This window comes from Microcoleus sp. B3-A4 (assembly GCF_036705385.1).
Lineage (GTDB): Bacteria > Cyanobacteriota > Cyanobacteriia > Cyanobacteriales > Microcoleaceae > Microcoleus.
Genome location: NZ_JAUBUI010000004.1, coordinates 132,971 through 190,641 on the forward strand (window position 1 = coordinate 132,971; position 57,671 = coordinate 190,641).

Annotated in this window: 44 protein-coding genes; 25 read left to right on the forward strand and 19 right to left on the reverse strand. The window is 45.5% G+C overall.

The genetic code is table 11. The annotated features are described in order from the left end of the window. The 4 genes from QUB33_RS03725 to QUB33_RS03740 form a co-directional block, all read right to left on the reverse strand. Positions 1-1,919 (reverse strand): AAA-like domain-containing protein (locus QUB33_RS03725; RefSeq protein WP_333347528.1); only part of this gene is annotated, 1,919 nt, incomplete at its 3' end. Then, positions 1,919-3,643, reverse strand: coding sequence for an AAA-like domain-containing protein (locus QUB33_RS03730; RefSeq protein WP_333347412.1), 1,725 nt, complete (start codon positions 3,641-3,643; stop codon positions 1,919-1,921). The genes QUB33_RS03730 and QUB33_RS03725, both read right to left, overlap by 1 nt. A 292-nt stretch (positions 3,644-3,935) precedes the next feature. Beyond that, positions 3,936-4,667, reverse strand: a complete 732-nt coding sequence (locus tag QUB33_RS03735; protein ID WP_333347416.1) for a WecB/TagA/CpsF family glycosyltransferase — start codon at positions 4,665-4,667, stop codon at positions 3,936-3,938. 329 nt (positions 4,668-4,996) lie between these two features. Further along, positions 4,997-5,134 (reverse strand): hypothetical protein, encoded by a 138-nt coding sequence (locus QUB33_RS03740; protein ID WP_015178876.1) that lies wholly within the window; start codon positions 5,132-5,134, stop codon positions 4,997-4,999. Between the two features lie 111 nt (positions 5,135-5,245). Between QUB33_RS03740 and QUB33_RS03745 the strand changes: the two genes are divergently transcribed. The 3 genes from QUB33_RS03745 (at position 5,246) to QUB33_RS03755 (ending at position 9,463) form a co-directional block, all read left to right on the forward strand. Beyond that, positions 5,246-8,455, forward strand: a complete 3,210-nt coding sequence (locus QUB33_RS03745) for a glycoside hydrolase family 15 protein (protein WP_333347420.1) — start codon at positions 5,246-5,248, stop codon at positions 8,453-8,455. 155 nt (positions 8,456-8,610) lie between these two features. Further along, on the forward strand, positions 8,611-8,895 hold the full coding sequence (locus QUB33_RS03750) for a hypothetical protein (protein WP_333347423.1): 285 nt from the start codon (positions 8,611-8,613) through the stop codon (positions 8,893-8,895). 85 nt (positions 8,896-8,980) lie between these two features. Next, on the forward strand, positions 8,981-9,463 hold the full coding sequence (locus QUB33_RS03755; protein ID WP_333347426.1) for an Hsp20/alpha crystallin family protein: 483 nt from the start codon (positions 8,981-8,983) through the stop codon (positions 9,461-9,463). A 183-nt stretch (positions 9,464-9,646) separates the two neighbouring features. On the opposite strand, the gene QUB33_RS29630 is transcribed toward QUB33_RS03755, so the two are convergent. Then, a complete protein-coding gene (locus QUB33_RS29630) occupies positions 9,647-9,820 on the reverse strand; it encodes an SDR family NAD(P)-dependent oxidoreductase (RefSeq protein ID WP_445299502.1) in 174 nt (57 codons plus the stop codon). 645 nt (positions 9,821-10,465) lie between these two features. Beyond that, a complete protein-coding gene (locus tag QUB33_RS03760) occupies positions 10,466-10,639 on the reverse strand; it encodes a hypothetical protein (RefSeq protein ID WP_333347429.1) in 174 nt (57 codons plus the stop codon). Between the two features lie 609 nt (positions 10,640-11,248). Between QUB33_RS03760 and QUB33_RS03765 the strand changes: the two genes are divergently transcribed. The 4 genes from QUB33_RS03765 (at position 11,249) to QUB33_RS03780 (ending at position 20,662) form a co-directional block, all read left to right on the forward strand. Then, positions 11,249-17,293 (forward strand): AAA family ATPase, encoded by a 6,045-nt coding sequence (locus QUB33_RS03765; RefSeq protein ID WP_333347432.1) that lies wholly within the window; start codon positions 11,249-11,251, stop codon positions 17,291-17,293. Between the two features lie 9 nt (positions 17,294-17,302). Then, positions 17,303-18,802: a response regulator gene (locus QUB33_RS03770; RefSeq protein ID WP_333347435.1), complete on the forward strand. Its 1,500-nt coding sequence runs from the start codon at positions 17,303-17,305 to the stop codon at positions 18,800-18,802. A 170-nt stretch (positions 18,803-18,972) separates the two neighbouring features. Continuing rightward, entirely contained in the window at positions 18,973-19,641 is a 669-nt protein-coding gene (locus QUB33_RS03775; protein ID WP_333347531.1) for a TdeIII family type II restriction endonuclease, read from the forward strand. 70 nt (positions 19,642-19,711) lie between these two features. Next, a complete protein-coding gene (locus tag QUB33_RS03780) occupies positions 19,712-20,662 on the forward strand; it encodes a PmeII family type II restriction endonuclease (RefSeq protein ID WP_333347438.1) in 951 nt (316 codons plus the stop codon). Between the two features lie 45 nt (positions 20,663-20,707). Here the strand turns inward: QUB33_RS03780 and hisB are convergent, their stop codons facing one another. Next, complete coding sequence (gene hisB / locus QUB33_RS03785; protein ID WP_333347534.1) at positions 20,708-21,346, reverse strand: imidazoleglycerol-phosphate dehydratase HisB; 639 nt, start codon at positions 21,344-21,346, stop codon at positions 20,708-20,710. Positions 21,347-21,553: 207 nt separating this feature from the next. Continuing rightward, on the reverse strand, positions 21,554-22,330 hold the full coding sequence (fabI, locus tag QUB33_RS03790) for an enoyl-ACP reductase FabI (protein ID WP_006634022.1): 777 nt from the start codon (positions 22,328-22,330) through the stop codon (positions 21,554-21,556). A gap of 329 nt (positions 22,331-22,659) precedes the next feature. Here fabI and ntcA point away from each other — a divergent pair, with 329 nt between their 5' ends. The 3 genes from ntcA to QUB33_RS03805 all read left to right on the forward strand — a co-directional run bounded on the left by ntcA (position 22,660) and on the right by QUB33_RS03805 (position 25,510). Further along, on the forward strand, positions 22,660-23,325 hold the full coding sequence (gene ntcA, locus QUB33_RS03795) for a global nitrogen regulator NtcA (protein ID WP_006634020.1): 666 nt from the start codon (positions 22,660-22,662) through the stop codon (positions 23,323-23,325). A 77-nt stretch (positions 23,326-23,402) separates the two neighbouring features. After that, entirely contained in the window at positions 23,403-25,085 is a 1,683-nt protein-coding gene (locus tag QUB33_RS03800) for a DUF3084 domain-containing protein (protein ID WP_333347442.1), read from the forward strand. 29 nt (positions 25,086-25,114) lie between these two features. Then, entirely contained in the window at positions 25,115-25,510 is a 396-nt protein-coding gene (locus QUB33_RS03805) for a pre-16S rRNA-processing nuclease YqgF (RefSeq protein WP_333347445.1), read from the forward strand. A gap of 133 nt (positions 25,511-25,643) precedes the next feature. Here QUB33_RS03805 and QUB33_RS03810 read toward each other — a convergent pair whose 3' ends face one another. Both QUB33_RS03810 and QUB33_RS03815 read right to left on the reverse strand, forming a co-directional pair. Then, the gene (locus QUB33_RS03810; protein WP_333347448.1) at positions 25,644-26,114 is read right to left on the reverse strand and encodes a hypothetical protein; all 471 of its coding nucleotides are present in this window, start codon (positions 26,112-26,114) and stop codon (positions 25,644-25,646) included. A 457-nt stretch (positions 26,115-26,571) separates the two neighbouring features. Beyond that, positions 26,572-28,152 carry a photosystem II high light acclimation radical SAM protein gene (locus QUB33_RS03815; protein ID WP_333347450.1) on the reverse strand — a complete coding sequence of 527 codons (1,581 nt, stop codon included), beginning with the start codon at positions 28,150-28,152 and terminating at the stop codon, positions 26,572-26,574. Between the two features lie 374 nt (positions 28,153-28,526). Between QUB33_RS03815 and QUB33_RS03820 the strand changes: the two genes are divergently transcribed. The 9 genes from QUB33_RS03820 (at position 28,527) to QUB33_RS03860 (ending at position 37,562) form a co-directional block, all read left to right on the forward strand. After that, positions 28,527-28,916: a DUF1830 domain-containing protein gene (locus QUB33_RS03820; RefSeq protein ID WP_333347453.1), complete on the forward strand. Its 390-nt coding sequence runs from the start codon at positions 28,527-28,529 to the stop codon at positions 28,914-28,916. A 237-nt stretch (positions 28,917-29,153) separates the two neighbouring features. Then, the gene (locus QUB33_RS03825) at positions 29,154-29,744 is read left to right on the forward strand and encodes a hypothetical protein (RefSeq protein WP_333347456.1); all 591 of its coding nucleotides are present in this window, start codon (positions 29,154-29,156) and stop codon (positions 29,742-29,744) included. A gap of 747 nt (positions 29,745-30,491) precedes the next feature. Further along, complete coding sequence (locus QUB33_RS03830; protein WP_333347459.1) at positions 30,492-31,673, forward strand: BMP family ABC transporter substrate-binding protein; 1,182 nt, start codon at positions 30,492-30,494, stop codon at positions 31,671-31,673. 192 nt (positions 31,674-31,865) lie between these two features. Beyond that, complete coding sequence (locus QUB33_RS03835) at positions 31,866-32,975, forward strand: ABC transporter permease (RefSeq protein WP_333347462.1); 1,110 nt, start codon at positions 31,866-31,868, stop codon at positions 32,973-32,975. A gap of 45 nt (positions 32,976-33,020) precedes the next feature. Beyond that, the gene (locus QUB33_RS03840) at positions 33,021-33,947 is read left to right on the forward strand and encodes an ABC transporter permease (RefSeq protein ID WP_333347465.1); all 927 of its coding nucleotides are present in this window, start codon (positions 33,021-33,023) and stop codon (positions 33,945-33,947) included. A 29-nt stretch (positions 33,948-33,976) separates the two neighbouring features. Further along, complete coding sequence (biuH, locus tag QUB33_RS03845; protein WP_333347468.1) at positions 33,977-34,666, forward strand: biuret amidohydrolase; 690 nt, start codon at positions 33,977-33,979, stop codon at positions 34,664-34,666. A gap of 255 nt (positions 34,667-34,921) precedes the next feature. Next, positions 34,922-36,511 carry an ABC transporter ATP-binding protein gene (locus tag QUB33_RS03850; RefSeq protein WP_333347472.1) on the forward strand — a complete coding sequence of 530 codons (1,590 nt, stop codon included), beginning with the start codon at positions 34,922-34,924 and terminating at the stop codon, positions 36,509-36,511. A 17-nt stretch (positions 36,512-36,528) separates the two neighbouring features. Then, a complete protein-coding gene (locus tag QUB33_RS03855) occupies positions 36,529-36,891 on the forward strand; it encodes a cupin domain-containing protein (RefSeq protein ID WP_333347475.1) in 363 nt (120 codons plus the stop codon). Further along, positions 36,882-37,562 (forward strand): cysteine hydrolase, encoded by a 681-nt coding sequence (locus QUB33_RS03860; protein ID WP_333347480.1) that lies wholly within the window; start codon positions 36,882-36,884, stop codon positions 37,560-37,562. Before QUB33_RS03855 ends, QUB33_RS03860 begins: the two co-directional genes overlap by 10 nt. 123 nt (positions 37,563-37,685) lie before the next feature. Here the strand turns inward: QUB33_RS03860 and QUB33_RS03865 are convergent, their stop codons facing one another. The 4 genes from QUB33_RS03865 to purL form a co-directional block, all read right to left on the reverse strand. Next, the gene (locus QUB33_RS03865; protein WP_333141385.1) at positions 37,686-38,771 is read right to left on the reverse strand and encodes a DUF3474 domain-containing protein; all 1,086 of its coding nucleotides are present in this window, start codon (positions 38,769-38,771) and stop codon (positions 37,686-37,688) included. Positions 38,772-39,495: 724 nt separating this feature from the next. Beyond that, a complete protein-coding gene (gene purF / locus QUB33_RS03870; RefSeq protein WP_333347484.1) occupies positions 39,496-40,962 on the reverse strand; it encodes an amidophosphoribosyltransferase in 1,467 nt (488 codons plus the stop codon). Between the two features lie 818 nt (positions 40,963-41,780). Next, entirely contained in the window at positions 41,781-43,817 is a 2,037-nt protein-coding gene (locus QUB33_RS03875) for an SUMF1/EgtB/PvdO family nonheme iron enzyme (protein ID WP_333347487.1), read from the reverse strand. Positions 43,818-44,016: 199 nt separating this feature from the next. Continuing rightward, positions 44,017-46,578, reverse strand: coding sequence for a phosphoribosylformylglycinamidine synthase subunit PurL (purL, locus tag QUB33_RS03880; RefSeq protein WP_333347491.1), 2,562 nt, complete (start codon positions 46,576-46,578; stop codon positions 44,017-44,019). A 135-nt stretch (positions 46,579-46,713) separates the two neighbouring features. Between purL and QUB33_RS03885 the strand changes: the two genes are divergently transcribed. Continuing rightward, on the forward strand, positions 46,714-47,319 hold the full coding sequence (locus QUB33_RS03885) for a pentapeptide repeat-containing protein (protein ID WP_333136823.1): 606 nt from the start codon (positions 46,714-46,716) through the stop codon (positions 47,317-47,319). 11 nt (positions 47,320-47,330) lie between these two features. On the opposite strand, the gene QUB33_RS03890 is transcribed toward QUB33_RS03885, so the two are convergent. Next, the gene (locus tag QUB33_RS03890; RefSeq protein WP_333347494.1) at positions 47,331-47,957 is read right to left on the reverse strand and encodes a Uma2 family endonuclease; all 627 of its coding nucleotides are present in this window, start codon (positions 47,955-47,957) and stop codon (positions 47,331-47,333) included. Positions 47,958-48,093: 136 nt separating this feature from the next. Here QUB33_RS03890 and QUB33_RS03895 point away from each other — a divergent pair, with 136 nt between their 5' ends. Further along, positions 48,094-49,824 carry a DUF3352 domain-containing protein gene (locus QUB33_RS03895; protein WP_333347497.1) on the forward strand — a complete coding sequence of 577 codons (1,731 nt, stop codon included), beginning with the start codon at positions 48,094-48,096 and terminating at the stop codon, positions 49,822-49,824. 138 nt (positions 49,825-49,962) lie between these two features. Here the strand turns inward: QUB33_RS03895 and mrdA are convergent, their stop codons facing one another. Next, positions 49,963-51,789: a penicillin-binding protein 2 gene (gene mrdA / locus QUB33_RS03900; RefSeq protein WP_333347500.1), complete on the reverse strand. Its 1,827-nt coding sequence runs from the start codon at positions 51,787-51,789 to the stop codon at positions 49,963-49,965. A gap of 547 nt (positions 51,790-52,336) precedes the next feature. Here mrdA and QUB33_RS03905 point away from each other — a divergent pair. Beyond that, on the forward strand, positions 52,337-52,819 hold the full coding sequence (locus QUB33_RS03905) for a hypothetical protein (RefSeq protein WP_333347503.1): 483 nt from the start codon (positions 52,337-52,339) through the stop codon (positions 52,817-52,819). Positions 52,820-52,966: 147 nt separating this feature from the next. Beyond that, positions 52,967-53,764, forward strand: a complete 798-nt coding sequence (cysE, locus tag QUB33_RS03910) for a serine O-acetyltransferase (RefSeq protein WP_333347506.1) — start codon at positions 52,967-52,969, stop codon at positions 53,762-53,764. A gap of 62 nt (positions 53,765-53,826) precedes the next feature. On the opposite strand, the gene QUB33_RS03915 is transcribed toward cysE, so the two are convergent. Then, positions 53,827-54,408: an Npun_F5749 family FMN-dependent PPOX-type flavoprotein gene (locus tag QUB33_RS03915; protein WP_333347508.1), complete on the reverse strand. Its 582-nt coding sequence runs from the start codon at positions 54,406-54,408 to the stop codon at positions 53,827-53,829. Positions 54,409-54,498: 90 nt separating this feature from the next. Here QUB33_RS03915 and QUB33_RS03920 point away from each other — a divergent pair, with 90 nt between their 5' ends. Together QUB33_RS03920 and QUB33_RS03925 are read left to right on the forward strand one after the other, a co-directional pair. Then, complete coding sequence (locus tag QUB33_RS03920) at positions 54,499-55,617, forward strand: tocopherol cyclase family protein (RefSeq protein ID WP_333347511.1); 1,119 nt, start codon at positions 54,499-54,501, stop codon at positions 55,615-55,617. Positions 55,618-55,757: 140 nt separating this feature from the next. Beyond that, the gene (locus QUB33_RS03925) at positions 55,758-56,165 is read left to right on the forward strand and encodes a plastocyanin/azurin family copper-binding protein (protein ID WP_333347514.1); all 408 of its coding nucleotides are present in this window, start codon (positions 55,758-55,760) and stop codon (positions 56,163-56,165) included. A gap of 7 nt (positions 56,166-56,172) precedes the next feature. Here QUB33_RS03925 and QUB33_RS03930 read toward each other — a convergent pair whose 3' ends face one another. Then, positions 56,173-57,078: a hypothetical protein gene (locus QUB33_RS03930; RefSeq protein WP_333347516.1), complete on the reverse strand. Its 906-nt coding sequence runs from the start codon at positions 57,076-57,078 to the stop codon at positions 56,173-56,175. Between the two features lie 201 nt (positions 57,079-57,279). Continuing rightward, a complete protein-coding gene (locus QUB33_RS03935) occupies positions 57,280-57,594 on the reverse strand; it encodes a hypothetical protein (protein ID WP_333347519.1) in 315 nt (104 codons plus the stop codon). Between the last annotated feature and the right edge of the window lie 77 nt (positions 57,595-57,671).

The window sequence follows — 57,671 nt, forward strand, 5'->3', positions numbered from 1 at the left end:
ACGCTATAGACCAAACTGCTATGCCCGGAAAGGGTTTTGAGTTCTTTTTGGGTTTGCAGGTTCCACAGTTTGATAGTCTTGTCATGGCTAGCTGAAGCCAAAGTTTTGCCATCCGGACTAAAGGCGACGCTTATGACCATACGGCTATGCCCTTCCAAACTATTGTGTTCTTTTACTTCGGAAAATGCTTGTTGCAGCACCCCTATTACTTGTCCTTTAATATCTTTTGTCGTTTCGGCTGAAGCATCAAGTTTTTTGAATGTTTGCCCTGCCTGCAAGGCTTCCAATAGGGATTTAAAGGTCTGTCCGGAACTCAATGATTGAGTGGAAAAAGCCGTTTCCTGGATGGCATTGGCTAAAGTTTGGGCTTGAGTGACTTGCTGGTTAGCTTGAGTGACTTGCTGGTTAGCTTGAGTGACTTGCTGGTTAGCTTGAGTGACTTGCTTCCAGGTAAAAAAAGATGCTCCAAACGCCACTAACAAAGCCACCCCAGCTACAACGGAAGTCACAGTCCTAATTTTTAGTGCTTTTTTCTGGGCTTGAGTGAGGGTCTGATTTGCTTCTGTCAAAAGTTTATTGGCTTGTCTTTGGGCTTCTAAATCTCGTTCAACTTCTCGTTGTTGTAATTCCCGACTGGCATTTAAAAACTGATAATCTAAATCGCTTAAGCTTTTACCTGCCGCCCAAGCTTGAGCATCTTGCAAAGCCTGACCCCGCAACAGTCGCGATTCATCTTGGCAATCTGAATCTTCCCAAGCGTTAAAAGTTTCACTGTAGGGGCGGAGATTTGCTAATTGTTTTTCTACCCAATCAGCAGTAAAAACAGATTGATAAATTCGGTTATAAACTTTAAGTTTACCAGATTGCTTAACTACCAAACCTGTTAAGCGGAGTTCCATTTGTTCAGGAGTATTATCAGCGGCTATCTGATTTTGTTGTAAAATTTGCTGATAGATACCCAGCAACCGACTGGCACGTTGTTTGCTGCGTAAAATCCGGTCTCTAATCGTCTTTAAATGCTCTGGCTCATCCTGTCCTTCCCAATTCTCAATCACCTTTTTTTGTCCTAAAGTCGCAACCCAATCTGGGGAATATTCGAGCTTTAATTTTTGATTTTCGGTTAATTCTGAATTCAAATAGTTTTTGAGCAATTTACAAACTTTTTGCGTTAAAAATGGCTGTCCCCCAGTCCAAGATAATATCGCTTCTAACAACGCTTGAGAATTTTCTGCTTGAGTTCCTAGTCCTACTGCCAAAGGTTGTGCTTCTGCTAATTGAAAACCCGTTAACTCAATGGCACGACCAATATTAAACGGAGTGCGAAGCTGATTGCTTATCAAATCGGAAGGCGTTGCTACCCCAATCAAAGCAAAGGTTAAACGGCTATATTCAGGCTTGTCTGCCCGCTGGTTAAAACAATCACGAATTACTGCAAAAAAATCATCAATATTAAATGGTAAAGCCAATACGCTGTCAATTTCATCAACAAAAATCACGATAGATTTATCAAGAAATTCCAGCAATACCTCTGCGATAAACTTGCTGAAACGTTGGACAGGAGACACCAGTTCGTGACTCGTCCACCATTCATAAGAATCGAAATTATTGTAGAGTTCAAAACTATTCACCAGCGAGTCAATGATTCCAAAATACCACTCTTTAGGAGTAATATTTGCAGTACCAATTGCTGTAATATCAACGGCAGCACAGGCAAATCCCTCCTGCTGCAATCTAGCCATTGTTTGCACCCGCAAGCTAGATTTACCCATCTGCCGCGAGTTGAGAACGTAACAAAATTCTCCGGCTTTTAATCCGTCATAAAAATCTCGGTCAGCTTGTCTCCTAACATAGGTTGGTGCATCTACAGGTAGGCTACCACCTACTTGATATTCGTAATGTAAATCAGGTTTGTCATTCATTAATGAACTCCCAAGCGATCTTTAAAATAAAGGCGGTAGAGATTGCACAGAGGAATTACATCATTACCCCGCAGTTTCACCAAACCCAGACTGCGAAGTTTAAACGCTAGATTTGCTTCTAATCGTACCGGATGGGAACTAGCAATTACTTGTTTCATTGCTGCTTCCAAATTAGGATCGGCGGTGAGGTTAAATAAATGGCGACGTAAATGATCGCCATAAATTCCTTCTTCTGTAGGTGCCATCTGTAAAAATTGTTTGAGGTTCAAAGAACCGCGAGCAATTTCATAGAGGGCTTTTCTTAACAGGTAAGGATGCCCGTCTACCATTCCTATTAGTTGTTCTATTTCACTTGCCGAGCAATTCACTTGATGTTTTTGTACCAATTCATTAATTTGTTGATGGTTGAATTCCGGCAATTCAATTGGTAAACCGACATTAAACGGCGATTGGTTGATATTGAGGGGAATATAAACTTCTTTGGAATGGGAGATGACTAAACGCAGTTTTTTCCAAGCTGGTTCGTTTTTCCCTTTTTCATGCCACGCCCGCAGTAAACCAAAGAATTCCTGGGCAACTTCGGGATGTTGAAACACTTGATCTACTTCATCTAATCCCAAAGTTAAGGGGGAAGTAATGGTGGCCAACAGATAGCGCTGAAAATAGTTGCCGCATTTTTGCTTGCTCCCCATGCCTTGTTTCCAGTAGTCTGCTACTCGATATTCAAAGTTTAATTCATTGGTGATGTCGCCACAGAACCACTGCAACAGCTCATCAATATTGGTAAGAAAACTTGCATCAGCAGATTGAAAGTTTAAATACGCAGTTTGATGTCCTTGTTCTCTTGCCTGGTGAAGAATGCGCTGTAATAAAGAGGTTTTTCCCATTTGACGGGGTGCTTTTACTCGGATCAAAGCTCCTGGTTTGAGTATGGTTTGGTAGCAGTCGGATTCGATGGGAGGACGATCGATATATAGCTGACAATCTAAGCTAACGGAACCTTCTGGGTTATCTAAATTGGAAATTGAAATGGCCGGTGAGGTGATGGATCGGGTATTTTCAACCGCAACAGGTGGATATTCAACATTCTCGCTCACTGCTGCATCTAAAGCCTCTCTCCCTTCCACTGTTGTCTCTACAGGAGAATCAGGCTTTGTCCTCAATACCGGCGTCAGTTCTTCAGAAATGCCGGCCATACTAATACTGGTACAACCCCATTCATAGGCGAATTCGACAGTTCTACCGGCACCCAATGCGTCATAAAATCCTACTGCGAATTCTCTGGCAGCATTATCACCGACGGCTTGGTTCATGCCAATCACATAAGGAATATGGGCAGCGATGGCTTTGGCTTGCACTTCTGAATAACAAGCGTTTAGTACCACACACTCTACTTGATCCTGAAACAGTTTAAAGAGGCCGGCTAATGCTTTTGCATTCACCAGCTTAATTTGTCCTGTGTCATCTTCAAGGGCTAACCCGCCTTCTCCTGCCCCATGTCCAGAAAAATGGACAATTTCTGGATTAAAATCTAAGACTGCTCGTTGCATTTCTCTGGGTGTCACCGCCCACTGTTGCTCCAGTTGAAATTTGTCACGCTTTTTAGAACGTTGCAACCCATCGGCAATTTCTTGAACCTCTTTACCTAAGCGCAGGGGCGTGGAGTTTTTGGGGTTAGCTGCCAAAAACAAGATGGTTTTTTTCTTTCTTGGGGAACTACTCATAAATGGGACTTTGACTAAAGGTGATTCGCTATTACTCCCTTTGGGCCCCAAGAATATCTAGTGAAGAGGACAAGGCTTTGCTGCGGGCTTTTATAGATATGGGATCGCGATCGCCCATACAAGATATTATTGTTTTTTCATGCCGATCTACTTACTAGATTAAGTTTACCAGCTCTACGGGAATATACTGTATCATGTCACGTAAATTAACCACAATTATTGTAGCGGCGGGTTCACGCGCGATCGGCAATATCAGCCATAACTCCCGTAAACCCGATTCTAGCGGGAACTTTTAAGCTCGAAAATCCCCCAAAGCTTTCAATGCAAATTGTGGCAAAGCTAACATCCTGCGCCACCGCCAAGGTTCTTGATAAAGCCGATACAACCATTCTAAATGATTGTCGCAAAACCACGCCGGCGCCCGGGTTTTTGTCCCCGCCCAAATATCAAAACTGCCACCAACTCCCACCCAAATCGAATTAGGACAAAGGTGTCTGTGTTCGGCAATCCAAAATTCTTGGCGTGGCACTCCCAAGCCTACAAAAATTAGTTTGGGCTGCATTTGTTTGAGGCTTTCACGGAAGCCTTTCTCTTCATCGGCAGAAAGATAACCGTGTTGAGAAGCAATGGACAATCCGTTAACTTTTTGCTGCCAAGTTTTGGCCGCCGCAGCCGCCACTCCTGGGGAACCTCCAAAGAAAAATAGTGGTTCCGAATCAGGCAATTTTCCGGCTTGTTGCAGCAGCGATTCTGCTAATTCAATCCCCGGATAGCGCTGTGCCGGTTTGCCACGCAGCCGCAAGTACAGCACCACTCCCGAACCGTCGGGAATCACCAGTTCCGCTTTGCGGATTACATCTGCTAAAGCTTGATTTTGCTCGGCTTGCATTGCCATTTCAGCATTCAGCGTCACGACGTGACTTCCTAACCCTTGATGCAGGCGCTCCATCAGCCAACCTGCATAATCATCTAATATGTGAACTGGTAGTCCCAGCACTGAAAATTGTGGGCGCGATCGATCCATATTTTTTTCTTTGAGGTTCCTACACACCTAGTTATTTAAATTAGCTTAGATTGGCGATCGATGCTAGACCAGTCTTGGACGCAAAAAACCCGGTTTGTGCCACACAGAGTCTGTTAAGTCATCCTTCCGTGGCCCAGAAACGGGGTTTTGGGTACGCGGCGTGCTAGTCTCTTGAGTTTTCGTGTAAAGTGCGATCGAGCATCAAGCCGGTAAGGGCCAAAAAACATAGTATCTGGTAGGCGCGGGTTTAGCTAAAAATCTATGATATAAGCCAGTTTATGAGTGTTCTCACCCGCGCTTCTATCTAATATTTATTTGTAACCGCCTGCTTAGTGTTCGATTTTTTTGACAGAGCCGTCGGCGTACCATTCCATTGGTACGAGCTCAATTTTACCATTAATTTTGACTGTAGAGTAGACAACTTTCACGAAAGGAACGCTGTTGTTATTGTGGTTGTGGGTAGACATGGCAATTACCTTTTTGTGTTTGCACAACTTGAAAAATGAGCTAATATCGGATATATTTAAAAGTCTATTCACCGCAAACCTGCTCGCATCAGGAAAAAGAAGGAAAACGAAATGGCGATCGCAACAACCCAGCGGCAAAGCAGGTTAGATTATTACTACCAGCAAATCAAAACCATCATCCTCAAGCGCCAGAACCCAATTACTGGTTTGTTGCCGGCGAGTACCGCCGTTAACGCTCACGGCGACTACACCGATGCCTGGGTGCGCGACAATGTGTACAGTATTCTCGCAGTTTGGGGTTTGGGTTTAGCTTATCGCAAAATTGATGGCGATCAGGGGAGAACATTTGAACTCGAACACAGCACAGTCAAACTGATGCGCGGCTTGCTGTTTGCGATGATGCAGCAATCGAGCAAAGTAGAACATTTTAAAAATACTCAGTCGCCGCTAGATGCCCTGCACGCTAAATACAATACTCAAACTGGAAGTATTGTTGTCGGTGATGACCAGTGGGGACATTTACAGTTAGACGCTACATCTATATTCTTATTAATTCTTGCTCAAATGACGGCTTCCGGGCTGCACGTAATTTTTACAATTGATGAAGTCAATTTCGTGCAAAATTTAGTTTACTACATCGGTAGAGCCTACCGCACGCCGGATTACGGAATTTGGGAAAGAGGTCATAAAATCAATCGCGGCAATGCAGAATTGAACGCCAGTTCAGTTGGCATGGCAAAAGCCGCCCTGGAAGCAATAAATGGGTTAGATTTGTTCGGAATTAAAGGTTCTCAAGCGTCAGTTATTCACGTTTTGCCAGACGAAATTGCCAGAAGTCGCATAACTCTGGAATCGCTTTTGCCTCGCGAATCTAGTTCAAAAGAAGTAGATGCCGCTTTATTAAGCGTGATTAGTTTTCCGGCTTTTGCTGTGGAAGATCGAGAATTAATAGAACGGACTCGAAATAAGATTATTGACAAATTGCAAGGAAAATACGGCTGCAAGCGGTTTCTGCGCGACGGACACCAAACAGTTTTGGAAGATGCCGATCGCCTGCACTACGAACCCACAGAATTAAGGCAGTTCGAGCACATTGAATGCGAGTGGCCGCTATTTTTCACTTATTTATTCTTGGACGGCATATTTCAGGGAAATCAAGCCCAAGTGCAGGAGTACCAGCAGCGTTTGGAATCTCTAGCAGTCGATCGCTCTGGTTTGCCGCTGCTACCCGAATTGTACTACGTCCCCGCCGAAAATATAGAAGCAGAAAAGCTAAATCCCCGCAGCCAGCAGCGCTTACCCAATGAAAATATTCCCCTCGTATGGGCGCAAAGTTTGTATTTTCTCGGTCAATTGCTGAACGAAGGATTAATCGCAGTTGGCGACATCGACCCGCTGGGAAGGCACCTCTCAGTGGGCCAACAGAGAGAACCTTTAGTGCAAATTGCACTGTTAGCTGAAGACGAAGATTTGCAAGCAGAATTAGCCGCTAACGGCATTGCCGCCCAAACCCCAAAACAGGTAGAACCAATTCAAGTCCGCCAGACTAAAGAATTATCAGCTATTTACACGCAAATTGGACGCAACGACCAATTAGGCTTAACCGGCCGCCCCGTGCGCCGTTTGCGGAGTTTAACAACTTCTCGGGTGTTTAAAATTCGCGAAGAGGCGATCGTATTTCTCCCCTCATTTTTGAACAGACAAGAGTTTTACTTAACTTTAGATTACCATTTTTTAGTAGCTCAAATCAAGAGCGAAATAGCTCACATTCACCGCCACTGGTATCAGTTGGGACGCCCTACGGTAACGCTGATGCTCACTCACACGATGCTGGAAACCGGCCGGGAAGCGTTGTTAGAATTAATGAAGGAATTCCGGGATGGACACTGTAACAACACGCCAGTTAAACTCGGAAATCTTAAGCAGTTAATGCTGACTGCCGGCACCGAAAGAATTGATCTCATGCACGATTTTGAATTTACCGAATCTCCGGTGACAGGTGCAGTAGAAACGCGCAGCTATCTAACTTACAATTCTGAAAAAACTTGGCCTTTAGGTCACACGCAAGAATTTAAATTAGAGTGTGAAACTAATACTCAATTCTTGCTAACTAGCCTGCGGAATTCAGAAAATTTGTACGAACAAATAGAGTTGCTGCACACCTTAGTTAGACTCAAAGGATTAAATTTTGATACAGGATTTGGAGGTGCCGAAGAAACAGTTACAGTTGTGGATTTGCTCAACGAAGTTTATACAAAAGCTGGAGAAAGTTCGCAATCAAAAATCCAATGGGCAGTCATCCGCCATGCCGCAGGTTTGCTGGACAAAGTTGATATTAGCTTGTCCGATGCGGTGACAGATATTTTGGTGCGGCAAAAACAAATTGCTGTGGGGAAAGCCTACAGCGAAGATTCGATAATTTCGCGACCAGGTTCTTACACGGAAGTGATGGACAAAATTCGCCAATTCTGCGGAGAAGATATTCGCGATCGAGTTCTCACCCAAGAAATTCTAATTTACCTCAGCGTCCTAATTAAAGCAGAACCCCACTTATTTAAAGGTCTGCTGACACTGAGAGTTAGCTACTTTATTCTGCTGTTAACCAGCGAATTAGCCCGCGAATTGGCAGTGACCCAAAATGAAGCTTACGAACATTTAATGCAGCTAAGTCCCTTTGAAATCAAAAATCGCCTGCGCCAAGTGTTGACAGAATACGAGGAAATGAATCAAATCCTCAAACAGCAAGAATCCCTGCGCGTCAAACAGCAGGAAAAAGATATTGAATGGGTAGTAGCGCCAGTTTCCGAAGAAACGCAAATGCTTGCGGGAGGATGGCGGCGGAAGCGGCAAATGGAAGGTGCAGTCAATCGCGTACCGAAGGATTTTTATCCGAGTGTTTGGGGACTGCTGCGGCACTGCAAAGGCTTGATAATTGGCGACAAATTAGAGCGGCGCAATCGGTTAGATAGCCATATTATATTATCGGAAATGACGCCGGGAGAAAAGAATTTCGCGCTACAAATCGAGCATTTGCTGAATAAGATTGTGGCGCCGGAATACCGACAAGTCAATATTGAGGCGCTGATGGAGTTGGCGGCGATCGCCCAGCGCAACCCCGAATTGCAAGTAGAAGAATACATCGTTTTAGATGTATTAGTCGGTCACGCAGTCCGGCTGAATTGGCAAGGAAAATACCCGGAAAGAGCCGGTAAATACGACGAAGATAAAGCGGCGGCTTGGCAAGCTTTTTACAATACTTCGCCTTACGTTTGCGCGAGTCACGTACTCGATGCTTTCCGGTTCTTGACGAAATTTGGATAGATTGAGTGCGACTGGTTAATACAAGCTACCACCTCGACGATAGTTCGGCGGTTGAAAGCGCAACTACACAAACTAAGTCCGCCTCTGCGGACTAAGAAATAAGGGAGATATTTAAGCTCGATCGGGATTATGCGAGATCCCTCAGAGAGCGAGCCATGGCTATTACAAAGCAGCTTACGCCCGCTCTGCACCTCCTTACCGTGCTACACATCACCCGCACCGCATTTTTTGTACGGTTGGCAACACCAGCGCTCCTTCCTGCGAGGCTGGCGCTGTGCAGAGTTCTGAGACTGGCTCATCATGGCGTTGTCACAGTATTGTCGGTTTCTAGGAATAGTTTTGTACGGTTTTCTTTACTGCCAGTTAATTCTGTCTTTCACGTTCATTCTGGTAAATACGACCAACTCAGTGGGGTTTTCCTGGCTGTTGCTCTTACTTAGAAAGCGGCATCATGATAACTGTAAGCAACGAGCTTCAACCCAAACTTTCGTTATAAAGTCTTACCAATCTTTGAGGTGACAGATTATGTTGATGCGCTATTGGCAACCATTCACAGAAATTGAAACGATCCGCCAGCAACTCGATAAAGTTTTTGACCAACGGGCAACAACGAAAGATAACTCACAAGCCACTTGGGTGCCCGCTGTGGAATTTGCTGATGCTGGGGACAACTTCGTATTAAAAGCGCAACTGCCTGGAATTGAACCCAAAGACATTGACGTTCAAGTCACTCGCGAAGCAATTTCTATCTCTGGCGAACGCCGCTACGAAAACACAGACGAAAAACCCGGCTACGTCCGCTCTGAATTCCGCTATGGCAAATTCCACCGCGTGCTTCCCTTGCCCGCACACATTCAAAACGACTCTGTGCAAGCTGAATACAAAGATGGCATTCTAACGCTAACCCTGCCCAAAGTGACTGAAGCTCGCAATAAAGTCGTCAAGATTAACTTGGGTCAAATTGCTGGAACTCCAGGGAATCCGGCCCGAGAACAGGCTAACCAATAACGATCGGCGTTTGGTGTAACGAATGGTGAACTCAGTACGCAGAAGGCTGCGCTTAATTGAGTGAGACAAATTTTACCAAATTGAGCCTGATTGGATTTACCTAACAACAACGGAATTGGAAAAACTCATACCGGGAGCTACAATTGCTCTCGGTATTTTTTATTTGGGAAAGCCTTAGAAAAGCTACCTATAGGTGTAGCGAATCTGGTTGACTACTTCGAGTGCAGATGTTGGATAATCGCAATAGTTGACACAAATATCTGCACCCGATTTGGCTAATTCAAGGGCGATGCCAGCACCAATTCCTTTCAAGCTACCTGTGACAAGTGCAATCTTATTGGCAAGCAGAGTTAGTATTGCAAAATACCGCTAATTCCACCTATTCTCCAAGTTTTGCCAACTATGCGATCGCTCTCCTTTCTATTTTAAATTTTGGAGCTATAGCGGTTCTCAATAAAATGAGGTACACACCGCTCGCAACTGATGCCCACGGAGGCCTATGCCCTATGCCCTATGCCCTATGCCCTATGCCCTATGCCCGCCAGAGCACCTCATGTTACTGAGAAAGGCTATACCATTTGCACAGTCGTATTGCCAGTCCAATTAACCTAAACTTTTGGCTGTAATTTTACACTGTAAACTGTGAATGCGTTCAAGGTCAATGAAAGCTACGGTCATTGCTTGAATTTTATCGTCAATTTTAACTATCAATTTTAACGCCCGCTAAAAAACAGCAATCCAACCGAGGGAGGCATATTTTGTTTCATACCCAAGGGCGTGAGCACATGGGACATTGGTAAGAGGGTGAGGGATTAACAGCCTGCGTCCACGTTTCGCTGTGCGGGTACACGCCCTGGTTTTTGGACAGCGTTTGGTGGTTGTGTGACCGCTAAAGAAATTAACCTGAACAGTGATGCCGTTAATTTAGAATTTGACACAAAGCATGACAGTTGGCGGTAAGCTCACTCTCATGCGTTTTCAAGTAACTCGCAGTCGCGATAGCTAGCCCTGTTTTTGCCCAATATCGTTGATAACGGTAAGGCAGGAATGTTTTGACGCGAGTACGATCGCCACCAACAGCCCAATTTTTGGGAAACTAAACCCAAACCAAAACCCCAACACGCCCGCCATGCCCAAACTTCCCGAATGCGTAGGCGTAAGCCGGGGCGGAGCCATCGCTGTCTCCTCGATCGCCCGCAACCCACACTTAATCTGTGCAGTTCATCCCACAGGCTCAGACACCGACACTTGCCCCGACTTTTGAGCAGACCCCAACGCTGAACCCGATGAACTGTGGGAACTCGAAGGGGCAAGCTACAATGGTGGCGAATTGATTCTGCAACCGAGGCAGCGGTGGACACCAGAAAGAAAAACAGTTAGAACTTTTGGATACCCACCCACTGTTTAGTGGCCGGTATCCCCAATGTGAAATGACTTACGCCCAGTATGAAACGCCGCCTGTTCATTGGGATTGTTCGGCTTGCGGATGGATAGATGATTCGGTTTGAGGTGATGGTTGACAACGATAATTATCAGCAACGGCAAAACACTCGATCGACACCCCCCTTGAAAGTGCAGCCAACTAATCCCCCAACAAACACCTAAAACGCGCCTTGAGGCAGCACAGTTAACAACACAATCTCATGAGGCCATGATTGCCAGAAGCGAAACATGAGCTCACTTTGGTTGAGTAAATTACTATGTTACGATCAGCTCCAATAATAATTAAGTTTTAAAACCGGCCTTAACCTCACACTCAATTCCCTTGCGATCGCTAGAACAACAATGACTATCAACTTAGCTGGCTATCAATTCGTTGAAACCCTCCACAGCGGGATAAGAACTTCAGTCGATCGCGCTCGGAAGGATTCAGACTTTTCCAGCGTGATCGTCAAAACGCTAAAGGCTGAGTATCCCACTCTTTCGGACATCACCCGCTTGCGGCACGAATATCAAATTCTGCAGAGCTTGAACGTAGAAGCGATTATCAAAGCCATTAGTTTAGAAAGCTATAAAAACGGTTTAGCACTGATATTAGAAGATTCAGGCTCCCAGGCTCTCAACGATTGGATGAAGGGTAAAAAGCTCACAATCATTCAATTTCTTTCTTTGGGTCTCCAGCTTGTCTCTGCCTTAGCAGAACTCCATAAACATAATATTATTCATAAAGATGTAAAGCCACAAAATATTATCATCAACCCAGCCACTGAAAAAGTTCAAATTATTGATTTCAGCATCGCTTCGCGCCTGGAGCGAGAAAATTCGACGCTCAGCCATCCAGATTTGCTCGAAGGCACACTCGCCTATATGTCGCCAGAACAAACTGGCCGGATGAATCGGTCAATTGACTACCGCACTGATTTTTATTCACTAGGCGTTACCTTCTATGAAATGCTCACAGGCGAGTTGCCCTTTAATTCCACAGACCCGCTGGAATTGGTACACAGCCATATTGCCAAAACTCCCATTCCCCCTCACCAGCTAAATTCTGAAATCCCACCACAAATTTCAGCGATTGCGATGAAGTTATTAGCTAAAAATGCTGAAGACCGCTACCAAAGCACTGAAGGACTAAAATTTGACTTAGAAACTTGCTTGATAAAGCTACAGGCTAGCGGATATATTTCCAATTTTGTTGTTGGAAGTGCGGATAAAGCAGGGCAATTAAATATACCGCAAAAGCTCTACGGTCGCGACCAAGAAATTAAAAATCTTCTAGAAACTTTCGAGCGCGTTGCCAGTGGTACCACCGAATTAATGCTGGTTTCCGGTTATTCCGGGATAGGCAAAACAGTGTTGGTCAATGAAGTTCACAAACCCATTGTGCGGCAACGAGGCTATTTTATTGCGGGGAAATTTGATCAGTTCAAGCGCAATATTCCTTATGCTTCCCTGATTCAAGCATTCCAATCCTTAACTCAGCAACTTCTAACCGAAGGCGAAGTAGAAATCCAAACTTGGAAAGAAAAACTGTTATCCGCTTTAGGCGATAACGGACAAGTCATCATTGATGTTATCCCTGAAGTCGAATTAATTATTGGCAAACAGCCACCCGTAGCAGAACTAGGGGCAACTGAAGCTCAAAACCGTTTCAGTCGCGTCTTTAAACAATTCATTGGCGTATTTACGACTATTGACCATCCCTTAGTTATCTTCCTCGATGACTTGCAGTGGGCGGATTCGGCATCGTTGAAATTAATTGAATTGCTAATAACTGATTCTGATAGCAAGTATTTATTGCTGATTGGGGCATATCGAGATAACGAAGTTTTTCCCACGCATCCAACGATTCAAACGATTGACAAGATTCGCCAAACGGGTGCGATGGTGAATAATATTGTCCTTCAACCATTACACCTGGTTCATGTCGAAGAATTAATTGCGGATACCTTAAATGAATCGGGCGGTTCGGAATCCCTGTCTGTAAAGACGCGAAATTTCGCGTCTCTACTTTTTAATAAAACGCAGGGCAATCCTTTCTTCTTAAGTCAAATCCTCAAAACTCTGTATCAAGAAGATTTGTTGAGTTATGATTTCTATTCTGGCGTCTGGCAATGGAATATCGAGCAAATTCAAGCGATCGGCATCACCGATTACAATGTTGTAGAACTGATTGCTAGAAACATACGCAAATTGCCAGAATATACACAAAAAGTATTAAAATTTGCTGCGTGTATTGGCAACACTTTTAACTTAGAAGTTTTGGCGATTGTCAATCAGGAATCATCCTTAATCACGGCGGCGCAATTGTGGGAAGCACTTCAAGCTGGGTTGATTTTACCTTTGAGCAATGAATACAAAATTCCCCTCGTATTTAGTCAGGAAGAATCGGGCGGTTTTACCTTAACTGATGTGAAGGTTGACTACAAGTTTTTACATGACAGAGTGCAGCAAGCTGCCTATTCTTTGATTCCAGATGAGCAGAAAAAAGAGACCCACTTAAAAATCGGTCAACTGCTGCTGCAAAGTACAACGCCAGAAGACCGAAAAGAAAATATTTTCGCTTTAGTTAACCAACTCAATTATGGTACTGAATTACTTACCACTGAATCCCAAAAATATGAACTAGCCGAATTGAATCTGATTGCAGGTCAGAAAGCGAAAGCTGCTACAGCCCACGATTCTGCCGTCAAATATTTGCAAGTGGGTTTATCTCTGCTAGCGGTAGATAGTTGGGACAATCGGTATGAACTGGCATTAAGGCTGCATGAGGAAGCAGCAGAGTCAGCATATTTGAGTGGTGATTTTGACCGAATGCAGAGATTCGTTGAGATAGTACAAAACTGCGCCAAAACGCTATTAGACATAGTAAAAGTGTACGAAATCCAGATTCAAGCTTATATGGCGCAGAACAAGCTGCTCGAAGCATTGAATACTGGGCTGCAAGTCTTAAAGCAGTTGGAGGTAGAGTTTCCCGACTCGCCAAACCCATCTGATATTGGGCAGGCGCTGGGGGAAACTGCGGCAATTTTGAGCGGAACCCGAATTGAGGACTTAATCGATCTGCCTGAAATGACCGATCCTTATCAATTAGCAGCGATCAGGATTTTGTCAAGTATATTTTCTGCTTGCTATTCTGGGATGCCCGTACTGGTGCCTTTAACAGTGTGCAAACAGGTCAATTTATCCGTTCAATATGGCAATGCTTCTGTGTCTCCCTTTGCATATGCGGTATATAGTCTTCTTCTTTGCGGGGCGGTAGGAGATATTGAGCGGGGCTATGAGTTGGGCCAATTAGCTTTACGTCTAGTGTCAAAGTTAAATGCCAAAGAAATCGAAGTCAAGACTTGCCACTTAGTGTATGCAGCCGTTCAACATTGGAAAGAACACGTCCGGAATACCTTAGAACCTTTCCTGTCAGCTTTCTCTAGCGGGCTGGAAACTGGAGATTTAGAATATGCTGGCTATGCCGTCATGGTGTGGAGTCATTACTCGTTTTTTGTTGGCAAGCAACTAATGCAACTTGAACGAGAGATAGCAACTTACACAGATGCACTTCATAAAATCAGCCAAAAAACTGCGCTTAATAATACAAAAATCTGTTGGCAATCCGTCTTAAACATGATGGGAAGAAGTGAAAATCTATGCCAGTTAAAGGGGGAAGTATACGACGAAGACAAAATGCTGCCGCTATACCAGCAAACCAACAATCAACTGGCAATTCATTACTTATACTTGCACAAAATTGCGCTTTGTTATGTGTTTGATAATTACCAGGAAGCCTTAAAAAACATCCCTCAAGTAGAAAGTTCTTTCGGCTCATCTACAGGGCAGCTAACTGTTGTTATTTTCTATTTCTACGATTCTCTAATACGGCTAGCTGTGTATTCTGAAACTTCGCCGTCCGACCAACAGGACATTCTTAACCGAATACAAGCTAATCAAGAAAAATTGCAAAAATGGGCACATTATGCCCCAATGAATCATTTGCACAAATTCTATTTAGTAGAGGCAGAAAAGCATCGGGTTTTAGGGGAAAAATTAGAGGCGATCGAGATGTACGACAAAGCGATCGCTCTTGCGAAAGAAAACGAGTACATCAACGAAGAAGCTCTAGCTCATGAACTCGCTGCCAAATTCTATTTGTCATGGGGTAAAGAAAAGATTGCCCGCACCTACATGACCGATGCTTATTATGCCTATATGCGCTGGGGAGCTTTAGGTAAAGTTAAACATCTAGAAGAAAAATACCCGCAATTAATAGCGCGATCCTCTGTGGTCACCGAAACCCCTTTCAACCCTACGATGACAATTGCTCCTTTGACCATTACAGGCGGTCAAACAGAGTTGCTAGACTTGGCAACTGTAATGAAAGCATCTAGTGCCATTTCTAGCGAAATTGTTCTACCTAACTTGCTCACCAAGTTAATGAAAATTTTGATAGAAAACGCAGGCGCTGAAACTGGATCGCTTATTCTTTCAAAAGAGGGTCAACTTGTTATAGAAGCGGCGGGGACTAAAGATCAAATCCGAGTGCTAGAATCTTTGCCAGTATCAACTTCTGGGCAAGTTCCTATCTCGGTACTTAATTACGTCACCAGAACTCAGAAAGATGTCGTTTTAAATGATTCCAGCCGCGAGGAAATCTTTAACGCCGACCCCTACATTGCCCAACACAAACCAAAATCAATTTTGTGTGCGCCTATCCTATATCAAGGTAAGTTAAGTGCCATCCTGTACCTAGAAAACAACGTGATTGCTGGCGCTTTCACGCCGAAGCGGGTAGAAGTGTTGCGGATGCTATCGGGACAAGCTGCGATCGCCTTAGAAAATGCCAACCTCTATCACACTTTAGAAGTCAAAGTAGAAGAGCGAACCGAGGAATTAAAAGCCAAAAATACGCACCTAGAAGTAGAAATTCAAGAGCGACAGCGAGCCGAGCAAGCGGCCGAAGCCGCAAACCGCGCCAAGAGCCAATTTCTCGCCAACATGAGCCACGAACTTCGCACACCGCTCAACGGCATTTTAGGTTATACCCAAATCCTCAAACGAGACATAGATTTAACCAGTCAGCAAATGTCTGGTATTAACATCATTCATCAGTGTGGTGAACACCTCCTAACTCTGATCAATGACGTTCTAGACCTCTCCAAAATCGAAGCCGGAAAAATGGAACTCTACCTCACCGAGTTTCACCTGTCAGACTTTCTCCAAGGCATTACTGAAATCTGCCAGATTCGCGCCCAACAGAAGGGAATCTCTTTGATTTACGAACCGCTAACTCCACTTCCCACTTGCGTCCAAGCCGATGAAAAAAGGTTGCGGCAAATTCTCATCAACTTACTCGGCAATGCCATAAAATTTACCGAAAAAGGAGGCGTTACTTTCAAAGTAGACAGACTGGAGACTCAGCCATCTTTGTCATCACCAATCGCCAATCCCCAATCCCTAACAGCGAAATTTATTTTCCAAGTAGAAGATACAGGCATTGGCATCGCGCCGGAGGAACTCTCAAAAATATTTTTGCCTTTCGAGCAAGCCAGCGGTTCAGTTAGCCAAATAGAGGGGACAGGATTAGGGCTGCCAATTAGTCGCCAATTAGTGGAGATGATGGGCGGCGAACTGAAAGTACAAAGCTCTTTAGGTAAAGGCAGTATTTTCTGGTTTGAGTTAGAGTTGCCTATTACCGAAACCTGGGAAGGGTATCAAAAAGAACCTGAAAAAATTATTAGGGGTTTCTCAGGCGATCGGCGGAAAATTTTAGTAGTTGACGATCGCTGGGAAAATCGCTCTGTCTTAGTTAATCTTTTAGCTCCTATCGGGTTTGAATTAATGGAGGCAACGGACGGTCAAGACTGCGTGAATAAAGCGCTGTTATTTCAACCGGACTGTATTATAATTGACTTAGTAATGCCAGTCATGGACGGCTTTGAAGCGGTGAGACGGATCAGAAAAATCCCTCCATTGAAAGATGTAATCGCGATCGGAACTTCTGCTAGCATTTTATCCGGCGATCCCCATAGCATTTTCCAGGCTGGTTGCAACGCTTTTCTCCTCAAACCAATTCGGGCAGAAAAGTTATTAGAATGCTTGGGCAACCATTTAAGTTTAGAATGGGTTTATGAGGAGCGAACAACTTTCAGTTCAGAAGGTATCTTCACCGATGCCTCTTCCAAAATCCAAGACCAACAACTGATTGCTCCCCCTTCGGAAGAAGTTGCAATCCTGTTCGATTTAGCCATGAAAGGTGAACTCCTCAGTATTGAGCAGCGAGCCAGCAAGCTGAAGGCAATAGATATGCGTTATGCACTTTTTGCTAATCAGTTGCTTGAATTAAGCAAAAACTTTGAAGAAGACAAATTAGTAGAATTTGTTCAACAGTTTAGATGAGGACTAAAAATGACTAGCGAATCTTTAGACAGAGGAACCATTTTAATTGTGGATGATACGCCCACTAATCTGGGTTCAGTATTGGATTTTTTGACCGCATCTGGCTTCACTGTTTGGGTAGCTCGCAGTGGGTCTAGCGCTCTCAAAAAAGTGCAATATTGCCAGCCGGATTTAATTTTGTTGGATGTTCTGATGCCAGACATGGACGGCTTTAAAACCTGTCAAAATCTGAAATCGAATGACTTAACTAAAGATATCCCAGTCATTTTTATGACCGCGTTGGACGATACAGAAAGCAAAGTCCAAGGCTTTAATGTGGGGGGAGTTGATTATATCACTAAGCCCCTTCAACACGAAGAAGTTTTAGCTCGCGCTATCACGCACCTGAATATGCGAAATCTAACTAAACAGCTTCAGGCGCAAATTGTCGAGCGCGAGCGAGCGCAAGCCGACCTACAAGTTTTGGCACAAGAGCTAGAGACGCGAGTAGAAGAGCGCACCGCTGAACTTTCCCAAACGAATGAACGCCTCAAGCAGGAGGCTGCTGAACGCAAGCTTGCAGAAGCAGCTTTGCAAGCATCGGAAGCGCGAGAGCGGCACAAAGCCCTAGAGCTCGAAAATTCCCTGCACGAACTCAAGCAGGTGCAAAGCCAGCTCATTCAGAGCGAAAAAATGTCCGGGCTAGGCCAACTCGTAGCTGGCGTAGCCCATGAAATCAATAATCCAATTAATTTTATTTATGGAAATCTTTCCTATGCTCTGGAATATTCAAAAGCTTTGGTCACTATCCTTGACCTCTACGAAAAGCACTATCCTAATCCGGCTCCAGATATACAAGCAGAAATCGCAGCCAGCGAGCTAGATTATCTCAAAGACGACTTGCCTAAATTGTTCAAATCGATGTACTTAGGAGCCGATCGCATCCGCGAAATCGTTTTATCTTTGCGCCTATTCGCACGGCAAGAAGGATATGAAATGAGAGCGGTCAACCTTCACGAAGGCATGGACAGCACGTTGATGATTTTACAGAGCAGACTAAAATTTAACTCAGACCGCCCCTCGATTGAAGTGGTGCGGGACTATTGCCCAAACCTGCCCGAAGTGGACTGTTATGGGGGAGAAATGAATCAGGTATTTATGAATGTACTTGCAAATGCGATCGATGCTATTGACGAGTGGAACACGCAGAGATCGCTAGAAGAAATTAAAGCGAATCCTAGCGTGATTCGGATTAGCACAGAAGTAACAAGCAGCAATTGGGTAGCTGTCCGAATTGTGGACAATGGGCCAGGGATTTCGGAAGAGGTTCGTCGCCACGTATTTAACCCGTTTTTTACGACAAAACCCCCCGGTAAGGGCACAGGGATTGGGTTGTCGATTAGCTGGCAAATTGTAGTGGAAAAACACCGGGGAAGCTTGGGGTGTATTTCTGCACCAGGGGGGGGAACAGAGTTTATTATTGAGATTCCGATTCGGCAGGAGTCTCCTGTCTTGTCGCTGTCAGCTTGATGTTCTGCAAAAAAGTTAATGAATCCATCGGGTTGATTTTTTAAACTACTCCCCAATCTAGCCAGCTTAAAAAAAGTTGTGTGGCCGCTGCTTGTCAAGTTTCCTCACCAACGCTCGTCATCCCAGGGGTGACAAACTAAAAAATCCAGGGGTCGCCGGGACTGTGTGCGATCGTCCCGTCAGACTTGCTACGGATTAACGAGTTTGAAAGAGCTTTCAGCAGCAGCTTGGGTACAACTTATGAAGAATGTGCAAAACTCATTGCTTTGGAACATCACCAAGAAGCAAGCAGAAGCTATGAAATTTCTGGCGAAGTTAGCATAGAGGCTATCAATGAAATTGAGCGTCAGATAGCGCTATTTGAACAGTCAGACGACAAAAATGGAAATAAACCTGCTTTTGAAGAAATGATTGAAGCTGTTCTTGAGGATCAAAAAACTAACCATTTAGTTAGGCGATCGATCCAAGGAGATTTGTACGTGTTATCCCGTGACGGCAGGAAATTTTTCTTTGAAATTAAAGGATCGAAACCCAACAAAGGACAATGCTTGGAGGTAATTCAACGCCTGCTGAGATATCATTTACTGTGCGGACTGTCTCGCCCCGGTGCTCAATCTTATTATGCTATGGCTTACAATCCTTACGGGTCAAATCGTTCAGATTATAAATGGTCAGTGGCAAGGAAGTATACGCCTTTTGAGCAAGCTGTAATCATGGGACATGAGTTTTGGCATATCATAGGAGGAGAGACTGCCTACGAAGAACTTTTGGATATATATCAAGAAGTTGGGCGGGAGAAGGGTAAGCATATGCTTGATGCTCTTGCTTTTGGATTTTAGTAAAGTATGAGTTTCTTCAGCTTTCTCTTTTCAGTTAACTAATATATAAAAGAGTTGAGGACAAATAAAAGTGTCAGAGCAACTTCATGAATTATTAGCATTTATTTTAGAAAAAGAAGTAGGACTGCCTGCCCGCAAGTCTCGCTCTTTCGCCAGTCATTTTGCGGAGTTAGAAGAATTTTTTAACTTAGAAGTCGCAACACTCAGAAACGACATCAGCAGCATATCTGGCAAAACAGCGCTCAGATTTACTCCCGATGAGATTGAACGCATTTTAGCATTTATATCTTCAGGCAAGCTTTCGCTGCAACTTACTATCGCTGAAAATTTTTTAGCCAGTATTTGTCGAGATTTTACTGGGCGACAGCTAGTTATGGTGGAAAATCTGACTTTAGGGAAAATTCATCCCAACCCATTTTTAATTAGGACGTTAAATCTGCACACTCCTGAAGAAGTTGTCAGGCTTAATGTTTATATGACGGCTACTATGTCTATTGTCACTTCAATGGGATTTTTTATTCAAAAACTATTGATATCTTGCTCTGAAAGTGCAGAAAATCCACCGGAAGAGTCAGGATGGGACGCAATTAAAACTACCAGTGATGGCGAGAAATGCTGGATACAGGTAAAAAGTGACCCGAATGATATGGATAAAGACCAGATAGTATATTGGGCTGCCAAAATTGAGGAAAAAATTCAGGAGGGCGATCGCGCTTATATTGGTATAGCTTACGGCAAAAGAACTAATAAAACTGTAACACTTGGTTTGCTGAAGCAAATTTTGCCAAATTCGGAAATGATAACTTTAATCGGTCGAGAACTGTGGGATTTTGTCAGTGAAGATACTCGCTATACTGTGAATCTGTTTGAAGTGTTGCGTGAGTCGGCTCGTCAAGTTTTAGCACAAAGTTCTATTGATGAAGCTATAGAAAGGTGTAGCGATCGAATCATCGCTGAATTTATCGGGAAGTACGGCAAGGGAAGTCAAGGTGTTTTTAACTATATAGCAGATATATTTTGATTGACAGGTTCGTAGTAGCGCCCAAACGCTACTACAAACCACATACTACAAAACTCCTTTAGAACTAGGAATCCGACTGGCGCGCCGCGGATCGATTTCTACCGCCATCCGCAGAGCTCGCGCAAATGCTTTGAACGCCGCTTCCACAATGTGATGAGAATTTCCGCCCTGCAACTGTCGAATGTGCAGTGTCATTTGAGTGTGGTTCACCACGGCCGAAAAAAACTCTTTGACTAATTCAGTATCATAAGTGCCGATCCGCTGGTTGGGAATTTCCAAGCCGTAACTTAAGTGAGGCCGTCCCGAAAAGTCTAGCACTACTTCAATTAAAGCTTCATCCAAAGGTGCGATGAAATGCCCGAAGCGAGAAATGCCCGATCGATCGCCGACAGCTTTTGCTAGCGCTTGGCCTAAGGTAATTCCCACATCCTCGTTCGTGTGGTGGTCGTCAATCTCCAAATCCCCGATCGCCTGCACATCCAAATCGATCAATCCGTGAGAAGCAATCTGGTGCAACATATGGTCTAAAAACGGAATCCCCGTAGACGCCTTGCAAGTTCCCACACCGTCGAGATTGAGGCTGGCCGTGACATCCGTTTCTAGTGTCGTGCGTTTCACCAAGGCCGCCCTAGCTGGTTGAACTGAACTTGCAGGAGGCACAGAAGGACGATCGATTATCTCCATAATTCGCAATGGGTCATTCATTAGTTATTGATAATTAGTAATTGAAGATTACAGCTTGATCAGCGCTAATTCTCAAGTGTTTAGTTAAGAGAATTATGCAAAACTCACAACTCTCAAAAGGGGCGGCTTTTGCATAAAACTTACTTGTTAAAGTTAAAGTTTATTCTCTCAACCCGCCCCTACATAACTCAAAATTCTCGACAACTGTTACATTCCCATGATTTCGTAACCGGCATCGACATACAAAACTTGACCCGTAATCCCGCTAGCGAGATTGCTGCACAGAAAAGCCGCAGCATTTCCCACTTCCTGCTGAGTCACCGTCCGCCGCAGCGGGGCCACTTCCTCAACGTGGTGGATCATGTCCAGAATACCGCCAACTGCTGACGAAGCCAGAGTCCGAATCGGGCCAGAAGAAATCGCATTTACCCGAATATTTAACGGACCCAGTTCAGCAGCCAGATAACGAACATTCATTTCCAAAGCCGCCTTAGCAATTCCCATCACATTATAATTAGGAACTACCCGGACGCCGCCCAAATAAGTCAGCGTCACAATACTGCCGCCCTCGGCCATCAGGGGTTTAGCAGCAGCACAAAGCCGCACCAGCGAGTAAGCGCTAATATCCAAAGCATTGGAGAAACCTTGGCGCGAGGTGTTGGTGAAATCTCCTGAAAGTTCGTCCTTGCCGGCAAAAGCCAGACAGTGGATCAGGACATCTAACTTGCCCCACTTGTCGGCGATGGTTTGAAAAGTAGACTCAATTTCGCTCTCGTCTTGGACATTACAGGGCAAATACAGACTGGGATTGAGCGGTTCCACCAGTTCAGCGACTTTGCGCTCGTGCTTGCCTTTCTCGTCCTTCAAATAAGTTATGCCGAGGTTGGCCCCAGCTTTGTGGAGCTGCTGAGCGATGCCCCAGGCGATCGAGCGATTGTTGGCAATGCCCGTAACAAGAGCATTTTTTCCGGTCAAATCTATCATCTGTATTTCTTCTAGAAGCAACTAGCACCGTTCTCATTGGCTCTGTGCGACAACCCCGCCAGTTTAGACACAACTGATTCAGCTTTAACTGATTGAGACACAATTGAGACACAATTGAGACACAATTATATTAATTTTGCTGTGGAGCTACATGGGGGCGGAATTGAAAAAGTTAAGAGAAGGGCTAGATTTAATCATACAGTGCGTGTTTACCTTAACATTAGATGGAAGTAACCGAATCCTTGGATATTGGAGGTTGGGCAGTATATTTACTCAATAAGGTTAATCGGCAAGTTATAAAGTATTGATTAGTACAGAAGGATCTAGTCGTGACGCATGATAGACCGCTAGCAGCCGTGTTCCGCCAAATCAGCGGCGGGGCGTTTCCACCCATTGTGGAAACCTTTGAACGGGGCAAGACAATTTTTTTCCCTGGAGACCCGGCTGAGCGCGTCTACGTTCTCATTAGAGGTGCTGTGAAGCTCTCCAGGGTGTACGAAGCAGGGGAAGAAATTACAGTCGCCCTCCTGCGCGAAAATAGCGTATTTGGGGTGCTGTCTCTGATTACGGGACACCGATCGGACAGGTTTTACCACGCGGTAGCCTTTACGCCGGTAGAGTTGATCTCGTTGCCGATCGAACAAGTCGAGAAAGCGCTCAAGGAAGACCCGGAACTGTCGATGGTGATGCTGCGGGGACTGTCGTCTCGGATTTTGCAAACCGAGATGATGATCGAAACGCTGGCCCACCGAGATATGGGTTCGAGACTCGTCAGCTTTTTGCTGATTCTGTGCCGGGACTTTGGCGTACCCGGTACAGAGGGGATTACGATTGATTTGAAGCTGTCTCACCAGGCGATCGCCGAAGCGATCGGCTCGACTCGGGTAACGGTGACTCGTTTGCTGGGGGATCTCAGGCAAGAAACAATGATCTCGATCCACAAGAAAAAGATCACAGTCCATAACCCGGTGGCCTTAAGCCAGCAATTCACTTGATGCCGAGAAAGTATAGGATTTTGGATTTTGGATTTTAGATTCAATCCAAAATCCAAAATCCAAAATCTAAAATCGGAATGACTGCTGGATACATCCTGGTATTTGTAATGTTAGTTTTGGGGGGTGTGATCGCCACTGTCAGCGATCGCCTTGGGACGAAAGTCGGCAAGGCAAGGTTGAGCTTGTTCAAACTTCGCCCCCGCGATACTGCTGTGGTTGTGACAGTGATGGCCGGCAGTATCTTGTCAGCACTGACTCTGGGCATTTTGTTTGCTACTAGCAAGCCGCTGCGAACGGGAGTTTTTAGAATAGACGAGATTCAAAAAAGACTTAACAACGCCCGCAGAGAAATCAACCAAGCCACTCAAGAAAAAAATCGAGTTGAAACTGAATTAGCTCAAGCAAGAGCCGCTCAAGCGCAAGCTAGAGCCAATTTAGAGCAAATTAATCAATCCCTGCAAGCCGCTAATGCCGAGCAAGCTCGGACGCAAACAAAATTAAACTCGCTGCGGGCCCAGCTCAACAGCGTGCAAGCAGCCAAGTCTAAAACTGAACAGCAGTTAAGTCAGGTAGAAGCGGCTAAATCTCAGACTGAAGAACAGCTTAGGAGTGTGGAAACGGCTAAATCCCGCACCGAAGAACAATTGAAACTGGTCGAAACGGCCCGATCGACTACAAAAGCTCAGCTCGATCGCACCGAGAACCAATTGAAAACTGTTTCTGCTCAAAAAACGGCTTTAGGATCGGAAATCGCCCAACTGCAAGACGAGCGCCAACAGTTAATCGAGCAGGTAAAAACTCAAATTGCCAAGCGAGACGCAGAAATTGCCAAGCGAGACGCAGAAATTGCCCAGCGGGACAAGGAAATTGTCGATCGCAACGAACTAATTGCCCAGCGAGACAAGGAAATTGCCCAGCGGGTGCAAAATCTCGCCGAGCGCGATCGAACTATTGTCGAGCGCGACAAAGTAATTGCCGAGAGGGAAGCACTCTTAGAAACCTTGGCACAGCAACAAACTCAACTCGAACAGCAACAAACTGTCTTGCAGCAACAAGTGCAAATTTTGGAACGCGACTTTCAGGCAATCCGCGAGGGTACAGTTGCCATCAGGCGCGGTCAAATTTTAGCTGCTGGCGTCGTTCGCATTATCGAACCCGGTATGGCGAGTGGCGCGATCGATCGACTTTTGCAAGAAGCAAATAAAACCACCGTCGGACTCATGCAGCCGGAAAATACCAAGGTTAGAGACCAAGTTATTCAAATTACTAAAGCAGAAATCGATCAACTAATTAGTCAGATTAAAGACGGTCAAGACTACGTGGTGCGGATTGTCGCCGGCGCTAATTACCTGCGGGAAGAAAAGGTAATTAAGGTATTTGCAGAAGCAGAAATCAATCGAGTGGTTTTCCGCGCTGGAGATGTGATTGCAGGGGTTGCTGTCGATCCCGTGACTTTGACCGACGAACAGGTGCGACAGCAGTTGCTGCAATTGATAGAAGCTTGTCAATTTCGCGCTCGCCTGATCGGTGTTGTCGGCGGTAGAGTTCAAGTGGCCGACAATCAGATTGAAACTTTGGCTGGTTTTATCGAGCGATTGCAGCAGTACGAGAAACCGCTGGACGTTCAGGCGATCGCGGCAGATGTCACTTACATCGCCGGCCCGCTGAAAATAGATTTAGTGGCTCTTGAAAACGGAGTCGTTGTTTTCCGCACCGGACAACAAACACAAGGCCCAGGAGACTTGAAAATTAAAAAATAAATTTGGTAATTAAAAATGGGTAACTGGCTATGATTTTAGGTTTCGATCCAGGTAAAGACAAATGTGGCATAGCTGTAATGGGTAGAGATAAGAAGGTCTGCTACCATCAAGTTGTGCTGTCGGAAGCAGCGATATCTACTATTCAATCTTTGTGCGAACAGTTTCCCATTGAGTTATTAGTGATGGGAGATCAAACGACTTCTAAGATTTGGAAACAAAAACTGACGCAGAGTTTGTCGCCGGAGATCGAAATTGTTCGGGTTGACGAGAGGTTCAGCAGTTTGGAAGCCAAGGAACGCTACTGGGAAATGTACCCTCCGACGGGACTTTCTCGCTTGATTCCCCAGGGGATGCGGACTCCGCCGCGGCCGGTAGATGATATAGTGGCGATCGTCCTAATTCAGAGGTATTTAAACAAAAGTTAGTCAATTTTATAAGCGTTACCACTGATTCTATTTGATTATTAAGAAATCAATATGTTTTGGCGGCTATTGAATTTTTAACTTAAATAAAATACACCCTAAATTTAGTTAATTTATCATTAAATAACAGTTAGTGTTACTTAATGACAGCTTCGGTCAAAATTACCTTACCATTCTGGCGGACTTGCAGGCGTTGGGGGTTAATTGAGTAGATAATATTGCCGTTAGTCGCTTCATAACTTCCGTCATCACCTGTAGTTACTTGCATTACATTGATTTGGCTGCCATTTATTTTGCTGAGGCCGCGGTAAAAAATATCGCCTTCCTGGGTTTTGCAAATGTATATAGAAAAGTTGGGCGTTGCGAAAGATTGCACCATTTCGGCCCTCGGACATCCCTCAACTTGAGCAATTTGCAGCGGTCGATCATTGCGGGAACTGTTGGGTTCGATTGCCCGAACTTTGCCAATCGGTTGATTTAGTGCCGTCGCTTCTGCTGAGGCTGTCAAAAAGCCGTGAAGCGAAGCTATCCCGAAGGGAATCGCACTAATGCCTGCCATAACTAGAACTACTCTTTTAATGCCCTTAACTGTATCTTTATAAAACATCCTGTTACTCCTGGTTTTAACTATATAATTACATCTTAAGCGATATTTGCTGGATATTAATAATATTTAATATCAGAGGTAAGAGGTACAGGGAACCCGGTACACCGTCGGTTTAAGTAAGGTGCGAACTGTGCACCCTACACGAGTGAAAATACATAAGTATGTCAATGCGATCGAATGCAAGCAGTCTCTTGCATTGAGGACATTTTTAAGATTTTATGACTTGTCCCCGCTAATCTGAGAAACCGGGTTTCTTCATATATTTCTCCTTACTAAACCTTTGATTTTCGTAGGAACCTGGTTTCTAGCCCCCCAGGTCGCGGACTGACTCAGTTACAGGGTAATGTTTATTTGCGGTTAGCTATTTAGTGAATAATAAAAAGGGAAACAGAAGATACATTTTTCCTCCCATTTCCCATTTTTTAAATAACCGTCGTCCTGACTGCGAACCTGGTAATTAATTAACTGCTGCCAACTGTTTGTCTTTGATTTCCACAGGCGCGGTTAATGCCTCTTCCAAATCCGCACAGCCGAGTTTTTCCTCCAAAATTGCCATCACTTCGCGGCCGAAATCATTGGAATTACGCTGCCAAGCTTCTAAACAAATTTGCCCGAAAAACGAACCCAAAGGCTCGGGATTCCACAGCAACTTGCGGGCTGTCCAAGGCATCAAACTCATGGGATCGTAACCAGGTTGCAGAATCTCCTGTTTAAAGGCGTATTCTTCCAAAATTGTGTGCGGCTGCAACCCGATAAAGAAAATCGCTGGTTCCACTTTATCGGCTCCGAAAATTCGCTCTAATTCTCGGTGATAAGCAATAGTTTGCCGGATAGTTTCAAAGGTTTCGTCAATGACGTTAAACGAGTAATTAACTGAAACCACATCGTTGTAACCTGCTGCTTTTAAATCGCGACAATTTTCCAAAACTACTCGCAAGTTGTAGCCCATTCGCATTTTGCGAACCAGTTCCTGGGAACCGCTGGTGATGCCGATTTCAAAGTAATTCATCCCCGTTTTTACCATCAAATCGCACAATTCTGGTGTGAGATTGTCCGCACGGATATAAGCGGCCCAGTGTATGTCATCCATGCCGGCAGCGATGATTTTTTGCAATAATTCAACTGCATCGTCGATGAATTTGCGTGCTGGGATAAATTGAGCATCGGTAAACCAGAAATTGCGGATACCTCGATCGTACAATTGCCGAATCTCCGCCACCACCTCATCCGCCGGATTGATCCGCACTTGCTTCCCTTCAATCACCGTATAAATGCAGTAACAGCAATTATGAGGACAGCCGCGCTTGGTTTGGACTCCGACGTAGAAGTCCATATCTTGTAGATAATAGGAAAATTCCGGCCAAATGGTTTCGATGTAGTTATAATCGCAGGCAGTTTTCTCGATGTTGGCTGGTTTTTCGTGAATTAGCTTCGCGCGCGGCACGGTTTCTCCCACGACATAACACCTTTCCTCTGCCAAATCTTCGCCCTTAATCAACTTCTCCAGCAAAGCTTCGCCTTCCCCCACCGAAACCACAGTTCCCGCCGGCAAACTGCGGCCCAACTGCTCGTAAAACACGCTCACAGCACCGCCTCCGACCACTGCACGAGCTTCCGGGCGGTATTTCCGGGCCCGCTTCAATCCGCGCTTAATCAGTCCCAAATTGCGCCAGAGTTCGGTGTAGTAAGACGCTGCTAAACGCAGTCCTCCGAGGGCTCCCCGGAACTTGATCAGCGGATTTTTGGCGTAGTAAAACTCGAAGGCATTTTGCAGCGGGTTGCCGCCCCTGCCGCCCACGGGCGCGTAAATTTGAATGTCCCGCCAAGAGAAAACCAGCAGAGTCGGCTTAAACTCGTCTATGCTGGCATCTAAAGCTTTAGCGAAATCCAGGGGGGGTACGGCACCTAAATCAAAAATGCGCTGTTCGACATCGGGAAACAGCTTGTGTACGTGATCCGAAAGATACACAACTCCGATCGGGAAAATAGGATTGCAAGGGAGGCGAACGTACAGGACTCGGTTTTCTCGGTTTTCCATGATTGCCATATCCTAAAGTGGAACTTTTTCAGCTATGTTAATATTCTTTTAATATAACTTTACAATCTGTCTAATTTTCGCAATTTGACATTAAATATTCTTAAATTTTTCTATTGGGCTCAATGCCGAGCTTGTTGGTGTCGATCGGCGACAGCACCATAAAAAAGCTAATTTTTAAGCAAATACAGCGTATATTGACCTAATCTCCAAGCTAGCGGTCAAAAAAACAATATTTCTACCAATAAATTCTAATTTAAGTTTGATCGGTCTCTCATGTATTAGGGAGTTGGTAGTCGGCTTTACAGTAGGCGGGATCGCCTAGTGTTAGCCTGAGAAGATAACTAAAACTTTTAGGCAAGGCTCCCTCAGCAGTTATGGCTCAAATTCTTGACCCCGTACCCTCAGACATTGACAGCAAGATTCTGTGCTGCTACGTCAACGCCACCAGTCAGATTCAGATTGCTCGCATCGCCAACATTCCTAACTGGTACTTTGAACGAGTGGTGTTTCCCGGACAGCGCTTAGTGTTTGAAGCGATGCCGGCGGCAGCATTGGAAATTCACACCGGGATGATGGCCAGTGCAATTTTGTCGGATAAAATTCCTTGCGATCGCTTGCAGATTAACGAAGGCCCCTATTCAAACGTCAATCCTAGCAGATCGCGAGAGGCAGTTCAGGGCGATCGAGCAGTAATGGCCGGCCGCCCCAAATCCCGAGAAATCTCAGAACCTTTGACTGTCCCGGCACTAACCGCCGTCGATTAATCGCAGTTGTGAGTTTTGAGTTATAAATTGTCAGTTAATTGATAACTCCGCGCTCAAGATTCCAACTTCTGCAAAGCGGTAAAAACTCAACACTTAAGAATCAAAGTTTCTGAAATGAATTTTAGATCAAAACTCACAACTGGAAATATTGTCGGGTTTTTCGTATTTCCCTGAGTTTGGTTGGCGGTCTCGAAAGCTGTGCAAAAATATCATTAAACAGCTTCTCGAATTTCACTCATGTCAGCACAACCGATCGCCTCTTCCCCATCTTCCGCCCCAGTATTTGAGCCGGCTGTATTCCGGCTTTCTCCCCTGATTAGAATCACGCTGTTGAGCTTGTACACAGCCCTGACAATTCCGTTGCCGTTTTTGTCGGAAGTAACGAAAGCACCGGTTCCCCCGGCCGCACTCTGGGCGGCAATTTTTGTCGGGGCTGTGGGCTTGTACGGCGTGCTCAGTGAAAGGGTAATTTTGAGCGAGGAAGGGATTGAAGTCACATATCCCAACTGGTTTCCGCGTTTTTTTCGCAAGGGTTGGTCGCTACCTTGGACTGAGGTAAAAGCTCTCAAACCTCGATCGACAGGTCAAGGAGGTTTAGTTTACTATTTTTTGAGTCATTCGGGAGAAGGTTATTTGCTGCCAATGCGAGTGGCTGGGTTTGGTAAATTAGTCGGTTTGGTGGAGGCAAAAACAGGTATTGATACTAGAGATATCCGCCCTTTGTCGCAGCCTTGGATGTATCTTATTTTACTTTTATGTACGCTGCTGCTGCTGTTGGTAGATGCGTGGACTATTGTCACGGCGATCGGGCTTAAAGCCAATCTCTAATATTATCTCCGGTACAACTCACATCTTGCATCATTCTCGCTTAACAGGCAAGATGCCTGTTCCACAAGAAAATTCACTCTTTGTGGAACAGGCATCTTGCCTGTTCATAAAAAGCTTATTGAGAATGGTGCAACATCTCAGGTACAATAACCGTTATAGAGTTGGTAGTGAAGACTTCAGTCCTCATAAAACTTGCTCGGATTATTCACTCTTATTAGAAATCAATGACAGTTTTTCGGATTTTATAAGATCGATTTCTATTGTTTTTGATTCAGCCTCGACTTCTTTTTACGTTGCGTCCAAGACTGAAAAGCTAGTTGCGTGCCAGACCTAAAAAAGTATGTTTTGTTTGTGGTGAACCTTATTGTTTAATTTTGTTTATAGCGAACTTTTTGGGCGACAATTTTGCTAATATTATTAAGTTTTTATAAAAAAACTTACTACTAAAAGTAATTGGTATAAGATAAACATCATTAATTTGTAGGGGATTCGAGTTTCCTAAGACAACATTTCCAGGAAAAACTAATTTTATATTAGAATTAGTTTTGGTTCACCATGTATCTTTTTCATTAAATTCACGATGTGATGTGAATTTAAATAGTTATTAACGCATTGAATCTCATTGTTGAATAGAGCGACTAAAAGCTGGCAAATTTAGCGTGAATATATCTAGCAATTTCCGGTAAGTATAAGCGTTACAGCTTAGCTATGAATTCCCCTTAAAGACTTTTAGTGAGAACATAGAGAATGAGTACCAAAAAGTCATTGTTTATACCTCGGCGTCAAGTAATTCGTGGGATTTTATCTACTACAGCGTTTGCAGTCACATCGCGCCTTTGGACTGGATGTACTCCGGCTAAAGAGGTTCAAGCAAACTCGGCTGGCAAAGATAAGCCAATTGTGATGGGATTTATTTATGTTGGTCCCAAAGATGACTACGGCTACAATCAAGCCCAAGCAGAAGGGAACGCTGGGGTTTCTAAATTAGCCTGGGTAAAAACCGTAGAGGAAGCAAATGTTCCTGAAACTACATCGGTACAAGAAACCATGAGGAACATGATCGAACAGGATGGGGCAACGGTTCTGTTCCCTACGTCCTTCGGGTACTTTGACCCGCATATTCTGAAACTGGCAAAGGATTACCCGGAGGTACAATTCTTCCACTGCGGTGGACTTTATCAGGAAGGTAAGCATCCAAATAACGTTGGCAGCTATTTTGGCTACATTGATGAGGGTGAGTACGTAGCAGGCATTGTTGCTGCCCACGCTTCCAAAACCGGAAAATTAGGATTTATTGCTGCTAAACCCATACCGCAAGTATTACGCAACATCAATAGCTTTACCTTAGGGGCACGTAGCATTAAACCAGAAGTTACAACTCAGGTGATTTTTACAGGAGATTGGTCTTTGCCTGTTAAAGAAGCTGATGCTGCTAATAGTATGGCTGACCAGGGTGTTGATGTAATTACCTGTCACGTAGATAGCCCCAAAGTAGTGATGGAAACGGCTGAGAAACGAGGCATTTTCTGTACTGGCTACCATGCGAGTCAAGCCCAACTTGCGTCCAAAGGATATTTAACAGGTGCTGAGTGGGACTGGACGAATGTCTATTCTAAGTATGCTGAAATGCTTAATGCTGGCAAGACGCTAATGAACGGAGGCATTCCCCATTTAGTACGTGGTGGTTTGAAGGATGGTTTTTTGAAGCTGTCGCCCTACGGTAGCGCCGTAACGGCGGAAGCGAAAAAGGATGCTGATGCTGCTAAGAGTAAGTTTCTTGATGGCAGCATGGTCATTTATAAGGGGGAAATAAAAGATAATACCGGGAAAGTTGTGATTGCTGAAGGTAAGGATTACAAGCAGCAAGATGCAGAACTAGAAAAGATGAATTGGCTGGGTTCAGGCGTCATCGGCAAAGTTACGAGTTAATTAGCTGATGTGCATTCAAAATTGTATAGCGGACAACTTAAACGCTGATTAGCTTAGTAGGGGCGAGCAGGTTTGCCCCTACATACCCCTTCCTTTCGCTAAGAAAGTATTTCACGCCCGTCGGCAACTGCTATACAAGCAAGTTTTTAATTCAACACTCATCATTTTCTTAGTAATTCATCTTTTATTCTGATGATGATTAACCGTCAAAACTGGCGTACAACTTTGGAAGCGGTTTGTATCCCGATCGCCGCCATCGTCTTCTCATTGGTATTGTTTGGAATTTTTTGTGCTGCGGCTGGATCTAATCCCTTTGCTGTCTATGCCTCAATCTACAAAGCAGCGTTTGGCAGTTGGCATTCATTCCAAAACACCCTGATCAGGGCTGCACCGTTGATGTTGAGTTCCTTGTGCACGGCTTTGCCTGCCCGTTTGGGGTTGGTGATTATCGGCAACGAAGGCGCTTTAGTAGTTGGGGGTCTGGGGGCTGTAGCCACTGGACTGGCTTTATCTTCTGCACCGCCGACGTTAGTCCAAATTGCAATGGCGCTGGCAGGAATTGTCTGTGGAGGTCTGTGGATTGGTGCAGTGGGAGCTTTGCGCTATTACCGGGCAGTGAATGAGACAATTAGCAGCTTGTTGTTGAACTATATTGCGATCGCCCTGCTGAATCATTTAGTCGGCGGCGTGATGCGTGACCCCAGCAGTGTCAATAAAATTTCTAGTTACCCGATTCCTGATTTGAATATGTTAGGGAATATTCCAGGAACCCGCGTTCACTACGGTCTAATTTATGGGTTGGTTGCTTGTGCGATCGCCTATTTCCTGATCCAGCGCACTACCTTTGGCTTTGCAGCTAGAACCGCAGGAGGTAACATCCGCGCTGCTCGAATTGCCGGACTTCCTGTCGGCAAATTGACAATGGCAATCTGTTTCTTAGCTGGCTCTTGTGCGGGTTTGGCAGGCATGGTGGAAGTGGCAGCCGTGCATGGTCGAGCTAACGAATCACTTAATGCTAACTATGGCTACAGCGGTATCTTAGTCGCATTCATTGCTCGACACAACCCTCTTGCTGCGACTATTGTGGCAATTCTGCTTGGCGGCATTCTTGCTAGTGGTGGCATCTTGCAACGGGCACATGGACTACCCGATGCAACGGTTTTAGTGTTCCAAGGTTTGGTCTTTTTGGTAGTTCTGTATAGCGAATCGCTCTACGGACGTTTGCCATTTTTCAAAGAACCGTCAACCGATAGCCCTCAGCAGCCACCTTCTAGCGAGCAGCCATCAGTAGCCACTGTCTAACTAAGCAATACGTTAAGCCAAAATCTCAAATCGGAGGAATCAACAATGGCAGCAGAAGTATTAGGTTGGTGGGGAGTACCTTTAGGTATCTTGGCAGGAACTTTGCGGGGTAGCGCTCCGTTTCTGTTCGTCAGTTTGGGCGAATGCCTGACCGAAAAAAGCGGCAAGATTAATTTGGGGTTAGAAGGGACACTGTTAACGGGTGCGATGAGTGCCTATGCTATTTCTTATCAGACTGGATCGCCTTGGTTAGGTGTTTTAGCCGCTGGTCTAGCTGGCATGGTACTAGGTTTTATCCACGCTTGGCTGTGCATACAACCAAAAGTAAATGACATTGCCGTAGGCATCGCCATGATTATTTTTGGTAGCGGCATTGCTTTCTTTTTTGGTAAACCTTTTATTCAACCAAGTGCCCCCCAGTTGCCGAGTTTCCCTCTGGGTGCTTGGAGTCATCTGCCTCCGGTGCAATCAGCGCTACAAATTTGTCCCCTATTTTTGTTAGGTGTAGCGATCGCCCCTCTAATGCAGTGGTTTTTTAAATCAACTCGCTGGGGGTTATTCATTCGTGCAGTTGGGGATAGTCCCGATGCTGCTAAAGCAATGGGAATCTCGATTAATAAAGTTCGTATGCTCTGCATTATTGCGGGGAGTTTTTTAGCTGGAATTGGTGGTGCTTATTTATCCCTTTACTATCCCGGTAGTTGGACAGAACGCATCTCTAGCGGTCAAGGACTCATGGCAGTAGCGCTGGTAATTTTCGCCCGTTGGAATCCTGTTCAGTGCTTATACGCCTCGTTGCTATTTGGGGGGGCGCAGGCGATTGGCCCCGCTTTGCAATCAGTAGGGGTGGATTCCTATTACTACTTATTCAATGCTTCGCCCTACATCCTGACGCTGGCGATCATGATTATTACTTGTTCGCCGAAACGAACTTTGACAGGCGCGCCTGGATCTTTAGGAACTAGCACATAAAACAGGAATTTATCGCAAGGAAGATAAACATGGGACGTTTTGTAGAAGCTGAACCATATCCTTATCCTTACAATGGCGATTTGCGCCCAGAAAATACGGTGCTGCTGATAATTGATATGCAAATTGATTTCTGCGGCATTGGTGGATATGTTGATAAGATGGGCTACGACTTGTCACTGACTCGCGCTCCTATTGAGCCAATCAAGCAAGTTTTAGAAGTCGCACGGGCGAAGCACTTCCATATCATGCACACCCGCGAAGGACACCGCCCCGACTTAGCAGATTTACCAGAAAACAAGCAGTGGCGATCGCGCCAAATTAACGCCGGAATTGGCGATCCTGGACCCTGCGGCAGAATTTTAGTTCGAGGTGAAGCAGGGTGGGAAATCATTCCAGAACTCGCGCCTTTGCCTGGAGAAGCGGTGATCGATAAGCCTGGAAAAGGTTCGTTTTATGCCACGGATTTAGATTTGCTACTGAAACGCAAAGGCATTCAAAATATTGTCTTGGCTGGCATTACAACCGATGTCTGCGTCCATACCACAATGCGAGATGCAAACGATCGCGGTTATGAATGTTTGCTCTTATCTGACTGTACGGGCGCAACAGATTATGGCAACCATCTGGCGGCGATCAAGATGATCCAAATGCAGGGAGGAGTGTTTGGAACTGTTGCTGATTCAGAAGCATTTATTAAAGCTTTAAATGATGATTTCTGAGGGAAAAGTTAAGTTATATTATGTTGGTTGCATCGGTTGTGTAAGAGTGATGTGAAAATTTGTCTGTAGGAATCAGGGGTTAATTTTTAACCGCAGATGAAGACAGATAAACGCCGATGAACGCAGATAAGAAGGCAGATTTTACCAGAGGTGAGGTTAATACTTCAAACCTTGAAATGAACCCGGCGCTCTCACTAAAAATTTAAATTTCATAAGTAGCCGATAAGTTGGAAACTTTACAGGGGAGACAAAAATATGACAGAAGTAACTGATTCTATAGATCGAAAATTAGCTCTGGAAGCTCAAAACTTAAATTTCAAAACTCAAAACTTTGTTCCACCACCAGAACTAGAGGTGGTTAACATGACTAAGCGCTTTGGCACGATGACTGCACTTGATAACTTCTCGATGACGCTAAAACCAGGGACGTTTCATGCTTTGCTGGGCGAGAACGGAGCAGGCAAAAGTACCCTTGTTAAATGTGTTATGGGTTTCTATAATCCTACTTCAGGCAAAGTTTTGATTGATAAGCAGGAAACTACGATCGCAAGTCCTCGCGATGCTCATAAGTACGGCATTGGCATGGTCTACCAGCACTTCACCTCTGTGCCTGCGATGACTGTAGCCGAAAATCTGGTTTTGTCCCGCTTTGATAGCCCCAATTTGATTAATTGGAAAGCCGAGTACGAGCAGTTAAAGGCTTTTATGAAAACTGCTCCTTTCCGAGTTCCTCTAGATACCCCAATCTTTCAATTAGCTGCGGGGGAAAAACAAAAGCTAGAAATTCTTAAACAGATATATCTTCAGAGTCGGATCTTGATTCTGGACGAACCTACTTCGGTGCTTACTCCGCAGGAAGCCGATGAGGTTTTAGGTTTACTGCGCGCAGAAGTTACTGCTGGAAGATTAAGCGTCTTAATTATCAGCCACAAATTCCGGGAAGTGATGGCGTTTTGCGATAGCATCACGGTGCTGCGTAAAGGGAAGTTTGCAGGTCAGGGTTTGGTAAAGGATCTGACTGTCTCGGATATGTCTGAAATGATGATGGGTGAAAGGCGTGAGCCAACACAAGTTGAAAAGACAGCCCCCCCAACGACTATTCCTATTCTTGAAGTTAAAGACCTTCATGCCAATAAAGACAACGGTTTGGAGGTATTGACAGGAGTAAATCTCACAGTTCACAGTGGCGAAATTGTTGGGATTGCAGGTATCTCTGGCAATGGTCAGCGGGAACTGGTGGAGGTGTTGGCTGGTCAGCGTTCTGCTACAGGTGGAGATGTGCTGGTAAATGGCGAAGTTTATACAGCAACACGAGCCGAGATGTTTAAACATCAAGTCTTCGCACTACCAGAAGAACCCCTTCATAATGCTTGTGTGCCACACATGAGTGTGGCAGAAAATTTAGCGCTGCGGACGTTTGACCGCCCTCCGCAAGCTAAAGCAAGTATCTTACTCATCCTGAAAGAAATTAGGCAGGCGGCTAAGAACTTAATTAATACTTTCAAAATAAAAACGCCTTCGCCAGATACCCCTATAGGTAATCTGTCGGGGGGAAATGTACAGCGCACAGTGCTAGCGCGGGAACTCTCCGCCGAACATATTAAGTTACTAATTGCCGCGAATCCTTGCTTTGGTCTTGATTTTTCTGCTGTGGAGTATATTCACGGTCAGATTATTGAGGCTCGCAACCGAGGAGTAGCTGTGTTGCTGGTGAGCGAAGATTTAGATGAACTGCTGAAATTGTCCGATCGGGTTTTGGTAATTAGTGGCGGGAATTTTACTTATGAAAGTGCGATCGCAGATGCAGATTTTGTTCAGATCGGTAAGAGTATGGCAGGACATTAATCAATTTTGGAATACCTATGACTGAACTACTGAACCAAGCTTTGCTCCTTAAGGATTTACCTAATATCGCGACGTGGCAGAATGAGTTGGCTTGGCAACCATTTCGTGATGGGGTTGAAATCTACCGACTTTATGGTGACAACGAAAGTGGATCGGCTGCTGCTCTACTGCGCTATGAGCCGGGAGCAAGTGTCCCAAGGCACACGCATACAGGTTTTGAACATATTTATGTACTAACTGGATCGCAAACTGACCAGAATGGCGAACACCAAGCCGGAACTTTTGTTATTAACCCCCCTAACAGTAACCACAGTGTTGTCAGCCAAGCTGGCTGCATAGTCCTAGTAATTTGGGAAAAACCTATATCACTATGGTCTTAATATCTGCCCAACCTTATGATTATGAACTGCCAGTCTCTGGCTGTGTGGCTTTGGTTATCATCGATATGCAGCGAGATTTTTTGGAGCTTGGGGGATTTGGTGAAGCTTTAGGCAATGATGTTAGCCAACTACAGGCAATCGTGCCAACGGTAAAGCAGTTGTTAGAGGTATTTCGCGATCGCCATCTCCCTATTGTTCACACTATTGAAGGTCATCAACCTGACCTTTCTGATTGTCCTCCATCTAAGCAAAAGCGGGGTCAAAGTAAACTAAAAATTGGCGATCGAGGTCCAATTGGACGAATTTTAATTTTGGGTGAACCTGGCAATTCAATTATCTCAGAATTGACACCTAGGTCTGATGAAATAGTAATTAATAAACCAGGAAAGGGCGCTTTTTATCACACTAATTTGGAATTAATACTTCGTGAAAAAGCGATTACTCACCTAATTTTTACTGGAGTCACGACTGAGGTTTGCGTTCAAACAACTATGCGCGAGGCTAACGATCGGGGGTTTGAATGTTTACTCGTTGAGGATGCTACAGCCAGCTACTTTCCACAATTTAAACAAAGCGCGATCGATATGATTCGCGCCCAAGGCGGTATTATTGGTTGGACTGCGAAGGCTGAAGTAGTAATACAAGCTTTGGAAAAATCGCTGGCTGGGTGACAACCCCTCCAGGGCGGCTTGTCACCCCTCCAGATGTGGAACATCTGATCGAACACGCGCAAAAAAGAAAAACCCGGTTTCTTTAAGAAGTCGGGTTTTTACGTATTCTATTGTTTATTTAAACTACTTAACTTCAGCCGATCGCCGACTGTTAGGTGATTCGTAGTAAACTCCAGAACCTGTATCGGAGACAAAATGACAATCCCAGTAAGAGCGAATAAAGCTCTTCCAAATTGGCTCGGTTGACTTGCGATAATAATCGCCCAACACTGGTTTGATTGCTTCCGTTGCTTCCTTCAAGTGATAGTGCGGCATTGTCGAGAAAATGTGGTGGGCTACGTGGGTGCCGATATCGTGATGGATGGAATTGATGATTCCGTAGTCGCGATCGATCGTAGACAATGCACCTTTCAAGAAAGACCAATCTTTACCGCGATACCAAGGAATGTCGGCTTCTGTGTGGTGCAGGAATGTTACCAAATCCAACCACATCACGAACACTACATAGGGAACCAAGTAGAACTTGAGTAAAAACAGCCAACCAAACTGATAGGTTAGCGCGCCTAAAAAGCCTACCATCAGTACCAAGGATGCGGAACTCGTCAACACATCCCATTTTTCGGAGGGACGGAAAATCGGGCTACCGGGCATGAAGTGAGAACCTGCCCGATCGGGCGATCGGCGAAATAGATAAATTGGGTAGGCAAATAACATCAAATAAAAGCGTCCCAGCTTTTCGTACCAAGGCATTTGATTGTATTTGCTTTCCGATACCGGATACCAGCTTTCATCGTTATCTAAGCTGCCTGTATTTGCGTGGTGGGTTCTGTGACTAATCCGCCAACCGTGGAAGGGCACGAGAATTGGAGCGTGGGAGAGGTGTCCGATCAGGTTGTTGAGCCATTTGCTCTTAGAAAATGAACCGTGTCCGCAGTCGTGGCCCACTACAAACAATGCCCAAAACATGGTTCCCTGCATCAACCAAAAGATTGGGTAAAAGAGCCAGGAATCGAGGGTGTAGGCGATCGCATACAAACCTGCGATAATTCCAAGATCTAAAAAGAAATAAGCCAGAGATCTCCATGCCGAGGGTTCAAAACAGTGGGCTGGAATAGCTGCCTTGATATCTTGAAGAGTAAAAGGTAACTCTGCTGTACGAGAGGATGAGCCTTGATTGCTCGCGGGATTGAGAACAGTATTTGATTGCACGAAGTTTCCGATTTAAGCTGACTTGAGAAACCGCATTCCGCCTTGTAACAGTCAATCGATTTTAGATTTTAGATTTTAGATTTTAGATTCACTCCACAGATTAATTTGGGGGCTTAACTAATATCTAAATTCTTTGGCTCTCCCGGACAGGAGTCGGGGGGCTGTATCCCCCTATGCAGGTGAGGTAACATTCAACCTGCAAGGAGCCATATTTTTACTCTGCAAGGGTTTCTAAAGTTCTTTAGTTCGCAGGATTAGCCCGTCCGCGATTCTCAAGCAAGTTGGCTTGTGGAATACTTGTGTGGGAAAAATTAGTGCGATCGACCCTGTTATCTGAAAAAATCTCATGTGCCCGTTGTTGGTGCGAAATGCGACTTCAATCTGAGAGTGGACATCTGGAGGAACTACCTCCAGTCTGCAGGTAGCATACAGCGTTTCGAGCAGGAATTGTGAACGAGAGTGTAGGGAAAAACCATCGATTTTAGATTGGCGATTTTAGATTCAAGCACAAATCTCCAATCTCCAATCTCCAATCCGAGTGTTGGGTTTCACACAAGTGGTACCCAAGCGACTGTTTACTACAGTTCACCAATTCTGCAAGAATTGCTAAAGCTAAGTTAATGTAACATTTCTACACACATTCTGGCAATGACTTACCAGAAAAACTTGAAAATCCCTAAATTGCGGAAAGTGACGGGCGATTGCTTTCTCGCTTTTTGATTTTTTAGGTTCCAGCTTTTTCTAATATGAGCTTAGACCGTTTTACCATTTCTGGAACGTCGATCGGATAATCACCGGTGAAACAGGCAGAACAAAAACTCATCGGGTCTTCGTTAGTCGCCCTTAGCATTCCATCCCAACTCAAGAAAGCCAAAGAATCAACCCCAATTTGGGCGCCGATTTCTGCGACTGACTTAGTAGCAGCAATCAACTGATCTTGATTGTCGGTGTCGATCCCGTAGAAACACGGATGAGTCACCGGCGGCGAGGAAATTCTCATGTGAACTGCGGTTGCACCAGCATCCCGCAAGGCTTTGACGATTTTGCGACTGGTAGTACCGCGCACGATCGAATCATCGATAATAATTACCCGCTTCCCTTCCAAGACATCTTTGAGAGGGTTGAGTTTCATGCGGATTCCTGACTCGCGCATTGTCTGAGTCGGTTGAATAAAAGTGCGCCCCACGTAGCGGTTTTTAATCAATCCTTCGGCGTAAGGAATGCCGGAAGCTTGAGAAAAGCCGATCGCGGCCGGGATTCCAGAATCGGGAACGCCGATGACTATATCAGCATCAGCGGGAGATTCTGCTGCCAACAAACGCCCGATCCGCAGGCGGTAGCTGTACAAACTTTCACCTTCCATTTGGCTATCGGGGCGAGCAAAATAGATCATTTCAAAGATGCAAAGTTTGCGTTTCTGCTGCTGGCTCCAGTGGAAGGAAGCCATACCTTCCTCTGTAATCCAAACTAATTCCCCGGGTTCTACGTCCCGCAAAAATTCAGCACCGATAATATCCAAGCCACAAGTTTCCGATGCTAAAACGTATCGTACCGGAGTTGTGGGGAGGATGCCAATTACCAGCGGGCGGACGCCCTGGGGGTCGCGGACTCCCATCACGCCTTTGGGGGTGGCGATCGTCAAACTAAAGGCTCCTTGGCACATACCAAAGGCACTGATCGCTGCTTCCAGCCAGTCTTTGCCCTTGTCTACCTCGGAACCGATCGCCACTGCGATCGCCTCTGAATCCGTCGTGCTGACAAACTCGCACTTCCGAGACAGCAATTCTTCCCGCAATTCTTTGGTATTGACAAGATTTCCGTTATGTGCTAATGCGAGACTTCCCAAACGGGTTTCGACGACAACAGGTTGAGCGTTGACAACCCGCGACGAGCCGGTAGTAGAGTAGCGAGTGTGGCCTACTGCTAAGTTACCGGGCAAGTGACCTAAACTCGATTCGTTAAAGACTTGGGAAACCAGTCCCATATCTTTGTGCAGGTGGACTTTTTCACCTTCAAAGGTGGCAATTCCTGCTGATTCCTGACCGCGGTGCTGCAAAGCATACAAACCGAAGTAGGTCAACTTGGCGACATCTTCACCCGGTGCGTAGATACCGAAAACGCCACAAGCTTCCTCGGGCTTGTCGGGTTTGCTAGAATGCTCGTCAGCCGCGAAGGAATGGTTGGGAATCATAGATGGGTGGGTTCCTAATGGGGAAGGTGGGTTAGGGGGACAGTTTCAGCGGGAAATCTTGTTTGCGAAAGCGTCGCATAACTTAACATTCCCTTAATCTTGCCACGGATCTGTCATTATTTCCAACTCGTGTAGCATTTCAGACAGAAGCTATGCGGCGTTCAATGGCATTGTAGTATCGATCGCCCCCTGATCCTATATTAACCTTGATTAATTGTGGCGAGGGATTCGGCGAGGGATTCGGCGATTGAAAGATACTGTTGGCTAATTCGCCGAGGGTGTTACCCCTCACATCTGGAATGCAGCATTTGGGTTCGCTATTGGTAGTTAATAGCTATATGGTTAATTAAATACTTAGTCCCGATACACTATTTTTAGGGGTGAGGGGTGAAACCATTTTTAAATTCGCCCACAGTCTCTTGAAATCGCTTCTTGTCAAACTCTCGTCCCAGCAGAGGGGAACGAATAGATCGGCGATCGTGCAATGGCAAATAAATTATAAAATTGCTTCACGGGCTTTTTGAAATATTAGAATTTAAGGGCGATCGAGCTTGACTTTTCTGTGAGATTGACCTACTATATTATCATGGGAATCTGTGCGGGCGTGTAATGTCATTTTGGGCGCGGCAAGTTATGGCAATCGCACGGAGCAGATAAGTTTTTCAGTTTAATTTGTAGGGTGCGTCGCTGCGAGATTCTCGATCGAACTTGCACATTGTTTCGGGCGACGCACTTTACTAATTTGTGGTGCGTTGTTGTGAAATTGTCGATCGAACTTGTAGATTGTTTCGGGCGACGCACCCTACGGCTTCAACCCGCTACGCGGAAACCAAAGCCACGCGAAAACCGATGTCCGAGTAACGATCGCCCGCCAAATTGCTAAGACGATACGCACTGCGACAATTCACCGCAGTGTCCTTCCAGGAACCGCCACACCGCACCCGGCGATCGCTTCGATCGTTGTCGAGATGACTGCACCATTCCCAAACATTTCCGTGCATATCATAAAGTCCAAAAGCATTTGGCCCAAAACTCCCGACATCAGTTGTTTGTTTGCGGTAAAGTCCCTTCGATGCCCCAGCGTAGGGATTATTGCCATTATAATTAACTAAATCCGGGGTAATTGTTTCACCAAAATAGAAAGGTGTTTTAGATCCGGCGCGACAAGCATATTCCCATTCCGCTTCTGAAGGTAAGCGATAAGTCTTGCCTGTTTTTTTAGAAAGCCGCTTGCAGAATTCCACAGCATTATTCCAGCTTACTTTTTCGACAGGAAGTTTTGCACGTTTGAACTCAGAAGGGTTATTTCCCATCACCGCTTGGTATTGTTCTTGAGTTATCTCATATTTACCCATAAAAAAAGCCGGGATATTCACGGTACGCTGCGGCCCTTCATAACTACTTCGTCCGGCTTCCGTATCGGGCGAACCCATCACAAAACTGCCGCCAGGAATTGCTACCATGTCTAGAGTAATACCATTCCCCATATTTTCTATAAAAGCCTGTGCTTTTCCTTGACGGCGGTTGGCGATTTGCCCCGTTGAGTTGACTGTCACTGTTTCAAAAGTAAAGCTTTTTAAAGCATTGGAAGATGGCGTAGGTTTTGGAGTTTCTGGTGCGGGTTTTGGAGATAGTTTTGGAGATGGTTTTGGCGATGGACTTTCTGCTACAGATTGTGGAGATGGTTTTGGCGATGAACTTTTGGCTGTAGTTTTTGGAGATGATTTTTGAGCTGATGATTTAGGAGATGGCTGTTCCTTGTTGGATGAAGGTGGAAGATTTGGTGAAGATGAAGAAGATTTGTTGTTCAACAAACTTTGACCCAGCACAGCTAATGCACATCCTCCCCCAGCAAAACCCGCTAATTGCAATAAACCTCGCCTTGTTGTGTTAGTTCGTAACGGCAAAGAGTGCTGTGGAATCACAGGAATTGTGGGAATTGGTATCGGTGCGGGAGATTGTCTTGACTGACCTTGAAAATCTATTAAAACTTCCTCTGCTGATTGATAGCGCTGCTGGATATCTTTTGCCAACAACTTAGATAAAATCAATTCCAATCCCTTGTCTATGGGACTTTTCAAATGTTGCTGCCAATTTCCAGTCCAGCTATAACCGTGTTCCGTCCACAAACCATAAGGATGTACCCCCGTCAGTAGATGAAAAGCCGTCGCCCCCAAGCTAAACAAATCGCTGGCTGCATAAGCTTCACCCCCTTGCATTTGTTCAAGCGGTGCATAACCATGCGAACCAATTTGCGTTCCCTGTCGCGATATCACTGTTCCCGACAACTGTTTGGAAACTCCGAAATCAATTAGCACTAACACACCGTCGCTGCGACGGCACATAATATTCTCTGGCTTGATATCTCGGTGAACAATTTTTTGTTCGTGAACAAATTTGAGAACAGGTAGAAGTTCGAGTAATAGTTGCTTAACTTGGCTTTCTTGCCAAATTCCCTGATTTTGGAAAAGCGTCAACAAATTATCCCCATCAACAAACTGTTGTACGAGATACAAATATTTGTTGTCTTCAAAGTAGGCATCAAGGGATGGAATTTGGGGATGTTGCCCTAGCTGTTGCAGTTGTCTAGCTTCTAGCTGAAATAATTCTACCGCTTTGTTAATCGCCCAAGTTCCCTGGACATCGGGTGCTAATTGTTTAACGACACAGCGTTGATTTAGTCTATCAATATCTTCTGCTAAATAGGTTCGACCGAAGCCACCTTGACCGAGGAGTTTGATCATGCGGAAACGATTTCGCAGGATGGGTACGAGTTGAAGGCCACAACTGATGCAATATGTTTGCCCGTCGGGGTTTTGAGGATTGGGGCAATCGGGATTGATACAGCAAATCATTTATTTTAGGAATGATATTGTTTATATTGTATAGATTGACTGGGCGATTAACTCGCCGATGAATTGGGCATTTAATTGGGCGATTGAAATCGCTTCTGCACAAATAAACTCCGCCTGCGCGGACTGAAGAAATTCAACCCGCGAAGGCGGGTTCGGTCTGTGTAGACGCGGTTTCAACCGCCCTGTGTATGGACTGCGATTAGACAGATGCAATCCGACGCTCGATCGCATTATAGAATCGATCGCCCATTTCACCCATCGCAACCTCAATTAACACTTGATTGTCAGCACTCACCACCCGCAAAGGTGATTCAGCACAGCAAACTAAACCAATTTTATGCCACATTTTTGTCAAATGTTCTTGCAGGTAAGACTCCCAAATTTCTTGATTTTTCGGTGCGACTGAAACTACAATGCAGTTGCCCATTTCACCAAACAAAATTTCATCCCAGCGGCTGACATTTGCCGAGTTGAAACTGAGATGAATTTCCGCACCCATTTTAGCAGAAATACAAGATTCCGCGAGGGCGATCGCAATTCCGCCTTCCGCACAATCATGGGCAGAACCTACCCAACCTTGCCGAATTCCATCGCGGCAAACCGATTGCACTTTTCTTTCTAACTCAAAATCTATCCTTGGCGGTTTCCCAGCTACAATCCCGTGAATTGCCGCTAAATATTCCGAACCTCCCAAAGTAGGAGAAATTTCGATTTTTGAGCTTTCCGATGGAAGTTCTGAGTTTTGGGATGATTCACCAATTCCCAGGACATAAATTAAATCACCTTTCTTTAGCCAAGCTTGGCCAGCAAGCTTGCTCAAATCGGGAATTAACCCCACCATTCCGATTACCGGAGTCGGATAAATTGGTTGAGGATTCCCCTCAGCATCAACCGTTTCATTGTACAGAGAAACATTGCCGCCAGTAACAGGCGTTCCCAACTCCCGACAAGCATCAGCAATCCCGCGACAAGCTGACGCTAACTGCCAATATCCGATCGGCTTTTCAGGACTGCCAAAATTCAAATTATCAGTAACTGCGACAGGTTCAGCACCCACACAGCTTAAGTTTCTCGCTGCTTCCGCTACGACTGCTTTTGCACCTTCATAAGGATCGAGATAAACATAACGAGAATTGCAATCAACCGTTGCAGCAACTCCGGGAATAGCCCCCTGCGGCGCTTCCTCCTTGCTAAGGGGGGGAGAAAGTTTGGGAGTTTCCCTACCTTGTGCCTTTGTAAATAGAGGAATTACTTCTTCTTCCTGTTTGCTTTCGGAAGCTAGAGAAACAGCATTTTCTCTCAGTAGATCCCCCTTAGCAAGGGGGTGTACTTCTAACCCGTTAGCAAGGGAAGAGTGGCAAGGTTCTAGCGGACGCAATCTGACAACCGCAGCATCAGCACCTCCCGGTAAAACAACAGTATTGTTTTGCACTTGATGGTCGTATTGGCGATAAACCCAGCGTTTAGAAGCGATGGTGGGAGTATCTAAAAGCGTCAGCAAAATCTGAGTCCAAGTTTGAAAATTGCCGTTAATTTCGATACCTGTAACTGTGGATTGGGGTAGCGAATCCGCCGTCCATTTCCATGCTTTTTTAGCATATTCTGGCGGCTCTGTCAACAGCTCTCGGTGATAAATTGGCGTGTTATCTGCCAAAGCAGTTGCGGTAATTTCGGCAGCGATTTCGCCTTTAAAGAGAATTCGGACGATCGGCTCTTCAATCACTGTACCCGCTACTACCGCGTGCAATCCCCAGCGGTGGAAAATATCAATTAATTCCTGTTCCCGTCCTTTTTGGGCAACAAACAACATCCGTTCTTGGGATTCCGAAAGCAGGTATTCATAGGGAACCATACCGCTTTCTCGAACGGGAACTTTGTCTAAATCGAATTCAATGCCCACGCCGCCTTTGGCTGCCATTTCTGATGTCGAACAGGTGATTCCGGCCGCACCCATGTCTTGGGCGGCGACGACTGCACCGGTTTTGAATGCTTCTAAACAAGCTTCAATTAAGGATTTTTCTAAAAATGGATCTCCTACTTGGACGGCGGGGCGATCGTCCATTGATTTGTCGGTCAATTCTGCACTGGCAAAACTTGCTCCTCCCATGCCATCTCGCCCTGTAGTTGAACCGACGTAAAGCACGGGATTTCCGATTCCAGAAGCGCCGGATTTGACTATTTCTTGAGTTTCCATTAAACCCAAGGCCATGACGTTAACTAGCGGGTTGCCGGAATAAGCAGGATCGAAGTAAACTTCGCCACCAACTGTGGGCACGCCGATGCAATTTCCATAATGAGAAATTCCCGATACTACGCCTTTGAACAATCTCTGAGTTTTAGCATCGTCTAAGTTGCCGAAACGCAGGGAATTTAAAAGTGCGATCGGGCGAGCACCCATTGTGAAGATATCGCGGAGAATGCCCCCGACACCGGTTGCTGCACCTTGGAAAGGTTCGACTGCTGACGGGTGGTTGTGGGATTCAATTTTGAAGGCGAGTTGCAAGCCGTCCCCCAAGTCTACGACGCCGGCATTTTCTCCGGGCCCGACGAGAATTCGATCGCCCTCTGTGGGAAACTGTTTTAATAGTGGCCGCGAATTTTTGTAACAGCAGTGTTCGCTCCACATGACGCCGAACATTCCCAATTCAGCTTTATTAGGATGGCGACCTAGACGCTGAACGATTTCTTCATATTCTTCAGGTGTGAGTCTTTCACCGGCAATTTGTTCGGGGGAAAATGGGGATTCGGAGATGGGAGACATGGAAACTCGTTATAAACCACAGGCTTTATTCTAAATGCCCTGTGCTTGCTTAATCTAAAATCTATAATCTAAAATCTACAATCCCAGGCCTTTGCTTGGTTAATCTAAAATCTAAAATCTAAAATCTAAAATCGAATGACTTTACCTCGAAATCTCAATTTTGCTAACCAAAACTTGCGGAACCGTTCTTTTAAAGGGCTTGACTTGTCAGGGGCGAATTTCAGCGGTTGCGACATTCGAGGCTGCAATTTCACCGGGGCGATTTTGAGGGGGGCAAATTTTCAGGGTGTCAGAACCGGACAAAGCCGCAGGCGGGTGAGAAATTTGATTGCTAGGGCTGGGGTAACGGCGGTGACAGTGACGGCTGCTGGGGCTTTGACTGGACTGATAGCCGGGGCGGATGCGGGGGCTGTGGCTGTGGCTGGAACCGCTGCGACGGCGATTGCTGCGACTCGGTGCGAGGCTGGGATTGTGGCGGGGGCTGTGGCTGGGGCTGCTGCTGCGATCGGGGCTAGCGGTATTGTGACATTTTTGGGCGGAGATACTATCAGGGGAATTGTCTTATTTTTGGTTTCTGGGGTAATTCTTGGGTTAACGGCGATCGGCTTTTTTATTGCTGTTGAAGAAATAGAAAAGTTGTCGGTAACGTCGTTTAGAAAAGCTGATTTAACTGATGCTGTTTTCGATCCGGGGGCGGTTCTAGATGCAGATTTTTCCGATGCGCGAGGAGTGCCGTGGTAGATTCTGCACAATTACTGATTGTTTACCCATTCCCGGAATTCTCGCACTGCTGTGGTTGCGCCTGTAGTTTGACAGCGATCGATAAATTCCTCAACTTTTGCAGTCGGTAGCATCGGGAAAGCCCGGGAAAAATTGCACTCCGCATATTCGCCATTTTGCAATTGATAAAACTTGATGCTTCGTCCGTCGTACCGCCAAATTTCTGGTACGCCTAAATCTGCATATAAATCGAATTGATTTAAGGAACTGCTGGTAATATCAATTTCCAGTGCTAAATCAGGTGGCGGATCTTGAGCAAAGTCTAATTCTGTTCTCCCTCTGACCAGTGCTTCATTCTGGATATAATAACATGAATCTGGTTCTTTACCCGCTGCTTTTTTGCGTTTTTTAATAGTCATCGAGCCAAAGGGGTTGTACTCAAGATTGAGTTCTTCTATGAGAGTTACAATTAAGCGATCGATTAGCCTGTTGCGATTTTCATGTTCCGGTAGCGGCACCATAATTTCTAATTGACCTTGATGATAAGCAATTCTGGTGGAACGTTTGTTGCCCAGCTCCGCTAGCAGGCTTTCATATAATTGCCAACTGATATTTGGCAGTAAAACTCGCTGTTCGGCGGGCGTTGATATTGTTAGCATTTTACTTGGATTTTAGAGCTTGAGAATATTTTAGTTTATCCTTTTTTTTTGCGAAGAGCACAAAAAGTATCTGCCGACAGCTACGGTCATGCGCTACTCTAGTTAATCATAGACTGTGGTCATTAGTCCTTGTTGTATGAAGCTGCGATCGTTCTTTTCTTTCCTCATTGCTGGCGTCTTGGCACTCTTAGGCTTGAGTGCCGGTGGTTTTTACTGGCTGACAACTCAAACTCCCCTGAATTTGCTCGCTGGCGGGCCGACAACTACTCCGTCTGCGGCTGTGTTTGTCTCGAAACAAGCACCTTTGTTAGCTTCAATGCTGGTAAATCCCGATCGCCTCGAAGCATTGCGACAAGTTTTTGCCACTCCCGAAGAAAGAAGTCGATCGCACGCAGAATTTGAGCAAATCAAAAAAAGTTTCCTCACCAATACGGGCTTGGATTACAGTCGAGATATCCAACCTTGGATAGGTGACGAAATTACTCTCGCCGTCACAACGCCCGATTTGGACGGCGACAGCAGCAACGGCAAAGAAACTGGGTTTTTGCTAGCTGTTTCTTCCCAAAATATCGATCGCAGCCAACAATTTCTCGACTCCTACTGGCGAAAACAATCTCGGGCAGATAAAACAGTGCAGTCGGAACTCTATAAAGGCATCCAACTAACTTACAAAAAATCACTTACAGCTAACAAAAAATCCGCTACAATTTCGCCTTTCAACCCCTTTTCCCTGCCGAACTCAACTTTGCCGCGTAGCTTCGCAACAGCGGCAATCGGCGGCAGTTCAAATTCTGGAAATAACCCCAGTTTTGTTTTATTTGCCAACAGTCAGAATGTGATTAGAGATGCTATTAATAACCTTGAAGCAGCCACTCTAAATCTCAATAATAGCCCGGAATATCAAAAAGCTTTGCAGCAGCTAACTCAAGGCAGAATTGCTTTAGCATTTGTCAATCTCCCGCAGCCAGCAACCGAGCAAAATCCCCAAGTTTCTCTTAATTCTCTCGCAGTTGCTGTCGGAGTCAACCGACGGGGATTGCTGGCTCAAACTGCTTTAGTGACATCGCGAGAAAACACAGCTTCTCCAACACTCTCGGAACCTGTGCAAGCCTTGCAGTACATTCCCTCAGCCAGTCCTTTCGCCGTCGCCAGCACCGATTTAAGGAATTTTTGGGCTGATTTGTCATCTGCGGTGTCAGCTAACCCTGAAGTCTCAAAATTAGTCGATCGCACTCTCGCAGATATTCAGCAACTTTGGGGCGTCAACTTGCCGCAGGATATATTTGACTGGGTACAAGGAGAATACGCTTTAGCAGTGCTTCCGAATTCGTCAAATAGTGCCGATTGGATTTTTGCAGCCGAAAAATCTGCTGATTCCCAAAAGGCGATCGACAAACTAGATGAAATTGCCCGCAGCAAAGAATACAGCATCGGCAGCTTCACTCTCAGAAACCAGAAAATTACCGCTTGGACGCAGTTGACAACAAGTCAAAATTTGGGTAAAAAAAATAGAAAAAGTGCGATCGAAACCGAGGCAAAAGGAGTTCGAGCCACCGTCGGCAAATACGAAATTTTCACCACTTCAGTAGAATCAATGGATGCAGCACTAGAAGCAGCAGAAACAGGCTCTTTAGTTGCCAATCAAGATTTTCAAACCAGCATTGAACCGCTACCGCCATCTAACGACGGCTATTTTTATTTAGACTGGCCCTCCAGCAGGGCAATTTGGGAAAAACAAATCCCGCTGTTGAGGTTAATTGAACTTTCGGCAAGACCATTGTTCGACCACTTGCGATCGCTCACTGTCACCAGTACGGGAGAAATAACAGGAATTCGCAAAGCTACTATATTTATGCGGCTCAATTAGTCAGAAGGAAGTTCGGCAACGGATTCGCTTTCTGGGGATGTAACGGATGTCAGGAAGAAGGAAGAAGGAAGAAGGAAGAAGGAAGAAACTATGCCCAATTCCCAATGCCCAATTCCCAATGCCCAATCCCCACAATAACTAAGGACTAATAACTACTGGCTGCTTCACCTTTTTCGATTTCCCAAAATAAGCTTGAAACACCTCTTTGGCGATCGGGGCCGCGGCAACAGAACCATAACCGCCATTTTCCACAACCACGGCGATCGCAATTTCCGGTTTCTCAGCGGGCCCGAACGCCACATACAAAGAGTGATCCTCCTGTCCAATAACCTCCGAAGTCCCTGTTTTGCCCGCCGTCATCGGAATCGAACCGTCATTCATCCCCTGTCCCGTACCTTCGGCAACCACCGCGATCAGTCCTTCCTTAACCACCTGAATTGTGGAAGGTTTCATCCCCGTATGTACCGATTTAGTCTCCGCTGTGCCGGTCATAGAAGTCAAAAGATGGGGCTTCACCCGATAGCCGCCGTTAGCGATCGAACTCACCATCACCGCCCCCTCCAAAGGAGTCATCAACACCAACCCCTGCCCGATCGACATCGTTACCGTATCACCCGCATACCAAGGTTCTTTATAAATTTTCTCCTTCTCCTCCGGCGTCGGGATTTGACCGTGATTGCCGCCGCTTAGCCCCAAAAGATTCAAATCCGTATCCTTGCCAATTCCCAGGCGGTGTCCCCACTTAGAAATTTGCTCGGGCCCGGTACTAATCCCCACTTGATAAAAAAATGTATTGCTGCTGAAAGCCAAAGCATCCCGAAAGCCGATGTAGCCATAACCGCCGCTGTGTTCGTTAAAATCAATTCCCCCCACAGTAATGTAAGACGAAGTACCCAGAATTGAGTCCGGCGAAAACTTGCCCGACTCCAGGCCCGCGACGGAAGTCACAATTTTAAAAGTGCTGCCGGGGGGATAGCCTTGCATAGCACGATTCAAAAATGAATTTTCCGCGTCTTGAAGAGTTGCCCAGTCATCCTTAGTCATTTTTCGCGTAAACAGATTGGGGTCAAAAGTTGGGTGGCTTGCCATAACTAATACCGCGCCAGTTTTGACATCCAGGGCCACTACTGCTCCTCGGCGGTTCCCCAGGGCTTTTTCGGCTGCTTTTTGCATTTCCAAGTCTATGGTTAGCTGCACCGCCTCGCCCGGCTTGGGTGGTGTCTCTCCCATCAGCCGCAATTCTTGATTGTTGGCATTTACCTCGATCAGCCGATCGCCCCAAACTCCCGCAATCTTCTTGTTAGAACTCGCTTCTATGCCCATCTGACCGACAATCATCCCCATTGGATATTCCGGGTGAGCTGCCAAGTCGGCTGCGGTAGCTTCGCCAATATATCCGAGAACATGAGCCGCCAAACTGCCTTCGGGATAATAGCGTTTCGCTTCTGGCCGCACTTCCACTCCGCGTAGTTGTCCCACCTCTTCTGCTAGGGGCACAAACACCTCTGGCGGCATTGCTTGCTTGAGCCGCACCGGTCTGTAGGATTGAGGATCGACCTCTTTTAATTTTTTTAAAATTTCTGGTGCCGGGATTTTAACCAACGGACTCAACTTTTCTGCTGTCGCTTTCCACTCTTCCGGCGTTTGTTCTCTCGGCCACAAATATACCGATCGAGCTAAATTGTTTGCCGCTAGCAACTTGCCTTTGCGATCGATAATGTGTCCGCGATTCGCCGCCATTGGCACTAGGCGAACGCGATTGTTTTCGGCTCGTTCCCGGTTTTGCTTCCCTTGTATCAGTTGTAATTCCACCAGCCGACTAGCGTGCAGGCCCAGCAAACCTGTTGCCACCAGCATTAACACTATCGCCCGGTGTATCGGACGCTCCTGTTTCTTAGGAGTTTCCGCCAGGGTTTTGTCTGAAGAGTGAAATGCTGAGATCGAATAAACTTGTCGTTGCATCATTCTATAGGTAGATGTCAAATCCTAAATTTTAGATTCCTGATTGTCAATTGTGAAGTATACATCATCAAACCGGGGACAATCGGGCCTTGACTCTTGGGGGAAGGGGAATAATTGATGATTAACTTTTGACTAATCATTAATAACTCATGACTGCTAACTAATCCCCCAAGCACCAAGAAATAGCCAAAAAAATCAAGGTCAGGCTCAGCCAATTAGGGAGGTGGAGCCAGCCCGATAGGCCTATAGGTAACAATACCAGGGCCTGTGTCAATAGGGAACCGATCGCCAACAGCAAGGCTAGGAGTATCAAATTTATCATCTTGACACCGTAGAATTTCGGACATGAGTCGCTCGCCTGTGGCAGAAATCCGAGTGGCACAAGCGAGCGCGATCGTACAGGGATTGTCCTGATAGACATAAGGAAGAGAAGCCAGGAGGTTTTGAACTAATTTAAAAAAAATTATTCTTCCCCCCCAGGTTGGATTCTAGGCCCTGCGATGGGTAAATTCTGAGTTGTGGTTTTAAGTTGTGACCGAGGAGTATTGCCATGTTGTTTAATCAGCCAGCCAATTTCAAAAACGGTGCGCTCTTGGCTGCGATCGCCGCGATCGTCGCCCTACCAGTTTTAGCAGAAACGGCCAATTTCGGCACTTTAACTTTATCGCGAGGTTTTGCAGCCCCAACAGCAGTTTTGAGAGGTTCCACAGGCGGATCGTACTCTCTATCTGTCATCGCCAACGCCGATCGCCACAAAAACAAATGTTTGGGTTTTGCCACCCCAACTCCCGACCACATCATAGTCTTGCAGCAAAACTTTTCAAAACTCACACTCCAAGTCAACAGCGGAGGCAAGGACACAACCTTACTCGTACAAGGCCCCGGTAATGCGGTGCGCTGCGGAGACGATATAGGTCAGAATAAAGATGCTGGCATACTTGATTCTGACTGGCAAGCAGGCTCTTACAAGCTTTGGGTAGGTACTGTCGAACCCGGAGTCAAGTCTAACTATACAATCTCAGTACAGGAATAGAACGCAGCAGCGCTGTTGCATGGCCACTATAAAAAGTCGTCAAATTCCACCCCACTCTCCCCCCGGACGATCGACCGCTCACTTCCCCCATCCAGTAAAATGTAAAATCGAAAGTGGCGTGTTTAACCAAAATAGGTAACTCCGAAAGTGCTAAAGACTCTTAGAGCTGACTTCAGTATAATTTTCGATCGCGACCCTGCCGCTCGCAACTGGCTGGAAGTTTTGTTTTGCTACCCCGGTCTTCAGGCCCTAGTGCTGCACCGCCTCGCACACTGGCTTTATGTGTTGGGACTTCCCTTCATCCCCCGCTTGATTTCCCACATTGCTCGCTTTTTGACCGGAATTGAAATCCACCCAGGGGCAACCATCGGCAAAAGCGTATTCATCGACCACGGTATGGGGGTTGTGATCGGCGAAACAGCGATTATCGGCGATTTTGCCCTAATTTACCAAGGTGTCACCCTTGGCGGTACTGGCAAACAAAGCGGCAAGCGTCACCCTACCGTCGGCGAAAACGTAGTTGTAGGTGCCGGCGCCAAGGTACTCGGCAATCTGCAAATTGGCAATAACGTCCGCATCGGTGCCGGTTCCGTCGTGCTCCGCGACGTACCATCTGACTGTACAGTGGTAGGGATTCCCGGCCGCATCGTCTATCGATCGGGAGTGCGCGTCAATCCCCTAGAACACGGCAGTTTGCCGGATTCGGAAGCTGTGGTAATTCGCTCTTTGCTCGATCGTATCGAATCCCTCGAACAGCAAGTAAAAAGTTTGCTTCCTCAAGCATCTGTCTCCTTAACTTCTGTTCCCAATTCGCCTTCAGGATTCCCAACTTTAAATCAAACCAGCAATGTAGCTGTAGCTGAAAAAACCCAATTAGCTGTTGCCACCACTTGTCAGTTAAAAGATAAAGCAATTCAAGAGTTTTTTGATGGCACCGGCATCTGAGGAGTGAAAAATTAAAAGTTAAAAATCCCAATCTCTGTTTTTAATTTTTAATTTTTAATTTTTCACGGATTAACCGATCGCACAGACCAATTTCCCTCCCCGTCGCGCCGATAAAGCGACCGATTTTGCGGTTCCCCCCGCAACTCCAAAAAATCCACCGTTTCCGGTTCCAACAACAGCAAGCAAAAATTAGGCAGCGGCTCGATCGCATTTGGGGAAGCAGAATCAAAAGCACTAGCCTGGGCTTTGTCATCCCCCGGATGCGGCCAAGCAAACTGCAATCTAGCCACCTCAGAAAGCTCCTGCCAAGTTGTACACCGCGATGAGTACAACTCTGCCTCTGGATAATCTGCCCCTACCAAAACTAGCTTTCCAGCAATCCGAAATTGTTCGCGAGTCTTAGGGAAATACCAGCAAATTTCCCCCCAAGGATAGAGGTTAATTTCCTCGGCCTTTTGGCTGCGAATATCTATAATAAACTTTAACTGATTAGTATCTGCTAAAAAGCCTCGAAACACCACAGTGCGGTTGGCAGGACGCCCGGTGGCGCGAACAGTTGCTAGTTGCAAGTAACGGGCAAAAGCAAGACTGCGGTTGCGGTGGAGCGCGCGAGCTAAGGGCGATCGCCAAAGTGCTAAAGACATAAAGGAAGGAAGAAGGAAGAAGGAAGAAGGAAAAAGGAAGAAGGAAGAAACAGTTATCCGTGAATTCCCTGTCATGCTATTGGTAATCTTATGTCAAATTCACTTTCAAAACTCAAAACTATTGAAACTCCCCACAGCGGATACCACTGGGACGGCAGTTCCCGGCGCTTTTTTGAAGGCTGGTACTACCGAATAACGCTACCGATTCACGGACAATCCTTTGCATTCATGTATTCCATCGAAGACCCCAGAGGCGGTCAACCTTACAGTGGCGGTGCAGCTCAAATTCTCGGCCCGGAAGATAGCTATTTGTGCCGCACTTTCCCCGATGTAAATAAGTTTTGGGCGCATCGAGAAAGCTTAGGTTTCGGACAGTGGGGCAAAACAGATTTACAAATTAAACCCCACTATTTAGAACCGCAAGTATTCGACAGCCGCGTCGAAGAAGGCTATCAAGCTACTGCTACTTTAAATCAAGGTTATCTGCACGATCCGGGAAGTGGCAGCCGCTGTTTTTGGCAGTACGAAATTAAACCTATTTATGGCTGGGGCAACTCTGAGGAAATCCAGAAATCTACGGCGGGAATGCTATCTTTTCTCCCCGTATTTGAGCCGGGATGGCAAATTTTAATGGCTCACGGTTTAGCTACGGGCTGGATTGATTGGAACGGCCAACGCTACGAATTTAAAGATGCTCCCGCTTACAGCGAAAAAAACTGGGGCGGTGCTTTTCCGCAAAAGTGGTTTTGGATTAATTGCAATTGTTTTCAAGGCGAAAAGGATTTAGCTTTAACTGCTGGCGGCGGCAAGCGTGGCGTGCTGTGGTGGATGGAATCGGTAGCAATGATTTGTCTGCATTACCGAGGCAAATTTTACGAATTTGTGCCTTGGAATTCCCAAGTTAGTTGGACTATTCAACCTTGGGGAAGTTGGAAAATGCAGGCGAGAAACAGCCAATTTGAAGTTGAGTTGATTGGCACTACAAACAGTCCTGGTACTTATGTGCGAACTCCTACAGAAAAAGGCATGGCTTTTTGCTGCCGGGATACGACGCACGGCGAATTGCGCTTGCAACTGCGAGAGTTGTTGGGGGGAAATGTGGAAAACAATGGCAAGCAGCGTTCTAGAATTATCTTAGAGGCTCAAAGCTCTTTATCGGGTTTGGAAGTTGGGGGCGGGCCTTGGGATGAAGTTTGGCGATCGAATTAAGTCATTAGTCATTTATCAGCAGTCCGTTAACAGTAGTCAGAACAGCCACGATCAATTTACTCGGTTGGCAATTAGGCAAATTCTACCGCAGCCAGCGGTTACAAAAAACTCTCAAGTTGATTTTGGGAGTAATTTTATGTTTGAGCACAATCTTGATGCCGACGGCCATTGCTAGTGCTGCCGGTGATTTGTCTCGGCAACCTTTCACCGAAATTACTGTTAGTTTGGGTAACGAAGCTGGGGAACTCAATTTTTTCCCCAATCTGCTAGAATTTGAATCGGGCAAGCGCTATAAATTAGTGCTGAAAAATCCCAGTTCGCAGAAACATTATTTTAGTGCTAAAAACTTTGCTGATGCGAGTCGGACTTTAAAAGTTGAAGCGGGTAAGGTGGAAATTAAAGGCGCGATTCACGAATTGGAACTTAAACCGGGCGCTATGGCAGAATGGATGTTTGTGCCGATGAAATCGGGAAGTTACAACCTGCGCTGTACGGTAGCCGGACATACAGAGGCGGGAATGATTGGCAAAATTACGATCGCCTCTTAAATCCCAGTTAATACATTAAGATATTGACTAATTTTTGTGTAATCGGAAAACCAGTCTGACGCTCAAAATGTCTGAACATCGGACTAGGATTTGCCTCTAAAAATACATACTCACCGGTTGGCTTGAGACGCCAATCAAGAGCAGTCCAATCGAGCATAAATGCCTTTAAGATTGCTAAACATTGTTGGTGAACTGATTCGGGCAAATCTATCGGAATTAGCTCCGACTCTAAATCTTCCCGAAAGTCCAAAGCTTGACTGCGAATTTCCGCAGAATAAACTGATTCACCAATCACATAACTGCGAATGTTTGTCTCAGGAATATACTCTTGTATTGTGATTGGTGAAATACTCAAAGCCAAGTCCAGCCGATTAGGTTCTAAATGTGCCTCTGTCACCAACTTGGTATGAGCGCCAGCATAAACTGGCTTAAAAATTACTTTTTTCTGAGATTGGAAAAATTCCCTAACTTGCTCTGGATTGTTACTGATTAAAGTTGCAGGAATTGTAACCCCTATTTGCTTTGCCAGACTCAGTTGTAGGGGTTTTTCTTTATGAAATTGGTATGCCTGCCAGGAATTAATCCAGCGAGCCGGACAAGCTTGCATTAGCGATCGCACTGTACTCATGGAATCGTTCAGTGCAACTTGCTGTTGATTTGCATCTTTTAAAGCTGCAACGCCAACACCGGAAAAATTGCGCCAAAATACACTGTGAATATCTTGAAAATTCAACTGGCGACCTCCGGGTAGCGTCAAGCACCCTACCAGGGTATCAGGTTGCCAAGACAGACGTAACTGTCTCGGAAACAGATAGGTATCCAAGTAATCTACTTCTGCACCGGCTTGGGTGAGAGCATCTTTTATATGAGCAGCATGAGCATCTGAATCATTACCCAGAATTAAAATGTTCATGGGAAATTTGAAAATTAAAAATAGGCTAAAATCAAGTACAAATATGAAAAATCGCATCACTTGTTTTGAGAGTGTTGCAACTTTTTATGTATTGAAAAAAAACACTTGACTGAGGCTGAATCTTTGAAAGTCTTATTACAGAAACTAGCGGAATAGTTCAGAAATTAGGCAGAATCTCTACCATTGTCGGCACGAATGAGATTACCAATCAAGAGGGCCTCCACCGCCTTCAAACCAAGCTTTCGTGTAATATCCTCCACGCTCTTCACCTAGAGCCATAGTGGTCATCGGAGGGTCAATGGGAATAGGCTGGGTAGGAAATCCTCCTCCTCCTCCTTCACTTCCCGGACAGGGAGCTGAGATACACTGTATCTCACCACCTTCTTCACCTAGAGCTAGAGTGGTAGCCATTAATCCACCTCCGATGCGGGTGGCCTGTTCATCAGTTAGCGTCTCTTCAAAATCAAAATCAATTGCTTCGAGATCTGCAATATCTAGATCAAAAGGATGATTCATAAAATTATCCTACTTGAGTAAAAGATTAGGCTTGTTTACCCATAATCTAAATCAAGAGGACGAAGTGATGTTGCCAT

What these genes read in the sequence shown, in the direction of transcription:
- QUB33_RS03730 (WP_333347412.1), bottom strand. Translation starts at nt 3,643, where the DNA reads ATGAGTAGTTCCCCAAGAAAGAAAAAAACCATCTTGTTTTTGGCAGCT.
- QUB33_RS03735 (WP_333347416.1), bottom strand. Translation starts at nt 4,667, where the DNA reads ATGGATCGATCGCGCCCACAATTTTCAGTGCTGGGACTACCAGTTCAC.
- QUB33_RS03740 (WP_015178876.1), bottom strand. Translation starts at nt 5,134, where the DNA reads ATGTCTACCCACAACCACAATAACAACAGCGTTCCTTTCGTGAAAGTT.
- QUB33_RS03745 (WP_333347420.1), top strand. Translation starts at nt 5,246, where the DNA reads ATGGCGATCGCAACAACCCAGCGGCAAAGCAGGTTAGATTATTACTAC.
- QUB33_RS03750 (WP_333347423.1), top strand. Translation starts at nt 8,611, where the DNA reads ATGGCTATTACAAAGCAGCTTACGCCCGCTCTGCACCTCCTTACCGTG.
- QUB33_RS03755 (WP_333347426.1), top strand. Translation starts at nt 8,981, where the DNA reads ATGTTGATGCGCTATTGGCAACCATTCACAGAAATTGAAACGATCCGC.
- QUB33_RS03760 (WP_333347429.1), bottom strand. Translation starts at nt 10,639, where the DNA reads ATGGCTCCGCCCCGGCTTACGCCTACGCATTCGGGAAGTTTGGGCATG.
- QUB33_RS03765 (WP_333347432.1), top strand. Translation starts at nt 11,249, where the DNA reads ATGACTATCAACTTAGCTGGCTATCAATTCGTTGAAACCCTCCACAGC.
- QUB33_RS03770 (WP_333347435.1), top strand. Translation starts at nt 17,303, where the DNA reads ATGACTAGCGAATCTTTAGACAGAGGAACCATTTTAATTGTGGATGAT.
- hisB (WP_333347534.1), bottom strand. Translation starts at nt 21,346, where the DNA reads ATGGAGATAATCGATCGTCCTTCTGTGCCTCCTGCAAGTTCAGTTCAA.
- fabI (WP_006634022.1), bottom strand. Translation starts at nt 22,330, where the DNA reads ATGATAGATTTGACCGGAAAAAATGCTCTTGTTACGGGCATTGCCAAC.
- QUB33_RS03800 (WP_333347442.1), top strand. Translation starts at nt 23,403, where the DNA reads ATGACTGCTGGATACATCCTGGTATTTGTAATGTTAGTTTTGGGGGGT.
- QUB33_RS03805 (WP_333347445.1), top strand. Translation starts at nt 25,115, where the DNA reads ATGATTTTAGGTTTCGATCCAGGTAAAGACAAATGTGGCATAGCTGTA.
- QUB33_RS03810 (WP_333347448.1), bottom strand. Translation starts at nt 26,114, where the DNA reads ATGTTTTATAAAGATACAGTTAAGGGCATTAAAAGAGTAGTTCTAGTT.
- QUB33_RS03815 (WP_333347450.1), bottom strand. Translation starts at nt 28,152, where the DNA reads ATGGAAAACCGAGAAAACCGAGTCCTGTACGTTCGCCTCCCTTGCAAT.
- QUB33_RS03820 (WP_333347453.1), top strand. Translation starts at nt 28,527, where the DNA reads ATGGCTCAAATTCTTGACCCCGTACCCTCAGACATTGACAGCAAGATT.
- QUB33_RS03825 (WP_333347456.1), top strand. Translation starts at nt 29,154, where the DNA reads ATGTCAGCACAACCGATCGCCTCTTCCCCATCTTCCGCCCCAGTATTT.
- QUB33_RS03830 (WP_333347459.1), top strand. Translation starts at nt 30,492, where the DNA reads ATGAGTACCAAAAAGTCATTGTTTATACCTCGGCGTCAAGTAATTCGT.
- QUB33_RS03835 (WP_333347462.1), top strand. Translation starts at nt 31,866, where the DNA reads ATGATGATTAACCGTCAAAACTGGCGTACAACTTTGGAAGCGGTTTGT.
- QUB33_RS03840 (WP_333347465.1), top strand. Translation starts at nt 33,021, where the DNA reads ATGGCAGCAGAAGTATTAGGTTGGTGGGGAGTACCTTTAGGTATCTTG.
- biuH (WP_333347468.1), top strand. Translation starts at nt 33,977, where the DNA reads ATGGGACGTTTTGTAGAAGCTGAACCATATCCTTATCCTTACAATGGC.
- QUB33_RS03850 (WP_333347472.1), top strand. Translation starts at nt 34,922, where the DNA reads ATGACAGAAGTAACTGATTCTATAGATCGAAAATTAGCTCTGGAAGCT.
- QUB33_RS03855 (WP_333347475.1), top strand. Translation starts at nt 36,529, where the DNA reads ATGACTGAACTACTGAACCAAGCTTTGCTCCTTAAGGATTTACCTAAT.
- QUB33_RS03860 (WP_333347480.1), top strand. Translation starts at nt 36,882, where the DNA reads ATGGTCTTAATATCTGCCCAACCTTATGATTATGAACTGCCAGTCTCT.
- purF (WP_333347484.1), bottom strand. Translation starts at nt 40,962, where the DNA reads ATGATTCCCAACCATTCCTTCGCGGCTGACGAGCATTCTAGCAAACCC.
- QUB33_RS03875 (WP_333347487.1), bottom strand. Translation starts at nt 43,817, where the DNA reads ATGATTTGCTGTATCAATCCCGATTGCCCCAATCCTCAAAACCCCGAC.
- purL (WP_333347491.1), bottom strand. Translation starts at nt 46,578, where the DNA reads ATGTCTCCCATCTCCGAATCCCCATTTTCCCCCGAACAAATTGCCGGT.
- QUB33_RS03885 (WP_333136823.1), top strand. Translation starts at nt 46,714, where the DNA reads ATGACTTTACCTCGAAATCTCAATTTTGCTAACCAAAACTTGCGGAAC.
- QUB33_RS03890 (WP_333347494.1), bottom strand. Translation starts at nt 47,957, where the DNA reads ATGCTAACAATATCAACGCCCGCCGAACAGCGAGTTTTACTGCCAAAT.
- QUB33_RS03895 (WP_333347497.1), top strand. Translation starts at nt 48,094, where the DNA reads ATGAAGCTGCGATCGTTCTTTTCTTTCCTCATTGCTGGCGTCTTGGCA.
- mrdA (WP_333347500.1), bottom strand. Translation starts at nt 51,789, where the DNA reads ATGATGCAACGACAAGTTTATTCGATCTCAGCATTTCACTCTTCAGAC.
- QUB33_RS03905 (WP_333347503.1), top strand. Translation starts at nt 52,337, where the DNA reads ATGTTGTTTAATCAGCCAGCCAATTTCAAAAACGGTGCGCTCTTGGCT.
- QUB33_RS03915 (WP_333347508.1), bottom strand. Translation starts at nt 54,408, where the DNA reads ATGTCTTTAGCACTTTGGCGATCGCCCTTAGCTCGCGCGCTCCACCGC.
- QUB33_RS03920 (WP_333347511.1), top strand. Translation starts at nt 54,499, where the DNA reads ATGTCAAATTCACTTTCAAAACTCAAAACTATTGAAACTCCCCACAGC.
- QUB33_RS03930 (WP_333347516.1), bottom strand. Translation starts at nt 57,078, where the DNA reads ATGAACATTTTAATTCTGGGTAATGATTCAGATGCTCATGCTGCTCAT.
- QUB33_RS03935 (WP_333347519.1), bottom strand. Translation starts at nt 57,594, where the DNA reads ATGAATCATCCTTTTGATCTAGATATTGCAGATCTCGAAGCAATTGAT.